Here is a 52,692-nt window from a genome sequence, read left to right as displayed (position 1 = left end):
TTGTTCGCAACACCACCAACCGCATGAGAGGAATAATACAAGGTCGGATTAGGCCCGGAGGGCCGTAATCCGACACCATTGTTGGCGGCTCAAGTCGGATTACGCGCAAGCGCTAATCCGACCTACGGCCATGGGGCGGGCGTCACGTCAACATACTGCGCGCCGCCCTGCTCCGGTTCGGCTTCATTGTTCTGCGCCGGCTGGTTCAACGACCCCGCAGGCGAACGCAAACTCAATATCTCCTTGCGCGCCTCGACGAAGTCGGCCGAACTCAAGGGATTGTGCTGGTCCGGCCAGTGGGTCACGGCCCATTCCTGCAAGGCTACAAAGCGCCGCCACAGTTCGGCGACGAACTCTCGGCGCGCCTCTTCCAGCTGTTCCGGGGTCTTTTCAATAGCTTCGCTCACATTGACTTCCATGGCCGTTCCCTCGCTGACAAGTTGTCTTGCCAGACTACCCAGTGAGCAGCCAGGCGTCTGTTCGCGAACGAACACAGGATTTATTCGGGCATCTTGCGAAAGCCCACGGCCAGGCGGTTCCAGGTATTGATGGAGCCGATGGCCAGGGTCACGTTGACCATTTCCGCCGGCGTCAATTGTTCCGCCAGCGCCGCATAGTCTTCGTCCGAAGCGTGATTCTGCGGCAGCAGGGTCAGCGCTTCCGTCCAGGCCAGCACGGCCCGCTCGCGCGGCGTGAAGAACGGTGTTTCGCGCCAGACGGACACGGCATACAGGCGGCGCTCCGTTTCGCCCGCCTTGCGCGCGTCACTCGTATGCATGTCCACGCAAAAGGCGCAGCCGTTGATTTGCGAGGCGCGCAGGCGGATCAGTTCGAGCAGCGCGTGTTCCACGCCCAGTCTGGCAATGGCCGCTTCCAGCGCGTACATGGCCTTGACGGCGTCTGGCGAAGCTTGTGTAAAATCGAGTCGTTGCTGTGTCATGATGCATTCCTTGATGATGAGAGATGCATCATTGTAGAAGCGTGACAACAGCGCGCGGCAGGCCAATCCTGCCGAAAAACGGCAGACCACCAACCGATACTCCATGGAACTACATATCCTGATCGACGGCACGCGCGACCTGGGCGGCCAGCTGTACCGCCAGCTCAGCGACGCCATCCGCTCGGGCCGGCTGACGGATGGGCAGCAGTTGCCGCCCTCGCGCCTGCTGGCCAGCCAGCTGGGCCTGTCGCGCAAGACGGTGTCCGACGTGTATGAAAAGCTCGGTTACGAAAAACTGCTGGTCGGCAAAGTGGGCGTGGGCAGCTTCGTGCAGACGCCGCATGCCTCGCCACAGCGCCGCCACGCCAGCACGCCGCTGGCCAGCGCGCAGCGCATCGCCCGCTGGGAAGCGACGCCCACGCCCTTGCGCCGTGCCAGCCAGGAAGAGCCCGCTCGCTACGCCTTCATCGGCGGACGCGCCACGCCCGCGCACTTCCCCCAGGATGAGTGGCGCGCCTGCATGCTGCACGCGCTGCGCCAGAGTGGCCAGGCGCGCGGCCGCTATGGCCCAGTCGCCGGCTTGCCGTCCTTGCGCGCGGCAATCGCCGGCCATGCCGCCTTCAGCCGCGGCATCCATTGCACCGAAGAACAAGTGCTCGTCACCAGCGGCGCGCAGCAGGCCTTGCACCTGCTGGCGCTGACCCTGCTGGAGCCGGGCGACACGGTAGCAGTGGAAGAACCCGGCTACCCCGTGGCGCGCGCCGTGTTCGCCAGCCAGGGCGCCCGCGTGGTGGGCATCGAAGTGGATGAGGATGGTCTCATCGTCGGGCAGATTTCCGACGGCACGCGCTTGATCTATGTCACGCCCGCCCATCAATTTCCGCTCGGTATGCCGATGAGCATGGCACGCCGCCATGCCTTGCTCGAGCGCGCGCGGCAACTGGGCGCCATCATCATCGAGGACGATTACGACAGCGCCTTCCGCTACGAGGGCCGTCCCGAGGATTCCCTGCAAAGCATGGACCGCTATGGCGTCGTGGCCCATGTGGGCAGCTTTTCCAAGACCATGCTGCCGGAATTGCGGCTCGGCTATGCGGTGCTGCCGCAAGCCATCGTGGCCGCCGTGGAAACGGTGAAATACCTGACGGATTGCCATACGGCCAGCCTGGGCCAGCATGCGCTGGCCAAGTTCATCCTGGACGGCCATTTGCTGCGCCACATCCGCCGCTGCCACGACATCTATGCGGGACGGCGCGAGCGCCTGCTGCACTGGTTCAACGGCCCGCTGGCGCCGTGGTTCCGCCTGGTGCCGGCCAGCGCCGGCTTCCACGTGGCGGCCCTGGCGCAGGCGCCGCTCGACATCGCGCAATTGCTGCGCCGGGCGCGCCTGGCCGACGTCAGCCTGTATGCGCTGGCCAGCTTTTACCATGGGCCCGCCCGCCATGAAGGCCTGTTCCTCGGCTATGGCGCCATCGACAAGCTCGATATCGACACGGCGCTGGCCCGTGTGCTGGCGATCCTGCAGGAGATCGCGCCCTTGGCCGTCAACGGGGCTGCCAGCGATAGTGCCCCGTAATCGGATAGCTGAATAAAATATTTTCCTCGCGCGCACCCTCGCCGATGTTGTGGATGATGAGCGGCACGCCGCTCCACGACTGCTTGTCGCTGACGATGCCGATATGCGTGAGGTTGCGCGGCAGGCGCCAGGTAACGATGTCGCCCGCGCGGTAAGCGTTCGCATCTTTGCTTGGCGGCAGGCTGGTGCCGTGGCGGGCAAAGTACGTGCCCAGGTTCGGCACGCGGCGGTGGTCGATATTGCGGTCCGGTCCCTTCATCTGCCAGCGTCCCTGCTGCTGGTACACCTGCCACGCCTTGCGCATGTCTTCGTGCACCAGCACCTGCAGATCCTGCCCCAATTGGCGGTAGGCGCGCACCACCACGTCCGTGCACACGCCCCGTTCGGGCGGCACATCGCCGCCCGGATAGGCGAGACGTTCGTAGCGCGGGTCATACTGCAGGGTCACGCCCACCTGCTTGCGGGCGGCGACGACGAGGGCTTGCGGGGTGGCAGGGACTGCCGACGCCAGCATGGGCGCCAGGGCAAGCAACAGGGTGGTGAGCAGTTTGAGTGGCATCAACGTCGATAATCGGATGGAAATGCCAACTTTACCGCAGCAGCAGGAAAAACGTCGGACGTTAAGCGGCCAGTTGCGCCAGGTGGGCAGGAAAATCCACGGCCGGGCCGGCCGCATTGACGGTGTCGAAGTAATCATGCCAGCCCGTGGCGGCGATGCCGGCCAGCAAGGCATCCAGTGCCGCCTCGTCCGGGAAGCGCCAGACGGCATAAAATTGCTGCGTAGCCGCATGCAGCTTGCCGCCGTCGACGGCCCCCATGGCCAGCGCTTCGGCGCCGCTGCCGGACAAGGCCGCCATGCCGGCGCCCACCGTGGCGAAATACGCCTGGCGCGCGGCGCCATCGAGCGCCAGCCAGGCCGGTTTCGGGCTGTACAGTTCTAACAGGTAATGCATGTTTTCTCCTTGGGTAGCAAATCGTCAGGCCAGCGAGCGCTGGGCGCGCTTGCAGATGCGCACGGTCGCGGCAGCGGGGCTTTCCAGCAGCCATTGCGCGCACAGGCTACGCACCCAGTCCGGCCGGCTCTTGGCCGCATCGTTGAGCCAGTTGGCCACGGAATCCTGCACGTAGACGGCCGGGTCGGCGCGTAACGGTTGCAGCACGTGCAAGGCCAGCTGCGGCTGCTCTTTTAATCGGGCGAGATGCGCGCACCACACGCCGCGCGGGCGCAGCGCTTCGCAGGCAAAGCGGCGCACTCTTTCCGACGCGTCCGCCGTCCACGGCGCCAGCAAGGCAATCGCCTCGTCAAGACTCGCCGCCAGATGGGGACGCAGCGCCAGCCAGGCCCATTCGCGCACGCCGAAGTGGCCATCGTCGGCCAGCGGCCGCATGGCGGCCAGCTGTTGCGGCAAGGGCCAGCTGGCCTGGGCGGCGATGGCAAAGCAGGCCCAGCCGCGTACCGTGTCGGACGGGTGCGCTTGCAGCAGCGCCATGTCGGCGTTGGCCTCCAGCAGCAATTGCGCCGCCAGCGCCATGCGCTTGGTGATGCCGGCTGCGGCCTGCGCGCGCATCTGCTCCAGCCTGTCGGCGCCGATAGCGGGCACGGCCGCAGCCAGCAACTGGACGAAATCGATGGCCAGCCCTTCCGTCAGGGTGGTGCTGGCCACGCTGCCCCCGTTCAGCAACGCCAGGCGGGCGGGAGCGATGTCGGCGATGCCACGGCTCATGCAGCACCCCGGTCCGTCTTGCGCCAGGCTTTTTCCAGCAGCGCGCTCAACATCTGCATTTCTGCCGGCGTGAAATCGGCAAACAGGCTGGCGATCCATTGCGCGTGCTCATCGACCAGGGTCGCGGCGGCAGCTTCTCCCTTGGGACTCAGGCGCACCAGCAGCTTGCGCCGGTCGAGCTGGTCCGCGTGGCGCGCCAGGAAACCGTCGCGTTCCAGGCCGTCGAGCAAGCCCGTGATGGTGCCGCGCGTCACGCCGGCCCGCTCGGCCAGTTCGTGCGGCGAGAGTCCCTCGGGCATGTCGCGCAGCAGGGCCAGCAGCACAAATTTTCCTTCCGACAAACCATGCCGGCCCAGGCGCACGGCGCAATCGCCATCGATGGCGGACGCCAGGCCCAGCACTTCAAAACACAGGCGCAACTGTCCGATGGATGCCGGCACTCCCCCGCCGATGGCGCGGCGCTGCACGTCGCCCAGCAGGGCCATATATTTCTGTTCTAGCATTATCATATGGCACAATATAATATGGCGCCATACTAAATGTCAAATGGAAAACCATCATGGTTTTCCTGGCGGCTCAAAAGCGGGCTTTGTCCCTGGCCCAGGCGATGATGGCTTGCGCATCGATGGCGCCCGGCTGGCGTGCCACTTCCACGCCCTTGCGAAACAGGGCCAGAGTGGGAATGCTGCGGATATTGAAGCGGCTGCCCAGATCCGGCGACGCTTCCGTATTCACCTTGACGACGCGAAACGCCGGTTCCAGGGCCTTGGCGGCTTGCACATAGAATGGCGCCATGCTGCGGCAAGGGCCGCACCAGGGCGCCCAGAAGTCCACCAGCACGGGAATGTCGCTGCGTTCGATATGCTTGAGGAAACGGGCGCTGGCCAGATCCACGGGCTGCCCCGTAAACAAATCCTTCTGGCATTTGCCGCAGGTGGGTTGTTCAACCAGGCGGGCGGCCGGCAGGCGATTGACGGCGTCGCAATGGGGGCACACGATGTGCAGGGAATCTGGCGTGGTCGAGGTCATGGCATTCCTGGAAAGGGTAGCGTACAGTTGCTCGATATTGTACGGCGTATCGTGCAGCGCCGTCGGCACGCTAGCGGCGCTTGTCTGCATAGTCCACTATAGTGTGCGGGAACGGCGCGCGCATTGCCCAGCCGGCCAAGGAAAACAATGCCTGATGTCGCAAACAACATGGAACTGAAGAACGCCGAGCTGGCTACTGCCCTGGCCTTGCAGCGTGCAGCCTGCCTGGCCCACCCCGTGCCGACCCTGGCCGAGCGCAAACGCGACCTGCACACCCTGCAGCGCTTCCTGCGCGAGCATACAGACGCGCTATGCGAGGCGATCAGCGCCGATTATGGCAACCGTTCCCGCCATGAAACCTTGCTGGCGGAGATATTTCCCGCCATCGATGGCATAGCCCATGTATTAAAACACTTGAAAAAATGGATGCGGCCGCAGCGCCGTGGCGTGGACTGGCGCACCTTCCCTGGCGCCCGCAACCGCGTGATGCCCCAGCCGCTGGGTGTGGTGGGCGTCATCGTGCCGTGGAATTTCCCTGTGAATCTGAGTCTGGTGCCCCTGACCTATATCTTCGCCGCCGGCAACCGCGCCATGGTCAAGATGAGCGAAAACTCGCGCCACCTGGCGCGGCTGCTGATCGACACCATGCCCGCCTATTTTCCGCCGGACAAATTGCAGTTTTTCGACGAGACGGGCGGCGCGGGCATAGCTTTTTCACAACTGCCGTTCGACCACCTGCTGTTTACGGGTTCCGGCCAGACGGGCCGCGCCGTCATGGCGGCGGCCGCGCGCAATCTGTGCCCCGTCACCCTGGAGCTGGGCGGCAAGGCGCCGGCCATCGTCTGCGCAGACTTTCCCCTGCGCACGGCAGCCGAGCGCATCCTGTTCGTCAAGTACCTGAACGCGGGGCAGATCTGCACCAGCGTCGACCACGCCTGGCTGCCCGAGACCAGCATCGCCGCCTTCGTCGAACACGCGCGCCAGATCGTACCCACGCGCTACCCGCAGCTGAACACGCCCGACTACACCTCCATCATCGACGAGGCCGCCTTTGAGCGCCTGCTGCTGGCGCTCGACGAGGCACGCGCGCGGGGCGCGCAAGTGATTTCACTGTTGCCCGGCCCCGCCTGGGACCGCGCCACGCGCAAGATCGCGCCGCACATCGTGCTCGACGCGCCCGAAGATTGCCTGTTGCTGACGCGGGAAATCTTCGGTCCCATCCTGCCGCTGCGCGGCTATGCGAAGCTTGACACCGTGATCGACAGCATCAACGCGGGGCCACGCCCGCTGGCCATCTATCCGTTTAGTAACGAAACAGACACGGTGCAGCTGCTGATCGACCGCGTGATGTCGGGCGGCGTGTCCGTCAACGACGCCCTGTTCCACGTCGGCCAACACGATCTGCCGTTCGGCGGTGTGGGTGAATCGGGCATGGGCCACTACCACGGCGTGGAAGGTTTTCACACCTTCAGCAAGCTGCGGCCCGTGTTTTATCAGGCCCGCTACAGCGCCTTGAAACTGCTGTGGCCGCCGTATGGCAAGCTGGCCAGCCGGGTGCTGGCCTTTCTGACCCGCTGATTACAGGAACAGCGAGGCGGCGATGGCCCACATGACGAGGGCGATGATGCCGTCGAGCACGCGCCAGGCCATGGGCTTGGCAAACACGGGCGCCAGGTAGCGGGCGCCAAAACCCAGCAGGAAGAACCACAGGGCCGAGGCCATGATGGCGCCGCCGGCAAAGTAGAAGCGCCCCATGCCTTCATGCTGGCCGCCGATCGAGCCGAGCAGGATGACCGTGTCGAGGAAGGCGTGCGGGTTCAGCAGGCTGAACGCCAGCGCCGCGCCGATTACGGCCCAGTAGCCTTCGGGCGACTTGGCCGCCGACACCGTCATGGCCGTGGGACGCCAGGCCGACTTGGCCGCGCGCAAGCCGTACGCGATCAGGAAGGTGGCGCCGCCAGCCTTGGCCCACAGCAGGAAATTGGGATTGTCGGCAATGAAGGTGCCCATGCCGGCCACGCCGGCCGTGATCAGGATGGCGTCGCACACCAGGCAGACCAGGATGCAGGTGAGCACGTAGTGGCGCTTCAAGCCCTGCTTGAGCAAGAATGCGTTTTGCGTGCCGATGGCAACGATCAGGCTCGCTCCGAGCCCCATGCCTTTCAAAAAAATTGCGCTGTCCATATTGCATCCTTTATTGCTTTCCATCACGCGCACGGCCGCCCACGCTCTGCCGGCAACGGCAAAGTCATCAGAGGTAGGTGGAGGGTGGTGCGGAACCAGGAGGACCGCGCGGCAGAGTGGAGTTGTTACCCTATTTCAACAGTGTAAAGAAAAAGTAAATATAAGTATAATGAATGATTCTAACCATATATAAGAGAAACTTATGCGCGTCGTCGATTACCGTGGTTTGGCCGCCCTCGACGCCGTGATCGGCCTGGGCAGTTTTGAAAAGGCGGCGCAGGCGCTGGCGATCAGCCAGCCGGCCGTGTCGCAGCGCATCCGCACCCTGGAAAACCTGGAAGGCACCTTGCTGATCATCCGCAGCCACCCGCCCCTGCCCACGGAAGCGGGCCAGCGCCTGATCGCCCACTACCGGCAAGTCAAGCTGCTCGAAGCGGCGCTCGACGCCCAGCCCGGCCCCGCCACGCAATTGCCGGAGCTGGCCATCGCTGTCAACGCCGACAGCGCCGCCACCTGGATCCCGGAAGCGCTGGGGCCGCTGCTGTCGCCGCCGTCGTGCCTGCTCGATATCCGCCTCGACGACCAGGATCACACCCTGAGCCAGCTGCGCGAAGGGCGCGTGTTTGCCTGCGTCACCAGCGCCAACGACCTGGTGGCCGGCACCACGGCCACGCCGCTGGGCGGCATGCGCTACCTGTGCGTGGCCTCGCCCCCGTTCGCGCAGCAATGGTTTCCCCATGGTTTTACGGTGGAAGCCGTCAGCCAGGCGCCCGCCATCACGTTTGGCAGCAAAGATGCCTTGCACGAGCGCTATCTGCAGCACCGCCTCGGCTATACGGGCCGCTATCCGCACCATGTGCTTGGGTCGGCGCGCGACTTCGTGCGCTTCATCGAAGCGGGCTACGCTTATGGCATGGTGCCCTTGCTGCAGGCGGAAACGGCGCTGGCCGCCGGCAGGCTGGTCGACGTGGCGGCTGGACAGGCGCTCGACGTGCCCCTGACGTGGCATGCCTGGGATATCCAGACGCCGCTCACGCGCACCCTGTCGGACGCCGTCATCGCCACGGCGCGCAAATGGCTGTTACAGGATTGATTGACGCATGCAACATTTATCTATGCCAGACTGCAACTTCCCCGTGCGCGCCCGGCCCTGCCTGGCCTACACTGCAAGCATCATCCACATGAATCAGGAGCTGGCATGACGATCCTGCGCACCACCCTGCTCGGATTGCTGGCGGCCATCCCGTTGGCTGCCGGCCTGGCCGCCTGCTCGCCCTTGATGGCCATCAATGCCATGTCGTCCGGCAACGCCTCGCAAGTGACGCGTGGCCTGACCTACGGCCCCCTGCCGCGGCAAAAGCTCGATGTGTATGCCCCCAAGACCCGCACGGGACCCGTGCCCGTGGTGGTGTTCTTTTATGGCGGCAACTGGACGGCGGGCGAGCGCGCCGACTATGCCTTCGTTGGCCACGCGCTCGCGGCGCGCGGCTACCTGGCCGTGATCGCCGACTACCGGCTGTATCCGGACGTGCACTACCCCGAAATCCTGCAGGATGCGGCCCGCGCCGTGGCCTGGGCCGCGATGGAGTCCAGCCGCCATGGCGGCGACCCGACGCGCCTGTTCGTCATGGGTCATAGCGCCGGCGCCTACAATGCGGCAATGGTGGCGCTCGATGCGAGTCTGCTGGCGCGCCACGGCATGCGCCCGCACGACTTGCGGGGCTGGATAGGCCTGGCCGGCCCCTATGATTTTTTACCCATCGAAAACACCACCACCCGGCCCGTCTTCTTTTACCCGGACACGCCCGCCGCTTCGCAGCCCATCCATCACGTGACGGCCGAGGCCCCGCCCGCCCTGCTGATCGCTCCCCTGCCGGGACAGGATAAGCTGGTCAATCCGCAACGCAACACGGGTGGCATGGCCAAGGCCTTGCGGGCGCTGCACCGGCCAGTGACGGAAACCTATTTCGACAAGGTCAGCCATACCACCCTGGTCGCCTCTCTGGCTGGCCCCTTGCGCATGCTGGCCCCCACGCTGGACGCCATCAGCGCTTTCATCGATGCCAACAGCAAGACAGACAACACGGCACACAATACGGCAACCGACGCGGGCACGCCGCAAGACAAGGCCAAGCCAACGCACACGGCCACGCCGCAGCACCCGGCAATGGCGCAGGACATCGCCACGCAGACTGCCGCGGCGCGCGTCCACGACAAAACGCCCGGCCCCTGATGGGCGGGCGCTCTGCTCGGACCAATACACCCGATACTGCGTGCCAGCAAGCCACATCTCAAGGCTCGGCCCCCGGATGCGGATTCAGCTGACAGCAGTGGTCCGCTTACTCTTTACGGCTGGCGCTGCCGCTCTTGCTTTGTGCGGAACCCGATTGCGATGCGCTGCCGCCGGCCGAACTTTCGCTGCCGGCCGACTGCTGGCTGCCCTGGTGGCTGGCGCTTTGCAGGCTTTGGCCATCACGGCGTTGCTGCTCGCGGCTGGCGCCGTTTTGCTGATAGGCCTGGAACGGTTCTGCCATGCGCTGCATGGCTTCCTGCTGCTTGCGCACGTTTTTCTCCGTTTCTTCCGAAGCCGTGCGGGCCACTTCTTCGGCCAGGGCCTTGGCGGTGCGGCTCGTTTCATTCACATGCCGTTCTGCCACGTTGGCCAGTTCGACCTGCGTATCGGCCGCCAGGCGCGACAGCTGTTGCTGGTACTTGCGCAATTGCTCGGCGGCTGGCTGGCCCGCCGTGGCAGCCACCTGGAACACATCTTCTGCGCGCTCGACCGTCAGCAGGTTCTGGCCGGTGACCGTGGTTTCTTCCAGCAAGCCTTGCGCCAGCTGCATGTTCAGGTCACTGAAGTGCTGCACCGACTGGAACAGCGACTTCGACAGTCCATTGAAGAAAGCCAGTTGCGCTTCCAGGTGGTTCTTGGCGGCGGGGGTAACACTACGGGAATATGGATACATGGAGTTCCTCATTGAATAGCGGTGGGGTGGACATAAGGCGACACCACCGGCTGTCGAACGGTGAGGCAGACGGCCGGGCTACGCCACGAAACGCGAAAAAACATATCCGATTGGTGGGAAGATGCTTTGCAACGCGAGTCCCAAGGCTACGTGAGCACCGCAGGTAAGGGATGATCTGGATCAAAGGTGCGCCAGGCTGCGCAGAAAGTGTTGGCTGGACGGCTTGCCCTTGGCAAACGTCAGTGAGGGGAAGAAAAAACTGTGCCAGGCACGCTCAAGCAGCGGCGCCCGCGCCCGCCACGACGGGCTTGTAGCCATGGCTGCGCAGCGAGGCCTCCAGCCAGCGGTTGCCATACCAGCCACGCGCCAGCAGGTAACTGAGTTCCGAGGCGGCCATCAGCAGCATCATCGGGCCGATGCGCAGTTCGGTGGCCAGGTGGCTGCCAAACCACAGGCACGCATCCATCGCCAGCATGAGCAGCAACAGCCACCAGCGGCGCTTGGCGACGGCCCAGAACGAGCCCAGAAACAGGGCCGGCCAGGAAAAACCCGCTTTGACGTAGGCATAGCGGCCGGCATCGTCGGCAAACAGGGTGGGCTTCATGCTGCTCTCTTCAGGAAATAGCGGTGTCAGGGCTCGGGATGGTGACAGACGGCTTCGACATTGTGACCATCCGGCCCCAGCACGAAAGCGCCATAGTAATTCGGGTGGTACAGGGCGCGGATGCCAGGCGCGCCGTTATCCTTGCCGCCCGCTGCCAGCGCGGCCTGGTAAAAAGCATCCACCTGGGCACGGTTGTCCGCCGCGAAGGCGAGATGCATGCCGGCATGCGGCGCGCCGCCCACGCCGAACCAGAAATCGGGCTTGCCATCCTTGCCCAGGCCGACCCAGCCCTGCTCTTCCATCACCACCGATACGCCCAGGGGCGCCAGGGCGGCCGAAAAGAAGGCCTTGCTGGCCTGGGCATCGCTGACATTCAAACCGATGTGATCAAGAATCATGATGGTGCTCCTCGCAGGTAAGGGGACAGGAAATGCAGTATGCACAAATATTGCCTTTTAAGCAATCAAAACTACAGATCCGGCGCGTAGCGGGCGACCATCTGTTCCTGCGTTTCCTGCGGCCCGCTGCCGCCCGTCTGGTCCTGAATCATCTGCCCCATCGTCGGCAAGACGCAGCGTTCGACCTGCGCCGCGCTGTCCCACAGGCGCGAACGCATGAGGGCCTTGGCGCAATGCAGATACGCCTCGGCCACGCGCAGGCGCATGACCAGGCGCGGCGGGCTGCGCTCGGCGGCGAAGTGCGCCAACAGCGCCGGATCGTCGCTGAGACTGGCTTCGCCATTTACGCGCAAGGTTTCATCGACGCCGGGGATCATGAACAGCAACCCCGCCCTGCCCGTCTCGGCAATATTGCTGAAACTGTCGAGGCGGTTATTGCCCTTGGCATCGGGCAGCAGCAGGGTATGGGGATCAAGCACCCGCACGAAACCGGGCGCGCCGCCGCGCGGCGAGGCGTCGAGCTGGCCGCCAGCCCCGCCCGTGGCCAGCACGGCGAACGGCGACAGCCCGATGAAGGCGATGCAATGCGGGTCGAGACGGTCGAGCTGCTTGCTTAGCGACCGCCCCTGCGCGGGCGGATAATGCGCGCGCAGTTGCTCAAGAGAATCGATTTCCATGCGCTTCCCCAGCCTAGCGCAGGTTGCCCGTATGGCCCAGCGAATAGCGGCCCGGCTGCGGCCACACGGTCAGGCCGTGCGGTTCCTGGCCGACTTTCACCTTGGACACGTCACCATTGCTCGTATCTATGCGGTAGACCACGTCGTCGAAGCGGCCGGACAGCCACAGATACTTGCCATCGGCGCTCACATTGCCCATGTCGGGGCTGCCGCCGCCGGGGATCGGCCACTGCGACACCACTTTTTCACTGGCGAAATCGATCACGCTGACGCTGCCCTTGCCGTTGCGCTTGCCATGGATGCGGTGCGTGCCGCGGTTGGCCACGTACAGTTTCTTGCCATCACGGCTGGGGTATAAGCCGTGTGCGCCCACGCCCGTCTGGATGAAGCCGATTTCCTTCAGGGTGGCGCCATCGACGATGTGCACGCCATCGGCGTCCATGTCCGCGATATAGAATTTCTTGCCATCCGGCGAAATGCGTATGTCTTGCGGCATGCCCTTCTTGACGCTGCAGATTTCATTCGCCGGGCCGCCCACGGGACCGGACTCGGCAAAGCGCTTGGCCGGCATCTGCAATTTCAGGTAGCCGTCGACCTTGCGGCCCACCAGGTCGATCTTGGCGATAGTGCCGTCGAACTCGCAGGTGAACATGGCGTAGCGGCCGTCATTCGAGAAGTCCGCATGGTTGATGCCGCCGCACTGGGGCGTGTCGATCGAATACTGCACGGCCATGGTCTTCGGATCGCGGAAATCGAGGCGGTGACGCGCTTCGGCCACGACGATGGCCGACTTGCCATCCGGCGTGAAATACATATTGTACGGGTCATCGACGGGCACTTCCTTGCCAGGCTTGCCCGTCAACGGGTCGACCGGCGTCAGGCTGCCCTTGTCCGTGCGCTCGGCATTGTTCGCCACCCACAGGGTGCGCAAGTCCCACGACGGCACCACGTGCTGCGGGCCGCTGCCGACCTTGAACTTGTCGACCACTTTAAGGCTCTCCTGGTCGATCACATAGACGTCGTTCGAGCGCAGGTTGGGCACGTAAACACGGCGCAAGTGATCCTTGACGACCGGGCTCATATTGCTGCTGGCGATGCTGCCGTACACGTTTTTCGAATCCACCAGCGGCGGCATGCCCGGCAATGGCGAATAGGCGGCAACCGGTGCAGGACTAACTGCGGCCGGGGTGCTGGCGCCGGTGACCTGGCTGGCCACGCCCATGCCGGCCAGTGTGGCAGCCAGGGCAGACAAGGTGACGATGGTGCGTCGTTGAGATTTTTTCATGTGATTTCGCGTCTTTTCGTTGCAAAAGCCGGAAGTTAAGCACTTCCAGCGGAAGATTTATTTATTCCGTTGCAGCAGCTGTTTGATGGCGGCCACGGCGGTATCCACCTGCAGCCTGATACCGATCTGGCCCAGTTCAGCCGTGGCACGCGTGGCGTCGCCGCGCACGCCGTCCGCCACGCCGGGCTTGGGTCCGTGGGCCATGGCGTCGCTGCGCACCAGCGACGGATCCGTCGCCAGCATCAGCGCCGCGTCCGCCAAACCCGCGTGCAGGCCGATCTCGGCGCTGCTGTGGCCGCGTTTCTGCAGTTCGGCAATATAGGCCGATTGCGTGATGTCATAGTAGTCGAGCAAAGCATACGCGCGCGCATCCTTGCCGGCGGCTTTGCCCCAGGCACGGTTCAGCTTGTTGGCCACGTTCTGCTCGTTTTTTTGATAGCCGCCATGGTCGCCGAGAAAGATAATGTCGCGGAAACCATGCTGGCGCAGGCTGGCGGCCGCCCCTTCCAGCACGGCTTCGAAGGCGGCCGGCGGTATCGAAATCGTGCCGGCAAAGCGCATGTGGCCAGTTGGGGGCGAAATCGTGCCTTCCGGCACGTAGGACACGACAGGCGCGACGATGGTGTTGCCCAGCTTTTGCGCGATTGGGCGTGCCAGCAGCCCGGCGCGCACATTGTGCTTGCCCAGCGCGATGTACGGCCCGCTCTGCTCGACGCCGCCAATCGGCACCAGCACGGTCGTGGCGCCGTGGTCGATACGGCTGCGCAATTCCGTGCTGGTCAACTCTTCCAGCATGACGCTGCTGCCGGCAGGCGCAGCCGCCATGACGGGCGCTGTGGCCAGCAGACACGAAAATGTCAGGACGAACAGGGAAACGAGAGGGGTGCGTGAAAGGCGGAGCGTGGATGGCGCGCAAGGCGCCGTTCGCTGGGGGAACTGCAGAGTCATAAGCCAACATCTTTCCGAGGTCAAAGGCGCCGTGCCCGGCCTTGCCAGGCAAGCTGGCTGCCACGCAGGAATTGTATTCCATCATGACGGGAAGGGCACGTTAATTTGATGCGGCGCCGTGCAGGGAATTGACGTGGGGAAACTATCTATCAGACGGTTGTCGCCTTAGCCCTGTCCGCCTCCCCATCATGGAGAGTCTCGTTGCGTTTCTCTGCATAGGCCTTGAGTGAGCGCATCGTTTTGGGTAGCCCTTGCCGCACTTGTTTGGCAACGCCTGGCCCGAACAGAAAGGCAAGCGCGCCAGTGAACCACACGCGGTGAGCGACTTCCGATCCGCCATCTGCGGCCACCACCGTGTGCTCGAAATGGATGCGAAACAAAGGGATGTAGCCCTCGACGGTGAACGAGCGGCCTGCGGAGCGCTCGGTGACCAGCATCGGAATACCCATCCCTTTATTGGGAACGATCCTGCCATGCGTCCCCACCGCGAACGGCCCGTTGAGCCGGGCTTGCTTTGTATCCGGATCCCACAGGTGCCATCGGTCGACCTCGCTCCAGATCTGGTCGATGACCGTGGGCGGGACTGCAATGTGGATGCTTTCTTCGATATGCACCAATTTGGGATCTCCCTATCATTTTGATAAAAATAACTGCGCCTGCTATCCGGCATCGCGCAGTGCCAGGGTATTAGTCAGCGGCATGGCATGCATCATGTGGCATATCCATGTCAATGGCGACAGTCAAAGGAGCGTTTTCCGACAGGAACAAAGACAGCTGCTTTTCCTTTGCATCGATAAAAAATATAGCTACTACGATCGCAGGATACACTGTTTTTTTATCATATAAATAGAGTTAGATTCTGGTTACACTTGCCGCAGACAAAGCCGGATCATGATGACAGCCTTATTTGGCGCCAAGGTCAAGGGATGCACCGGATTCGACCACAAGCTGCTGCTCGTCATGGCCGTGAGGATATTGGATTTTGAGAGCTTATGAACGCAGCACATTGGAGGATTCAGGAGCTAAGGCACCACTCAGCGGATATCGTCTGGCTTGATGCAGAGGATGCCCGCCGTGCCTATGATGTAGTGCGCCTGCATGATTCGAAGAGGCGTCTCGGCCTGGACGTTAACACCGTTGCCTCCATCGAGCGGTTCGCATTCGGCGATGATGTGGCCACCGCAACAAAGTGGTTACGCGCCCGTATGCCTGGAACTCAGCAGGTCGTAGTGGTGTTTGGAGCAGACGACTGTTTTTTATGCACCAGTGTGTTCCTGGTCGAGAATTGGTCGGATATTTTTGTCCCTTCGCGCGACGACGCGATGGTCTATTCGAACGACACGCCGTGCATCCTGTTTCATTGCCATGAAAATGCATTCGAGGTGGGGCAGCGAATTGTCTTTGATTGAAGGGCGAGTTCGGCCAGAAGCAGTCATTGGAGAGATAATGGATTGGGAACCGATTTCAGAGACAGAATTATGGGACAAGATCATAAGTGCGAAAGACCGAATGAGTCCTCAGGTACTCCGCCTGTGGGAAGCCATCAAAATTCCTCCTGAGAAGTGGGCCGAGCAAACCTATGGCACAGTTGGCGGCGGCTTTTGGGTTGTGGCCGTCATCGGCAGCAGGGTACTATGGTTCAACGATATCGAAGATGGTTTTAACTGTTCTTCCTATGTAGTCGCCGGTAAGCTTTCCGAGTATTTTTGCAACCAAGATGAACTTGAGATAGCCGTTCAAAATGTGCTAACAATCATCGAGACCGGCAGGGATTCAATCGCGCGATGCTCCGCTCCGATCCCAGGGGAATGGCAGTCGAGATAAGTCATATCTCAAAGGTCCGGTTTGAAGCGGAGCCTACCAACAGCGGCAATCGGCCTATTGCGTTGAAAATGTCGAACGGCAACCATTTCGGGATGTCTTAGACCTCCAAGCAGTCGGTGATCGTTCAATAGCGGCGGTTCTGGCCAGTCGAGGCTGACAGGATTTCTATCCAAACATCATCGTACCCGCGTTTTTCAACACAATAGGCCAGAAGCGGACGGTCAAACGTAATTTACGCAAGCAGGCGATTGAAGGACATTCGTGTCGAATCTTTCGATTCTTGAGCGGCTGGCGAACTCGCTAGAGGCTTACGCCGCAGGTAGTTTGACTCGTGCTGTGTTCGTAGATTTCCTCAGAAATAGAATTCGTGCGCTTGAAGGCGTACCGCTCACTGATAGCTTTCGGCGTGCCATCCTGCCCTCCGGCCGGGCCGGAGAGCGTACATGCCCTTGAACCGGCCCTACGATCAGGTTGAACTCTGCCGTGCCAGCCAATTCAATATCGCCTGGTTGGTTTCTTCCGGCATTTCCTGCTGGATCCAGTGACCGCAATCCAAACTGATCACGTCCACATTGGGCACGAACTCTGCCAGTCTTTCTGATTTGAGAACCACATCACGGTCCCCATAAATCATGAGCGTAGGTTGATGGATGACAGGGTCCAGGTCCGCCAATAGGTGCCAGTTGCGGTCGAGATTCCTGTACCAGTTAATACTGCCCGTGAACCCAGTTTTTTCGAAGGCCGAGACGAAAACGGCTAATTCGCTGTCGCTCATCAAAGGCTCGCCGAGTGGAGTTTCTGCTCTGGCCAGATTGATCATTGCCATGCCCGGCTCGGGTTCTTTGAGTGGCACATTTTTCCGGTACAGGTTACGCAGGAACCGGAAGGTATTGTCGTCCAATATGGCGTCCGCGACACCCGGCTTTCGATTGAAATGGACAAAGTAATAGTCGCTGCCCAAGATTTGCTCAAGGACCTCGATCCAGGGTCTTGCGCCACGCTCCTGGTAAGGCAGGCTCAGATTTATCACTTTGTTTACGCGGTCCGGATAGAGCAGGGTCAGCCCCCAAACCACCATTGCACCCCAGTCATGACCGACGAAGGTCGCATCCTGGTATCCGTAGTGATCGAGAAGAGCGACAAGATCCCCCGACAGATTTCGAATGTCATAGTCCGTCACTTCGGCCGGATGGGACGAGTTGCCGTAGCCCCGCTGGTTGGGGATGATGACATGGTAGCCCGCCGCGACAAGGGCTGGAATCTGATTGCGCCAGGTAAAGGCGTGCTCAGGCCAGCCGTGACAGAGTACGATTGGATTTCCGCCATTTTCTCGGCCTGCTTCAAAGACTTCCAGTACCACGCCGTTGATTGGAACAAACGTAGGCTTGGGAAAATGGGTTGTGGTTGACATTAGTATTTCCTTTATTTGGTCGTCCGGGTGATCAAGCGACAAATTCCGTTCTGGAGTGCCAGCTCTTTCCCGTCCTCGGGTTTAATGGGTGTGCGCGGCAATTTCGACGGCAACACTGATATATTAAAATCCAATGGTGCCAAATACTGGCACCATTTAAGGGTAGGATGAGACATGAATCTTCGCCTTCGACATGACGCCATCGTACGCAGCCTTCGCCGCAACAGCACTTTGACAGTCGGGGCACTGGCGGAGGAGATTGGCGTATCCAGGCGGACGGTGTTGCGTGACATCAGCGCGCTGCGCGATGAGGGCTTTGTCATTTATTCCGAACCGGGTCGCGGCGGTGGCCTGCAACTTAATCTACATTCGGTTCAGACCACGCCGCGTCTCTCGGTCGCCGAGGTCTTTGCGCTGCTCGTCAGCGTTGCATCAATGCGGGCAGCCATGAATATACCGTTTTCAGGTCTTGCAGATGCCGGGCTGGCCAAGATTGAGCAGGCCCTGCCGCCCGACAAGGTGCACGACCTGCGCCGGTTTCTGGACTGCCTGTATGTCGGGCAGCTTTCACCACTGGTGGATATATCAGATATGGAAGCGATGGAGCCTACCTTGCTGCCCGCATTCGAGCAAGCTTTTCTCCAGCGGCTGCACCTAGGTTTCCAATATAGTGACGCAAAAGGGGGCGTAAGCAATCGAGTTGTTGAACCGCAAGCCATGCTCATCTTGCCACCGCTCTGGTATTTAGTGGCCTGGGATCCTGCGCGCGAGGACTTCCGTCATTTTCGAATGGACCGGATCAGCAGACCGGAATGCATCCAGGGCGCACCGTTTCGCCGGCGGCGTGTGCTATTCGGGGATAGCGTCTCCCCGATCCGTGATTTACCTCGTTGACGTAGTTCTGACAGCCGCTAGAGCCACGGTAGTCTCCCATCGTCACCTGCCAGCTTCCGATTGACCATTTGCACGCGGCCATTGGCGACTCCGACAAGCAGCTTTCGGCCAGTAGCGGTCACTCGACGTATCCCTTGGAAACAAATGCAGATGGAAGTTAAATTTCTTAGTCTTGGTGAGCAAAGTGAACATGGTCGCGTCCTTGTTGCTCGCGGCCCAACCTCAGAATCCAACATCGTTGCCACTGTCTTGATCGCTCACCATAGTGTGCCGGTGACTCGCGTAAACATTCTTGCCAGCGCAGGGTACTCGTGCTTTCAGAGCACACGTTTCGCTGAGGGCATCGTTTACATCGGCTTTGGGCAGTTCGTGTTCGTCGTTGATCTTTACCTTGGCGAAGTTCGTCGCCATCAGCTGGACGGTTACTTTTGCCATCTGTACGATTCGCGCGACCTTGAGAACCTAAATAGCCGCATCGCAGTGCTTGTAACTTCGGCATCTGAAGTTCTTGCTTTTGACCATACAGGAGGTCTGATCTGGGAGCAGTCGCCGCTTGGGATCGACGGTGTAGTCCTTCACGATGCGAGCGCGGGTCGGATTCGTGGTGATGGTGAATGGGACCCACCAGGCGGCTGGCGCCCATTTAGCCTAGTTCCAGAGTCAGGAGCAATACTTCAATGACCGGTATGGGGCGAAAGCAGACTCACACGTCCGAAAGCCTGGCAGGCACCCTGCCTAGCGAGGAAACGGGTGCCCCCCCCCCCCTTCTTCCGCCCTGCCTGCCAAGGCAACTTTATTTCCCGCTTCGTAGGTCCAGAACATCAACGCTTCCAAAGGGGACAGCGCCACAAAAAAACCCCGGCGTACCGGGGCAGTAACAAGGCTTAAGCGCGGGCGCTGCGGCCGGGCAGCGCCAGGCGCGGGCTGGCGGCGGTTGAAGCGGGGGCCGGCAAGCCGCCCGCCACTTTCAACACTTTTGCCTGGGCGTCGCCGCGCAGGCGGAATACGGCCACCACGTCGACCAGTTCGACGGCGCGCTCTTGCAGTGACGATGCGGCGGCGGCCGCCTCTTCCACCAGGGCCGCATTTTGCTGGGTCACCTGGTCCATTTGCGAAATGGCCTGGTTCACCTGCTCGATGCCGGCGCTTTGCTCGTGGCTGGCGTTGGCGATGTCGCCCATGATGTCCGTCACGCGACGGATGCTGGCGACGATTTCTTCCATCGTCGCGCCGGCCTGGTCGACCAGCACGCTGCCCGTGTTGACTTTATCCACGGAATCCTCGATCAAGCCCTTGATTTCCTTGGCCGCAGCGGCCGAGCGCTGCGCCAGGTTGCGCACCTCGGTGGCGACCACGGCGAAGCCACGGCCCTGTTCGCCCGCGCGCGCCGCTTCGACGGCCGCATTCAGCGCCAAAATATTGGTTTGGAAGGCAATGCCGTCGATCACGCCGATAATGTCGGCGATCTTCTTCGCCGATTCATTGATCGAACCCATCGTGCCCACCACTTGCGCCACCACGGCGCCGCCCTTGCGGGCCACGTCCGAGGCGGACACGGCCAGCAAGTTCGCCTGGCGCGCATTGTCCGTATTCTGGCGCACAGCCGAGGTCAGCTCTTCCAGGCTGGATGCCGTTTCTTCCAGGGAAGATGCCTGCTGCTCCGTGCGCACGGACAAGTCCGCGTTGCCGGCGGAAATCTGCGCGGCGGCCACGCTGACCGTATCGGCCGAGGCGCGCACGGTGGCGATCACGCCGACGATGCGTTCCAGGAATTTATTGAAGGCGGTGGCCGTGCGGCCCACTTCATCCATGCGCTCGACGGGCATGGCGGTAGACAGGTCCAGCGAGGCGCTGACCCTCTCCAGCGTGTGCTCGATATTGCCCAGGCCGCCGCTGATGGTGCGGTAGATGTGCCAGGCCAGCGCACCCGTCAGCAGCACGGCCACGCCCAGCACGGCCAGCATGGTGTTGAACGCCGTGTCGTAGGCGGCCAGGCTTTCCGCTTTGACATCGTCGACCAGCTTGTTGTTGTAGGCGATATGGTCATCCATGCTCTTTTTCGCGGCGACGGCCGTGATGGCCAGTGGCGTGCCGGCCAGCAAGGTGGCGCGCACGCCATCCATGTCGCCCGCGTAGGCGGCGGCAAAGAATGGCGCCAGCGCGCGGCGGTAAGCTTCCATGGCGGCCTGGTCGGCGTCGAGCATCTTGCTGTCCGTCGCGTCGTACAGGCGCTCGGCACGGTAGGTGGCGATGACCTTGTCGAAATTCGTGTTGGCATCGGCGACGGCCTTGTCCAGCGCCGTCTTGTCGGCCAGGTTCGAGAACACGGACAGGCGGTAGCCGGCCAGGCGCGAGTCAGCCAGGAAACCCTTGGCCGCATTCAAGCCCTGGATGCTGGGAATGATGCGGTTTTGCACGGTGTCAAAACGTTCCTGGGCGCGCTGCAGCTGAATGGCGCCGCCTGCACCCAGCAATAGCAGGGCCAGCAAGGCGATGGTGAGGGTCAGAATGAGTTGCTTGGTGATATTCATGGTGTGTCACAGTCAAAAAAGCAGCCTGGCAGGGCCAGGCGGGGTGAGTAGCTGCCGATCAGGTGGCCGGGACCGGTTGCAAACGGCGCGAGCTCAGGCCGCCAGCGGGGAAGCGTCAGGCGTGCGGCGCAGCAAGTCGCCATGCTGGCGGCAAAACGCCAGGCCCGCCTTGTGGCCCACGTCGAACAACAGCTGCATGTTCGAGCTGGACCAGTCCAGGGTGTCGGGCCAGTGCTGCTCCGGGATGCCGCCCATCAGGTCGAGCTTGAGCAAGCGCCGCTTGGGCTGGCCCGTGCGCGCGTCCGTGTTGTGCTCAAGTTCAAACAGGCGCAGCTCGCTCTTGGAAATCTTCACCAGCGGCGTGATGATGGAGCGCACCCAGGCGTCGTACAGGTTGCGCGGCTTGCGCAGCAATCGCTCATCGCCGAGGATGTCGAGGATGACCAGGGTATCGGCGTCATGATGTTCGCCCTTGCCTTCGATAAATGGATCGAAATTGAGGGTGTCGAGCGCCGCGCCTTCGATATAGTCGTCGCCGGCGATCGTCGTGGGCGCATACAGGAAGGGGAACGACAGGGCCGCGCGCACGTGGATCGGCTCGATCTCGTGCTTGCCCCAGATTTGCATGCGGTGCTCGCTGAGGTTGTAGGCATTGATGTAGAAATCGGGGCGCATGCGCGCCACGCCGGAGAAATCCACGGCTTTTTCCAGGAAGGGCAAATGCGCGCACAGGCCCAGGCTTTTCGCCGACAGGTCCGATGGCGACAGCGACGACACCATCAGCTTGCCCCAGTCCGACCAGGCCGTGGGCACGCCCGCAAACGTTTGCTGGAACGCCTGAAAAAAAGGATTGTTGGCCGGCGGCTGAAAGGCGTCGCGGAAAGTGCTCGCGTGCATGCCCGGCTTCTGGAATACCTTGTAATTGATCGGGATCATCTTGTAGATGCTGTCGGCCACGCCCGTGTCGGCCCAGCTTTGCAGGGCCTGGCGCGGCGTGGCTTCGTGCGGCGTCGTATAAAGCAAGCCCATCAACACACCGGCGCCCGAGGCGGAAATGACGTCGAATTCGATGCCTTCATCGAGAAACGCGGCCAACGCGCCCGCGATCAAGGTGGAATTTGGTGCACCGCCACCAAGCAGCAAGCCCGTCTTGCGGGCCGGTGTCGCTGTCGCGGCTGGCGCCGGATCCGGCGGTGTCGTAGTGACTGTCTTCATGCACACTCCCTGAACGGAACGGGGTTACCATCCCTTAATTGTTGGTTACTACACGCTTATGGCGCCTAATCCTGCACATGTTCCCGCAAGCGACCAGCCGATGCAATGTTGCAGAAACAGATATGAAATTAACATAAATAAATTCCTTATGGCAATTTCATTAACGCATGACCGGTATTCAGGAAGGGCATAAGCTGATGCTGTGCGGCATGGCGTGATGCGGCGCAGCAAATATAAATCCTGTGGCGTTAGGAATAATCTCGTTGGGGTAGGAATTTTCCCCAACCAGCCGCCAGTGCGGCGGTCAGGGAGATCAGCGCAGTGAGGCTGGGTCGGGAAGAGGCGAGGAAAAATGCAGGTGGGCACACAAATGGTCAACAAAGACGCGAATTTTGGGCGACAGGTGGCGGCTCGATGGCCACAGCACCCAGAACTTGCTTGAGTACAGCAGGTCGCCGACCAACACTGCCTGCAGTTCGCCGCGCGCGATAGCGTCGCGCACGATAAAGTCAGGCAGGTAAGCCAGGCCCACGCCCTGCGTGGCGGCGCCGATCAAGGCTTCGATATTGTTGCAGGTCAAGGCGGTCGGCAAGCGCAACTCGCCGCCACTGTCGCCCTCGGCGCGCCGCAGCGCCCATTCCTGCAGCTTGCCCGTGGTAGGGAATTTATAGCGCACGCAGGCGTGCCCTTCCAGCGCGCGCGGCGTGGCTGGCACGCCATGGCGGGCGAAATACGCGGGAGAGCCGACGATGACAAAGGCAAACGGCCCCAGCTCGCGCGCCATCAGCCGCGAATCGGTCAGGGTGCCGCTGCGCACGGCCACGTCGACGCCTTCGGCCACCACGTCGACCAGGCGGTCGTTGAAATCGAGGTCGAGCTCGACCTCCGGATACAGGCGCGTAAAGGCCGCCAGCAGAGGCAGGATGATGCGGTAGCCGATCACGGGCAGGCTGACCTTGAGCTTGCCGCGCGGCGCCTCGGCCAAGTGCGACAATTCCGCCTCGGCATCGCCCAGGTCGGCCAGGATGCGTTGGCAGCGCTCGTAAAACAGCGCGCCCTCGTTGCTCAGGCTGATGCGCCGCGTGCTGCGGTTGAGCAAGCGCACGCCCAGCTTTTCTTCCAGCCGCGCCACGCTCTTGCCCACGGCCGAGGCCGAGACGCCGAGCAGCCGCCCGGCAGCCACATAACTGGAGGTTTCCGCCGCGCGCACGAAAGCGACGATGCCGTTCAGATTATCCATATCACCTATATTAAGGAATATTTGTCCGCTATTTGCGGATTTTTAGCCACTTTTTCATTGATTACGTCCATATTATCATCAGACTCCCTCTTTCTGGAATCATTCCCATGGATACGAATCTTCCCGCGCAAGCCCCGGAACCAGCGACTGCACGGCGCACGGTGGTGCTGGCCGCCGTCTGCCTGGCCGCGCTGTGCATGCCCCTCAGTTTCACGGGACCGGCCATCGCCATTCCCGCCATCGCCGCCGACCTGCACGGCACGCCGCTGGCGCTGGCATGGATCACGAATGCCTTCATGCTCAGCTTTGGCGGCTGCCTGATGGTGGCCGGCGCGCTGGCCGACCGCTATGGCCGCAAGCGCGTGTTCTTGCTGGGCATGGGCGTGTTTTCCGCCGCCGCGCTGGCGCTGTCGGCCGCACCCGGCATCCTGTGGCTCGACGTGCTGCGCGCCGTCCAGGGCCTCGGCTGCGCCATGACCCTGTCGAGCGGACTGGCGGCCCTGGCGCAGGAATTCGACGGCCCCGCCCGCGCGCGCGCCTTCAGCCTGATCGGCACGGCGTTCGGCGTGGGCCTGGCCTTCGGCCCCTTCCTGGCAGGCACCTTGATCACGCACACGGGCTGGCGCGCCATTTTCGTCGCCACGGCCGCAGCCGGCCTGGCCGCCCTGCTGGCCGCCGCGCGCGCCATGCGCGAATCGCGCGACCCGCAGGCGCAAGGCGTCGATTGGCCCGGCGCGCTGACATTTACGAGCGCCTTGTCGCTGTTTACGTATGGCTTGCTGCAGGCGCCCGATAGCGGCTGGGGCAGCGCCGCCAGCCTGGGGCTGCTCGGTGGCGCGGCCTTGCTGCTGGCCGTGTTCATCCGCGTGGAGCGGCGCGCCGCGCGGCCCATGCTGGACTTGACCCTGTTCCGCCTGCCTGCCTTTGCCGGCGTGCAACTGCTGGCGGCCGCGCCCGCGTTTTCCTTTGTCGTGCTGCTGGTGTTGCTGCCGGCGCGCTTCATCGGCATCGAAGGCTACAGCGCGCTGGAAGCGGGACGCATGATGATCGCCCTGTCGGCACCCATGCTGGTGCTGCCGGTCCTGGCCGGCATGGCGGCGCAGCGCATTGCCGCTGCGCACATCTGCGCCAGCGGCCTGCTGCTGGCGGCGGGCGGCTTGCTGTGGTTATCGAGCTGCGCGCCGGGCCAACCGCCCGCCACTCTGCTGGGGCCGCTGCTGCTGATCGGCTGCGGCATCAGTCTGCCCTGGGGCTTGATGGATGGCCTGGCCATCAGCGTCGTGCCTGTCGAGCGGGCCGGCATGGCGGCCGGCATCTTCAATACGACGCGCGTGGCGGGTGAAGGCCTGGCGCTGGCCATCGTCAGCGCGCTGCTGGGCACGCTCACCGTCGCAGCGCTGGGCGGCGCCGGCATCGGCGTGGCACAGGCGGCGCACGCCGGCCCCTTCCTGGCGCTGGGCGAGCTGCGCCATGCGGGCGAATTGTTGCCGCAGGCCGGCGCCGCCGAGCTCGCGCAAGCCTACGGCACGGCCTTCCGCCACTTGCTGTATGTGCTGGCGGGCATCACGACGGCGTCGGCCCTGCTGATCCTGGCCTTCCTGCGTCATCCGGCCGGTGCCATGGCGGACACCGCCGCCCTGCCCGCCTGCAAGACACAGGAATAATTCACAACCGTCATTCCTGCCTGCCGTACACGGCGGCGCCCACGCGCCGCCGCCCGCCCTGATGTTTCTCCGCAACACCGACAAATCGCCATCGAACAAAACGAGTTTACTTATCAAAGCGCTTTGAACTATACTCAAAGCGCTTTGAAACATAGTTAAAGCGCTTTGGTTGTGCAAAGTGATGCGCGCCGACCCTACACCTATAAAAACACTGGAGACACAATGAACAAATTTTTCCTGAAAGCATTGCCAGCTGCAGTGCTCATGGCCTTGAGCGCGTCGGCCCAGGCCGCCCTGCCAATCGACTTCGGCGGCTACATCCGTTCGGGCCTCGGCACCAGCAGCGAAGGCGGCAAGGAAGCCTGCTTCGGCCTGGCCGGCGCCTCGTCCAAGTATCGTCTGGGCAATGAGTGCGAAACCTACGGCGAGCTGAAATTCGGCGGCGAAGCCTTCAAGGCAGCCAACGGCACCACCTTCCGCATCAATACCCTGGTGGCGTTCTCCGTCAACCAGAACCAGGACTGGGAGCAATCGGACCCGTCATGGCGCGAAATGAACGTCGTCGCCGACAAGATCGGCACGGGCGCCTTCGCCGAAGCGCGCGCCTGGGTCGGCAAGCGCTACTATGACCGCCAGGACGTGCACATCACCGATTACTACTTCTGGAATAACAGCGGCCCTGGCGCCGGCCTGGAAAACATCGACCTGGGCGCCGCCAAGCTGGCCTACGCCGTCGTGCGCACGGCCGACGACGGCGACAGCAAGCGCATGGGGCTGTCCCACGACCTGCGCTTCTCGGGCATCAAGGTCAATCCGGATGGCGAACTGACACTGGGCCTGCAATTCAACCAGAAACGCAACGCACAAGGCGCGGCCCCCATCGCCAGCGGCCACTTGCTGACCATCATGCATACGCAAGGCAACCTGCTGGGCGGCTTCAACAAGGTGGCATTGCAGTATGGCAAAGGCAGCGCCGCCAACACGGGCGGCTTCAGCCTGGGCGCCGGCAAGGATGACAAGGTCGTGCGCCTGACGGAACAGATCATGATCCAGCCGAAAGGCGCCTGGTCGGGCATGGGCACCTTCGTCTACGAAGACAAGGAAACGGCCGGCGTGAGCAGCAAGTGGACGTCGATCGGCGCGCGTCCCGTCTACCACTTCACGGACAACTACAGCCTGGCCGTGGAACTGGGCCACGACATCGTCAAGCCGGAAGGCGGCGAAAGCCGCAACCTGACCAAGCTGACCTTCGCTCCGCAACTGTCGGCCGGCAACAGCTTCTGGTCGCGCCCCGTGCTGCGCGCCTTCTACACCTACGCCAAATGGAACAAGGCAGCCCAGTCGGCCGCCGCCGCGGAATCGGCGCTGTCCTCGACGGGCGTGTTCGGTGGCAAGACCAACGGCAGCTCCGTTGGTTTCCAGGTCGAGTCCTGGTGGTAACATCAGAAGCGCTTTGTTCCAAGCTACCCGACAATGGCTGATGCCGCAAGGCACCAGCCACTGGCAGCAACACCTCCCGCTCTCAAAGGGGCATGTTTGATCCGGACCCACCATTTCGCCGCTGCACGCGATGGCCGGCAGCTTCACTGTAGTGATTCAGCAGTATCCTCTTTTAGCGCGGGCGCCCCTGGGTTTGCCCGCGTATTTTTTTGGGCGCCGCCGCTTGTCATCCCCCTGATCATTCCGGCATTTATCAGATAAACTACCCGTCATCGCACCGCATCGCTCCCGACCCACCCTGGATAGACCCCAACTGCAGCATCCATGAACCTCAAAAATCTCGCCAAAACGCTAGGAATATCCGAAACCACCGTCAGCCGCGCCTTGAATGGCTATCCGGAAGTGAGTGAACGCACGCGCGAGCGGGTGCTGGCCGCCGCGCAGGCGGCCGGCTACCGTCCCAATCCCATGGCGCGCAGTCTGGCCGTGGGGCGCACGAATATCGTCGGCATCATCTACCCGCTGATGCCGAACGACCTGGCCGACCCCATGTTCATCGAGATCGTGGGCGGCATGTCGGAAGCGCTGGAAGCGCAGCAGATGGACATGATGATCGCGCCCGCCTCGGCCACCAACGAATTCCACACCTATGAACGCATGGTCAAGGGCCGCCGCATCGATGGCCTGATCGTCGGACGCACGAAACCGTTCGATGAGCGCATCGCCTACCTGGCGCAGCAAGGCATGCCGTTTGTCGCGCACGGCCGCACGCAGCTGAACCAGCCGCACGCGTGGTTCGACTACGACAATGAGGCCGGCATGCGCCTGGCCGTCGAGCGCCTGGCGCAGCTGGGCCACCAGCGCATCGGCCTCATCAGCGCCACGCCGGACCTGAATTTCGTGCGCCAGCGCGTCGAGAGCTTCCAGCACGCCATGCAGGCGGGCGGCCTCGCCGTCGACCCCGACAACCTGGTCGACAACGCGCACGACCGACGCGCCGGCTACCAGGCCATGCAGCGCCTGCTGGCCCGCTCGCCCCGCCCTACCGCCGTCATCGTCGATAACCACATGTCGGGCGTGGGCGCCGTGCGCGCCCTGCTCGACGCGGGCATCGCCATCGGCCGCGAGATGTCGCTGATCGTCTGGGGCGTGATGGAAGATTCCCTGGCCGGCCATAACGTCACCACCGTCGTCCAGCCCGATCCGCGCGGCGCCGGCGCGAAGATGATCCACATGCTGCTGGCCCTGATGGAAGGCACGCCCGTCACCGACTTGCAGGAATTGTGGCCGTGCGAACTGCTGCCGGGGGAGTCGGCCGGCCCCGTGCCGAACTAGGCGCTTTCCTCTGCTCCTGCGCCGCTGGCCACCTGACCAGCGGTTCCGCATCGTTGTCCTGAATCACCCTCATAAAAAATCGTATGTCTGACGCGTGTATCGCTTTACTTTTCAAAGCGCTTTGAACTATACTCATTTCATACCCAAAGCGCTTTGAATTTTAAAATAAGACGTTCGCCTACCAACCAGCAGCGCCGCCCTGATAGCCACGGCTACAGGCAACTTTTAAGAAATCATTCATGCCGACCATCCAGAACAATCTCGCCCACCTGCCCGCCGACTGGTGGCGCAGCGCCGTCATCTACCAGGTTTATCCACGCAGCTTCCTCGACAGCAATGGCGACGGCATCGGCGACTTGCCCGGCATTACCTCCAAGCTCGATTACATCGCCGCCCTGGGCGCCGACATCGTCTGGATCTCGCCCTTCTTCACGTCGCCGATGAAAGACTTCGGCTACGACGTGGCCGACTTCTGCGACGTCGATCCCATGTTCGGCACCTTGGCCGATTTCGACCGCCTGGTGGCGCGCGCCCATGAACTGGGTTTGAAAGTGATGATCGACCAGGTGCTGTCGCACTCGTCCGACAACCACCCGTGGTTCGTGGAAAGCCGCTCCAGCCGCGACAACGCCAAGGCCGACTGGTATGTGTGGGCCGACCAGAAACCGGATGGCACGGCGCCGAACAACTGGCTGTCCGTGTTCGGTGGTTCCGCGTGGCAATGGGAGCCGCGCCGCGGCCAGTACTACCTGCACGATTTCCTCGCCAGCCAGCCCGACCTGAATTTCCACAACCCTGCCGTGCAGCAGGCGCAGCTGGACAACCTGCGTTTCTGGCTCGAGCGCGGCGTCGACGGCTTCCGCTTCGATTCCTGCAACTTCCCGTATCACGACCAGTTGCTGCGCGACAATCCGCCAGCCGCGCAGCGCGATGCGAGCAGCGTGTCGGCCATCAATCCCTACGGCATGCAGGCGCACGTGTACGACAAGACGCAGCCGGAAAACATCGCCTACCTGCAGCGCGTGCGCGCCGTGCTCGATGAATACCAGGCCATTTCCATCGGCGAAGTGGGTGACGACAATGCGCTGGCCACCATGGCCGCCTACACGGGCGCCGACAAGCTGCACATGGCTTACAGTTTCAATTTGCTGACGGCGGAGTTTTCGGCCGCGCACATCCGCACGCAAGTGGAAGAATTCGAGGCGCAAGTGGCCGACGGCTGGGCTTCCTGGTCGGTGGGCAACCACGACAGCGTGCGCGTCATGACGCGCTGGGGCGGCGATAATCCATCGCCCTCGCTGGCCAAGGTGGTGCTGGCCGTGCAGGCGGCACTGAAAGGCACGCCATGCCTGTACCAGGGCGACGAGCTGGCCCTGACGGAAGCGGACATTCCTTTCGAGGCGCTGCAAGACCCGTACGGCATCCCGTTCTGGCCCCAGTTCAAGGGCCGCGACGGCTGCCGCACGCCGATGCCGTGGGTGGCCGATGCGCCGCACGGCGGCTTCAGCAGTACCACGCCCTGGCTGCCCGTGCCGCCCGAACACCTGGCGCGCGCCGTCGACGTGGAACAGGACGATGCCGCGTCGCCGCTGCGCTTTGCGCAGAACATCCTCGCCTGGCGCCGCACCCTGCCGCAATTGCTGCGCGGCGATATCATGTTCTTCGATGCGCCGGAACCCGTGCTGGCCCTGCGCCGCGACTTGCCCGGCCAACCGTCCGTGCTGGCCGCCTTCAACCTGGGCACGCAAGCGGTCACCTTCGCCTGGCCCGATGCGGCAGCGGCGGCTGGCCTGGCCGGTCACGGCTTGCCGGGCAGCAAAGATGGCCAACAGATCAGCTTGCCTGCGCATGGCGGCTGGTTCGGCACCTTGGCGTAAATCGCAGGCTTTGGCGGCCATGCCGCCAATTACAATAACGAGCCCCGCGCATCAGCGGGGCCGAATTGACAGAATGAGGATGGAGACATGGCTGGACTGAAGTTAACAGGCCTGAAGAAGGCATATGGCGACGTGCAAACCCTGCACGGTATCGACCTGGAGATCGCCGACGGCGAATTCATGGTCTTCGTGGGCCCATCGGGTTGCGGCAAATCCACCTTGCTGCGCAGCATCTGCGGCCTGGAAGAAATCAGCGGCGGCGATTTGTTCATCGGCAAGACCCGCATGAACGACGTGCCACCCGCCAAGCGCGGCATCGCCATGGTGTTCCAGAGCTACGCCCTGTACCCGCATATGAGCGTGGCGCAGAACATGGCGTTTGGCCTGAAACTGGCCGGCATGAGCAAGGTGCAGATCGCCGACGCCGTGCAGCGCGCCGCGCAGATCCTGCGCATCGAACCTTTGCTGGAACGCAAACCAAAAGACTTGTCGGGCGGCCAGCGCCAGCGCGTGGCCATCGGCCGCGCCATCGTGCGCAAGCCTGACGTCTTCCTGTTCGACGAACCGCTGTCCAACCTGGATGCCTCGCTGCGCGTGCAGATGCGCATCGAACTGGCGAATTTGCACCGCGAATTGCGCTCGACCATGATTTACGTCACGCATGACCAGGTCGAAGCGATGACCCTGGCAGACCGCATCGTCGTGCTCAACGCGGGCCGCATCGAGCAAGTGGGCGCGCCGCTCGAACTGTACCACCATCCCGCCAACCTGTTCGTGGCCGGCTTCCTCGGTTCGCCCCGCATGAACTTCCTCAAAGGCAAGATCCACAGCTACGTCGACGGCGTGGCCACCATCGCCACGAATGCGGGCGGCATGCTGCAGGCTGTGCTGACGCAGCCGCTGGCCAGCGGCACCCCCGTCACCATCGGCGCGCGGCCCGAGCACGTGCAGGCGTGCGCGCCCGGCGCCACCGCCGCCATCACGGCCACCGTGCAGGCGGTGGAAAAACTGGGCGACATCAGCTATCTGTATGTGCAAGTACCGGGCGGCGACGAGCCGCTGGTGGTGCGCGCCGATGCGGATACCGACTGGGCCATTGGCCAGTCCGTGGCGCTGCAGGTGGCGCCCGCCCGCGTCCACGTGTTCGACGAGCACGGCCAGACGCGTACCTGATTTCGAATTTAAGGGGCCAGGCGCTACAGGCGCCGCCTGGCCTGGTTGCATCGTTTCAGCCTTGATACTTCACATAAAAAAAGACACTGGAGATTGACATGTCCTTCACGCACCCGAAACGCAGCTTCATCAAAACCACCCTGATCGCCGCCGCCCTGGCCGGCATCGGCAACCTGGCCGCCGTCAGCATGGCGCACGCGGCCGAGGCAGGCACCCTCCTGATCTGGATCAATGGCGACAAGGGCTACAAGGGCCTGGCCAAGGTCGGCGAGGAATTCACCAAGAAGACGGGCGTCAAGGTCGTCGTCGAGCATCCGGAAGATGCGCCAAACAAATTCCAGCAGGCGGCCGCCGCCGGCAAGGGTCCGGACATCTGGATCTGGCCGCATGACCGCATCGGCACCTGGATCGACGCCGGCTTGCTGCAACCATTGACGCCAAGCAAGGAAGCGCGCGCCGCCATCCTGCCGCTGGCCTGGAACGCCTTCACGGTGGGCGGCAAGACCTGGGGCTACCCAATCTCCATCGAAGCCGTCGCCCTCGTCTACAACAAGGACCTGGTGCCGAAGCCGCCAAAAACCTTCGAGGAAATCGCCGCACTGGACAAAAAACTCTCGGCGCAAGGCAAGAAAGCCATCCTGTGGGATTACACGAATACCTATTTCACCTGGCCTTTGCTGGGCGCGGGCGGCGGTTTCCCGTTTGAAGTCAAGGCCGACGGCCGCTACGATGCGGCGAAAACGGGCGTGAACAATGCCGGCTCGCAGGCAGGCGTGAATGCGCTGATGACCCTGATCAACAGCGGCGCCATGCCGAAGGGCGCCGGCTATGCCGAGATGGAAGCGGGCTTCAACCAGGGCAAGATCGCCATGATGATCAACGGCCCATGGTCGTGGGACAATGCGCGCAAATCGAAGATCAACTTCGGCGTGACAACCATCCCTACCGTCGCAGGCAAGACGGCCACCCCATTCGTGGGCGTGCTGGGCGCGATGATTTCGAAAGCCAGCCCGAACAAGGACCTGGCGACGGAATTCCTGGAAAACCAGATGCTGCAGATCAATGGCCTGAAAACCATCAACGCCGACGTCCCGCTGGGTACGCCAGCGAACAAGGTACTGTTCGCGGAATTGAAAGCCAACCCGAACATCCAGGCGACGATGGAAAGCGCCCAGGCTGGCCGCCCGATGCCGAACAACCCGGAAATGGGCCGCTTCTGGTCGTCGATGCAATCGGCGCTGGAAAACATCACGCAAGGCCGCCAGACCACCAAGGATGGCCTGGATGCGGCGGCGAAGCGGATTACGACCGCCAATTAAGCAGGTCAAGGCGTAGGTCGGATTAGGCCCGAAGGGCCGTAATCCGACACCGGCAGCCAACAATGTTGTCGGATTACGCGGCATAGCCGCTAATCCGGCCTACGCCATCTCGTATCATTCCATCTTCACAGGTATCCATCGTGCGCAAGTTTATCGGCCCTACGGTATTGACCATCAGCATGGCGCTGGGTCTGTATCTGCTCTTCATGTTGTACATTTCCGGCCAGACCATGCTGGCCGCCGTTTTCCTCGGCTTGCTGACCCTGACGACGTTTGTCTTCACGTCGCCGCGCGCCTATGCCTACCGTTATCTGTTTCCCGGCATCACTGCGGTGATCGTCTTCGTGCTGCTGCCGATGGTGTACACGGTGTCGATCGGCTTTACTAATTTCAGCTCGCGCAACCTGCTCACCTACGAGCGGGCCACGCAATATTTGCTGGACGAGACGCAGCGCGTGGAAAGCACCGGCTATGCCATGACCGTGCATGCCGACAACAAGGAATACCGCTTGCGCCTGGAAAGCCCGGACACGGGCGAAGTGCTGCTGACGCAGCCGCTGGCCCTCAAGCGCGCCGTGCCCCTGAAGGTGGAAGTGGCGCCGCCCGACCCCGTGCAGGCGCCCGTGCTGGCCGCGCCGCTGCCCATCAAGGACATCATCGCCCTGCAAAAGGATTTGAAGCTGCTGACCCTCGTGCTGCCAAACAAGATCGAACTGCGCATGGTGGGCTTGCGCGAATTCGGCCCCGTCGCGCATGTCTACAAGCAATTGCCAGACAAGACGTTGAAGAAGGTCGCCACGGGCGAACTCGTGACACCGAACTTCAAGACGGGTTTCTATGAAATGCCGGACGGCACGAAACTGGAACCGGGCTTCAAGGTCAACGTGGGCTTCGCCAACTTCGTGAAGATTTTCTCCGACGAAGCATTCCGCGGCCCCTTCCTGCGCATTTTCGTATGGACCATCGTTTTCGCCCTGATCAGCGTGGCCACCACGACGGGCCTGGGCATGGTGCTGGCCGTGCTGCTGAACTGGGATGCGCTGCGCTTCCGCGGCCTGTACCGCACCCTGCTGTTCCTGCCGTACGCCGTGCCCGGTTTTATCTCCATCCTGGTCTTCAAGGGCTTGTTCAACAATAACTTTGGTGAAATCAACCTGGTGCTCGACGCCCTGTTCGGCATCAAGCCCGCCTGGTTCTCGGACACCACGCTGGCCAAGGCCATGATTTTGATCGTCAACACCTGGCTCGGCTACCCCTACATGATGGTGGTATGCATGGGCCTGATCAAGGCGATTCCCTCGGACCTGTACGAAGCGTCGGCCCTGGCCGGTGCGGGACCGCTGACGAATTTCTTCAAGATCACCCTGCCCCTGATCATCAAGCCGCTGACGCCGCTGATGGTGGCCAGCCTGGGTTTCAACTTCAATAATTTCGTGCTGATCAGCTTGCTGACGGGCGGACGCCCGGACTTCCTCGACACGACCTTGCCAGCGGGCACGACGGACTTGCTCGTGTCCTACACCTACCGCATCGCGTTCGAGGATTCGGGCCAGAACTTCGGCCTGGCCGCCGCCATCTCGACCCTGATCTTCTTCCTCGTGGCCGCGATTTCGCTGGTCAACATGCGCCTGACGCGCATGAACAAAGCATAAAGGACAGACCATGGCTATCGTTGTCGACCGTTCCAACCGCTGGCGCATCCTGGCGGCCCACATCGCCGTGATCGCGCTGATCGCGCTGGTGATGTTCCCCTTCCTGATGATTTTGTCGATCTCGCTGCGGCCCGGCAATTTCGCCTCGGGCAGCCTGATCCCGCCCGAGATCAGCTTCGAGCACTGGCGTTTGGCGCTGGGCATGTCCTACCAGGCGCCCAACGGCGCGCTGGTCGAGCCGGACTTCCCCGTGCTGCTGTGGCTGTGGAATTCCATCAAGGTGGCCAGCATGAGCGCCACCGTCACCGTGCTGCTGTCGACCACCTGCGCGTACGCGTTCGCGCGCATGCAGTTCCGCTTCAAGTCGCAGACCCTGTCCGCGCTGATGCTGCTGCAGATGTTCCCCGCCGTGCTGGCCCTGGTGGCCATCTACGCCATCTTCGATGTGCTGGGCAGCTACGTGCCATGGCTGGGCATCGACCACCACGGCAGCCTGGTGCTGGCCTACACGGGCGGCATCGCCCTGCATATCTGGACCATCAAGGGCTACTATCAAACCATCCCCATCGAAATCGAGGAAGCGGCCAAGGTCGACGGCGCCACGCAATGGCAAGCGTTCGTCTACGTGCTGCTGCCGATGACGGTGCCCATCCTGATGGTGGTGTTCCTGCTGTCGTTCATCGGCGCCATCATCGAATACCCGATCGCGTCCGTGCTGCTGCATGAACAGAACAACCTGACCCTGGCCGTCGGCTCGAAGCTGTTCCTGTACGAGCAAAAATACCTGTGGGGCGACTTCGCCGCGGCGGCCATCCTGTCCGGCCTGCCCATCACGGCCGTGTTCCTGCTGGCGCAAAAATGGATGATCTCCGGCCTGACGGCTGGCGGCGTGAAGGGCTGACCATGCGCCGCTCCCTGACTACGCTGGCCGCCCTGTTACTCAGCGCTTCGGCGCAGGCAGGGAGCGTCAGCTTCGCTGACAACCCCATCGTCTACTTCGCCGTGACGGACCGCTTCGCCAATGGCAATCCCGGCAACGACCACAGTTATGGCCGCGCCGCCGACCCGCAAGGCGGCGACGTCGGCACGTTTCACGGCGGCGACATCGCCGGCATCACGCAGCAACTCAAAGCCGGCTATTTTCAAGACCTGGGCGTCAACGCCCTGTGGATCACGGGGCCGTACGAGCAGATCCACGGCTGGGTAGTGGGCGGCAAGCAGCAATTCCAGCACTACGCCTACCACGGCTACTGGGCGCTCGACTACACCACCATGGACGCCAACATGGGCACGCGCGAGGAATTGCGCGAAATGATAGACACGGCCCACGCGCAGGGCATCCGCGTGCTGTTCGACGTGGTGCTGAACCATCCCGGCTATGCGGACTTGCGCACCCTGGCGCAATACAAGGTGCCCGTGCTGTGGCCGGGCCATGAAAAGGCCGTGCTGCGCGATTATCACGGCTTCATCGACTACAACAACTTCGAATTCAAGCAGTGGTGGGGCCCGGACTGGGTGCGCGCCGGCTTGCCCGGCTACCCCGACGGCGGCAAGGACGACTACACGATGCAGCTGGCCTACCTGCCCGACTTCCGCACGGAGAGCGCCAAGGCCGTGGGCTTGCCGCCGCTCTTGCAACATAAAAGCGACACGCGCGCCGTGGCCCTGCCCGATACCAGCGTGCGCGGTTACCTGGTAAGTTGGCTGGCCGACTGGGTGCGCGAATTCGGCGTCGACGGTTTCAGGGCCGACACCGTCAAGCACGTGGAGCCGGCCAGCTGGCTGGCCCTGCGCGCGGCCGCCACCGATGCCCTCAAAGATTGGAAGGCGCGCCACCCGCAGCAGAAAATCGACGATGCGCCATTCTGGATGACGGGCGAAGCGTGGGGCCATGGCCCCGAGCGCAGCAGCTGGCATGACGCCGGCTTCGATTCGATGATCAATTTCGATTTCCAGAATCGCGCCAACGGCGACTGGAAAAGCCTCGACGGCGTGTACCGCCAGTACGCGGGTTTGTTGAACAAGGGCCAGCCCCCCCGCTACGACATCCTGTCGTATATCTCCTCGCACGACACCAGCCTGTTCCCGCGCGACCGGCTGAAACATGGCTTGTCGGCCTTGCTGCTGGCGCCGGGCGGCGTGCAGCTGTTTTACGGCGATGAAAGCGCGCGCCAGCCTGGCGCCGCGCCCATCGGCGACGAACAGCAGGCGACGCGGTCAAGCATGAACTGGGCGTCGCTCGATGCGGCCACCCTGGCGCATGCGCGCAAGCTGGGCCAGTTCCGCCTGCGCCACCCGGCCCTGGCGCGCGGCGAACATCGTCTGATCGACGAAAAACCGTACGCGTTCGCCCGCGTGATCGATGGCGACGCCGTCATAGCCGTGCCCGAGGCGCAAGGCGCCATTACCTTGAAAGTCCACGGCGTGTTCGCCGACGGCACCCTGCTGCGCGACGCGTATACGAATCAAACCTGTTTGGTAAAAAATGGCGCCGTCACCGTGAACGCGGCCGGCACCGTCCTGTTAGAAAAGGCAGCACCATGAGTACCTATGACATCCTGGTGGTCGGCGGCGCCGGCATCGACACCATCGTGCGCGTCCCTTCCCTGCAATTGCCCGTGGCCGATTCCATGCACGTGCCGCCCATCCGCGATTACGTGGCGCACACGGGCAATGGCGTGGCGCTCGGTTGCCACGCGCTGGGCCTGCGCTGCAAGTTCATCGACTTCATCGGCGACGATGCCCAAGGCGCGGCCATCCTGCAGCGCTATAAAGATGCCAAGCTCGATTTCTCGCACATCGTGGAACCGTCGGGCACGCGGCGCAGCGTCAACCTGGTCGATCCGCAAGGGCGCCGGCTGTCGCTGTACGACGGCCGCCACCCGGAAGACGTGCGCATGCCGGCCGCCTTCTATCTGCCCTACCTGGGGCCGGCCCGCCATGCGCATTTTTCCATCATGGGCTGGGTGGCCGAGCTGTTCGACGATGCGCAAGCGTGCGGCACCACCGTGTCGACCGACCTGCACGACTGGGATGGCGTCAACCCGCACCACTGGACATTCGCGCTGCGCGCCGACCTGGTCTTCCTCAGCACGGCCGCGCTGGGCGAGCGGCGCGACGATGTCATGCGCGCCATCGTGGCTGAAGGGCGCGCGCAGGCGGTCATTGCCATGGCGGGGGCGGATGGCGCCTACCTGCTGGAACGGGGCGGCGAGACCGTGCGCCACACGCCGACGGCAGGCTTGAAGCTGCCCGTGGTGGACACGAACGGCGCCGGCGACTCGTTCGTCGCCGCCTTCCTGCACGCCTGGCTCGATGGCGCGGACATGGACACCGCCATGCGCCGCGGCGCCATCGCCGGCGCATTCGCCTGCGCCAGCCCCGGCACGCATGAACGCTTCATCAATCGGGAAGAACTGCACGGCTTATATCAGGCATGCACTAGCTTATGACTTAATATTCTATCAAGCGTCATGGCTTGGCAAGTCGCTCATGGCACAATGGCTGCGGATTTCATCACCGCAGACCATAGCAACCGGAGACACCATGAGAATAGAAACCCTGGCCGTGCATGCCGGCTACACCCCCGACCCGACCACCAAGGCCGCCGCCGTCCCCATCTACCAGACGGTGGCCTACGCCTTCGACAATGCCCAGCATGGCGCCGACCTGTTCGACCTCAAGGTGGCCGGCAATATCTACACGCGCATCATGAACCCGACGCAGGACGTGCTGGAAAAGCGCGTGGCGGCGCTGGAAGGCGGCGTAGCCGCGCTGGCCGTGGCCTCGGGCATGGCGGCGATCACCTACGCGATCCAGACCATCGCCGAAGCGGGCGACAATTTCATCTCCGCCAGCCAGCTGTATGGCGGCACCTACAACCTGTTTGCCCACACCCTGCCGCAGATCGGCATCGAAGTGCGCTTCGCCGACGCGCGCCAGCCCGAGACCTTCGCCGCACTGATTGACGCGCGCACCAAGGCCATCTTCTGCGAATCGATCGGCAACCCGCTCGGCAACGTCACCGACGTGGCCAAGCTGGCCGAAATCGCGCACGCGCACGGCATCCCGCTGATCGTCGATAACACGGTACCGAGCCCCTACCTGTTCCGCCCCATCGAGCATGGCGCCGACATCGTCGTCCATTCGCTGACCAAGTACCTGGGCGGCCACGGCACCACCGTGGGCGGCGCCATCGTCGACAGCGGCAAATTCCCGTGGGCCGAACACAAGGAGCGCTTCAAGCGCCTGAACGAGCCGGACGTGTCGTATCACGGCGTCGTCTACACGGAAGCGTTCGGCCCCGCCGCCTTCATCGGCCGCGCGCGCGTCGTCCCGCTGCGCAATATGGGCGCGGCCATCTCGCCACTCTCCGCCTTCCAGCTGATCCAGGGCATCGAGACCCTGGCCCTGCGCATGGACCGCATCTGCGACAACACGCTGGCCCTGGCCAAACACCTGAAGCAGCATCCGAAAGTCGCGTGGGTCAATTACGCGGGCCTGGAAGACCACCCGGACCACGCGCTGGTGAAAAAATACATGCATGGCCGCGCCTCGGGCATCCTGTCCTTCGGCCTGAAACTGGCCAGCGGAGAAGACCCGCGCGCGGCCGGCGCCCGCGTGCTCGACGCCCTGCAGCTGTTCACGCGCCTGGTCAACATCGGCGACGCCAAGTCGCTGGCCACACACCCGGCGTCCACCACGCACCGCCAGCTCAATCCAGAGGAACTGGCCAAGGCCGGGGTGTCCGAAGACATGCTGCGCCTGTCCGTCGGCATCGAGCATATCGACGACTTGCGCGAAGACCTGGAGCAGGCCTTGAACGCGGCATAAGCCCTGTTCCATCCGGCGGGGGCTTCATGGCATAATCGGCAACATGAACTCCCCGCTCCCATCGCCGGAACAGCCGGTATCTGGCCAGTTCCGCGGCCTGTTCCGCGCCGAATATGCGCGGCGCATGAATGCCGTGCTCGATCATATCGACCGCCACCTCGACACGCCGCTGGACCTGGCCCAACTGGCCGACGTCGCGCATTTTTCGCGTTTCCACTTTCACCGCGTATTCGCCGCCTGGATGGGCGAGACGCTGGGCGACTATGCGCGCCGCCGGCGCCTGGAAACGGCCGCCCTGCGGCTCGCCTGCCGCCCCGGCGAAGCGATACTGGATATCGCGCTGGCGACGGGCTTCGGCTCCGGCGAAGCGTTCGCGCGCGCCTTCAAGCTGAAATTCGGCTGCACGCCGACGGCCTGGCGCGCCGGCGTCGCCGACAAAAACGCCGCCATGCTGGCCGCCATGCGCCTGCGCCGGCAAGATAGCAATCCTGATCAGGCCATGCGCAATCCCGGTCAGGAAAAAGGACCGCACTTCCAGCACCATGGACACTCCAATCCACTTGATAGAGAGAGTCCCATGCAAGTCACCATTCTCGACCTCCCACCCGCCAGCGTGGCATGCCAACGCCATATCGGCCCCTACGGTCCCGCCATCGGCGCCTTCTGGCGCGACACCGTCGCGCCATGGATGCAGTCGCACGGCCTGGGCGACGCCATTTGCTACGGCATCGGCCATGACGATCCCAGCATCACGCCGCCGGACAAATGCCGCTACGACGCCTGCGTCACCGTGCCCGACGGCTTCCAGTCGGGCGGCCGGGCCAGCATCACCTCCCTGCCCGGCGGACGCTATGCGGTGGCGCAGTTCAAGGGGCCGTCCAGCGCCATCGCCGAAGCGTGGACGCGCATGATGCGCGAATGGCTGCCGTCCAGCGGCCTGCAGTGGGATGAGCGCCCGTGCTTCGAACGGTTTTACGCGGCCACGGCGCTGGACCCGGCCAGCGGCGAATTCTCTTGCGATATCTGCATCCCCGTGCGGCCGCTGTAGTGGTCACGTCGGATGACGCGCCGCCAATAGCTGCGCCACCTGCCTGACCCTGTCGCCCACCGCCCCTGACACATTGACAAAGGCGATCCCGCGCAGCGCCAGCTCCGCCTGATACCAGGCATGCTGGCGCGCGCGGAAATCCTCGTCGCGGCGCGTGCCGTCCTGGATGAAGGGGAAATCGGGGGCGCACAGCAGCACCAGGTCGTAGCGGTGTTCGGCCAGCTGCGCCAGTTCCTGCTCGGCCCTGCCGAACATCTCGACGCAGTAAAAATACGTCGTCATGGGCGAGGTATCGCAAAACAGCCAGCGCCGCGCCTGTGAGGCAGCGGCAGCTTCACGCTTTAGCTGCTCCCTGCCGATCTTCAGCAGATCATCATAGGCCAGCACGCCATCCTGGCTTTCCCACAACTCGCGGCCATATTCGGCCACCCATTCCGTCTCGAAATGGCGCGCCAGCGCCTGCGTCAAGGTCGTCTTGCCGCTCGATTCGCCACCGAGCACGCACACGCGCGTGACGAAATCGGCGCGCACAATGGGCGACAGGAAGGCGCTGTGCGCATGCGGATCTTGCCGCACCCTGGTGCCCGACACGGGCACCGCAGTTCTCGCCTGGTCCACGCTCACGTGCGCCACCGGCCCGTGCGCGTAATGGCGTTCCAGCACCCGCGCAAAACCGGGGCCATAGTCTTCGCTGGTGAAGACGGCATCGACGGGCAGCGCCAGCACAGTCCAGCACAGCCAGCCCATGAAGTGGCGATGCGCGTCGCCATCGGCGTCGTTGTGCGGCAAAATCCGCGCCGGCATGCCGCGCGCCGCGCACAGGGCGGCCAGGCGTACATCGTCGAGCACGACGATGTACGCGTGCGGGAACTGCGCGCGCAGCCAGCGTTCCCGGCGCGCCGGTTCCAGGCCGGGAAATTCCGGTTTCGTATAGCTGACCACCAGCAGTTCTTCGCAGGCGTCTTGCGCACGCTTGATCAACAGTTCGTGGCCCTGGTGCAGCGGGCAGAATTTGCCGACCACGAGGCCGCGTTTATAGAGATTCATGCTGCCGCTTCCTGCAAATCCGAGGTGTATTGAATGATCTTGTCTTCCGCCAGCAAGGTCTCGACCGTGATGGCGCCGAAAAAAGGCGCGAGCAAGGCGCGCGCCCGGTCCGCCTGCGGCATGGCGCCCGGCGCCAGGCGCAGCGCGATGGCGCCATCGCCATGCTGGTGCACGCCGAACAGGGCGATTGCCAGCGGTTTCAGGGCATGCGTGATGTCGATATTATTGATCCACTCGCCGTTGACCGTCCTGTAGCGCAAAGGGCTGCGGCCGGCCAGGCCCACCAGCACGGGGCCGTGCGGGCCATGCGCCAGCGACGCGTAATCGCCCGTGCGGTAGCGCACCAGGGGCAGGCAAAAGTTAAAACCGCCCGTCACCGTGATTTCGCCGCGCTCCCCATCGGCCACGGGCTGGCCCGCGCTATCGAGGATTTCCACGTACAGCCGGTGCTGCAGCAGCACGTGGCCGCCCGCCTGCTCGTCGTAGACGGCGACCGGCCCCACTTCATTGAGCGAATAGATGTCGAGCACGGGACAGCCGAAACGCGCTTCCAGGCGCGCGCGCATGCCGGGCAACAGCATCATCGAGACGGACAGCAGCGCGGCCGGCTTGTGGGTCATGGGCAAGGTCAGGAGTTCGGCAAACGAGATCGGGTCGCCCGCGATCAGTTCGGGCGCCATGGCGTCCAGGTAGCGCGCGCGGTCGTCAGGATGGCGCCAGTCGTCCGGGTGCAGATTGATCTTCGCCAGGCCCGACTCGTGCATCGTCGGGGTGACGGAGACATAGGTGAAGCAGCGGCGCTGGTGCCCCAGCAGCATCACCCCCACCTGTCCCGCGCCATGGCGCAGGGTGACGCCGAAGCGGCGCAGCGCGCGCTTGTGGAAGGCCAGGTAGCGCCCCGCCACCAACGGGTGCGAAGCGATCAGCAGCGGGTGGCCCGTGGTGCCCGTGGTCTGGAAGTTGATCATGCGCGCCAGGTCCGCATCGTCGGGCACGAAGGCGGCGATGTCGTGCGCCAGTTCGGCGCGGCTGATGGGCGCCACGTCCAGAAGGCGCGCGGGCGGCGAGCCGCAGGCGCGGTAATGCGGCACCGTGGCGTAGGCCGTCCTGAGAAAATCCGCCAGCCAGGGCGGCGGGGCGTCTTTGCTCCAGCCTATCTCCGCCGCCATGACTTCCTGCTCATAGGCGCGCAAGGCCGCCACTTCTTCTGCCAGCAGCTTGTTGCCGCTGCGATTGCGGTATACGGGGGCGCAAGGGTGGCTGCGCAGTTTTTCCAGCATGCGCGCGCCCGCCGGCGTCAGGGTGGGACAGTAGTCGCGGTCCGATTCCCAGGCGCCGCCGGGCAGATTGACATCAGCTTTGCCAGCGGGCGTCATTCGCGCGACCACTTGTCGGCCGATTCCTCGGCCGCCTTCTTCGCCAGCGCCTCGCGGATTTCCCGCGCGCGCTGCTCGGCCAGCCGGCTCGCTTCGAGCAGGCGCCGGCGCTCCGTGCCGCTGATGGCGGACAACCTGTCCGTGGCCTGCGCCACGCTTTCGTCATGCGGCCGGAATCCCAGCCTTGCCAGCACGATGCGCGCCAGTTCCTCGCGCCGCTCGGGGTCTTGCGTGAACTGGTGGGCGGGCGTGGCGGCTGCCAGTTCGCGCGCCGCCTCGCCCAGCACCTGCAGCAACGCTGGCTGCGGCAACTGCTGACCGAGGAACCAGTCGTCCGCCAGCAGCCAGCACACGATCATGGCCAGCGCCAGCCGGTTGCGGTCAGCCTTCACCTGCGCGCCGATAAAACCCTGCAGGGTCGCGGCCGGCGCGCGCGCGCCATGCAGCAGCAAAATGTCGTTAACCAGCGCGGCAACCGCCACTGCCTGCGCATTGGCGACGCCGGCGATGCGCGGCTCGGCGAGGAATTCGACGGGCGTGTCGGCCAGGCGGTGGGTTAATACTTCGAGGTGGGGGCCAGAGAGATTCATGGGCCTTTTCTTAATACAGTGATGTGCAAATTTAGCCCCAAAAGCAAAGGCTGGGGTCAGACCCGGCGGGTCTGACCCCGGATTTAAACATAGTGGCGCCGGCTGAACGCCCGCGCAAAGTCCAGCAAGTCCTCGTAGCGCTCGACGGCGTGGATATCCCAGCCCTGTTCGCGGCGCGCGCGTTTCAGGTCGTCATAGGTCTGCTGCAGCCACTTGTGGGCCGCCGCGCCTTCCCAGTCGCGCTCCAGGTTCAGGGCCATGGTGCCGCCCGCGCCGCCCTGCTCCAGCGCCTTGGCGGAAATATCCCAGCCGCTGTTGCCCAGTTCATCCTTGTCGAACATGGTGGTGATGCCATCGTCGGAAATCATCAGGATGTGCGCGGGCCGCTCGCGCCTGGCCGCATAGGTCTGGCGCAGGCGGTGGATGGGAAAACAGGTGCCGCCGCCAAAAAATTCCGTCAGCACGCCCAGGATCATGTCTTCATCGCGCACGAAACCCGGCGTCTGCATCACCTCATTCTTGCCGCTCCACAGGGTCACCTGCACCTTCGCGCCGGCGCGCAGGGCGGACAAGGCGATGACGGCGCCAGCCAGCGTCAGGAACGACGTATGCGCCTGCGGGTTCGGCATGGAGCCGGAACTGTCCACGTACATGTCAAGGTCAACGGGCACGGCATCGATGGCGCGCGCCGGTTCGCGGCCATACACGCGGCACACGGTGGTCACGCCCGGCACGGGACGCGGCGACTGCATCACCGATTGCAGCCAGTCGATGTCTTCCAGTGGGTCGCCGATCTCCCACGCTTCCAGCCCTTCCATCTGCGGTTCCTGCGATTCGGGCGCGGGGCGGCTGGGAAACGCCACCAGGTGCGGCAAGGCCCGCTCGCGGTAGTAGCGGATGGCGATTTCATGGTCGCTCAAGTCCACGCCCGAGGCCTTCAGAATGTCGCCCAGCTCGAACGGTTCGCGCAGCTGCCCGCGGCCCGGCCTGGCCGGCGCCTCGGCTTGCGGCTCCTCGCCATCGAGGCCCGAGATGCGCTTGTCGTGCACCGGGTGGATGGCGCCGTCCTCTTCGTCATCCTCGATCTGCTGCGCGCCATACGTCTGGCAGCCACGGGCCGCGTCGCGCGTATCCTGCAGGTAGCGGCTGGGGCTCAGAGCGTCCGTATCGTCGACCAGATAGGGCAGCAGCAAGGTGGCGAAGCGGCCCGCCGCCAGCATCCAGTCGTTCGCGTAGACGCGGATCAGGCGCGCGCCCAGCCAGGCATCCGTGTCCAGGCGCTCGTCGGCCTTGTTATCAGTACCTGCGCCACCCAGCTCGCCCTTTTCCAGCTGCCACAGGTTTTCATAGATGCGCATGTACAGGGTCCACACGCCGCCGCTGGCCTTGGCCTGGCCATCCGGCGCCGGCTCGCTGCCCTGCTGCAGCTTGCGGTAGATATCGGCCATGCGCAGGTTCGCCTGGCGCTGCAGGCGGTCGTTGATGAACAGGTCCGTGTACAGGTTGGCCACCATCGGTGCGTGCTGCTCCAGGGTGGGCAAGGCGCGGCGCATGCGCGCCAGCAGGCGGAACTGGTCGCCGGCGCTGCCGGGCGCGAGGATATGGTGGCCGATTTCATGGGCGAGGATTTCCAGCGCATAGTCGTCCAGACCCAGCTCCGTCACCAGCGGCAAATCGACCACCACGCTCTGGTCGAGCAAACGGATCATGGCGAAGCTGCCGGACAGGCCCTGCTTGCTGGCCTGAACATGGCTGGCGCACAGGCTCGGGTCGCGCAGGCGCGTAAATTTGCTCCACACGGCCAGCGCCTCGGGCCAGGCGGTGCGCCAGGCATCGATCAGGGCGGTGTCAGCGTCCTTCTTCATGCGAGCGGCAGCAGGCGGATGGCGTGCGTCCAGGGTGACGTGATGGCGACCGTGTGCGCATTGGCGGCGATGGCGATGTCGCCGGCCGGCAGGTCGAGCGCGATGTTGCGCGCGCCGATATGCAGGGTGGTCCCATCCGCGCGCACGTCCGCCGGCATGCCGGTTTGCGCCTGTTCGAACTCCTGCGCCGTGGCGCCGTGCAGCACGGCGCCATAGGCGTCGGCCACCAGCAGGTAATGGCGATCGGCGCTACGCACGATAAAACCGTCCTTTGTCGCACGCACTTGCGGCGGCGTGCCGAAGTCGCCTCCCAGGCCCGTAAAGGCGCCGAACTCCCTGCCCTCGGCATTGCCGCGCCACGGATAGTCCATGAGCTGCGCATGCACCTGCGGCCAGTGCGCGCCCGGCTCGCCGAAGGCGGCCAGCGCCAGCACTGGCGGCAAGGTGTCGGCGGCGGCCAGCGCGCCCTGGCGGAAATGCGCCACGCCGCAGCGCCACGCCAGCACCTGGCCCACGGCGCGCAGCTGCGCGACGCTGCCGACTTGCGGCGCCACGGCAGCCATCCCGGCCTGCCATTGCGCGGGCCGCGCACCGGCCACGGCGCAAATGTGAATGGCGGCGTTGCTGAGCATGCCCAGCACGTCGACGGGGGCAGTGGCCAGCAGCCGAGAAAACTGCGGCGCCAGTTCGCGCCAGACGCTATTGAGGAAGGGATTTTTCGCGGCAGGACCGGCCAGGCCATGGCCCACCAGTTCCAAAGCCATGTCATAGGCGGCCAGGGTCACGCCGCCCACGCGCTCGGGCGCAGCGGCGGCCACGGCCACCACCAGCGGATCGACGCTGTCATGCAAAAAGGCGCCAAAGGCGGCCATATCGAGCGCGGGAAAGCGCCGGCGCGCTTCCGCTGCACGGCCGTTGAACTGGGCGCGGCCGCCGGCGAGTATCGAGGCAAAGGCAGGAGAGATCATCGCAGCCTGTCAGTCGCTGTGCGAAAAGTGCAGCAGATAGCGTTCATCCCCCAGTTCGAACGCGATCTCGTCCCAGTGGATCGCGTACCAGAAACCGCCGGGCGGCGTCATCGTCACGGCGTACGAGGAAAATCCGCCCAGCGCATCGTCCAGCGACTCGAGGAAGGCGGCCACCAATTGCGCGCGGAAGCGCCCGGGTGGCGCCGCCTGCATGTGCCGCGACGAGAAAAACCAGCGCTGGCACAGCTGTTCCAGGTGCACGCGCCCGCACGGCGCCGGCGCGATGTGCCACAGCGCGGCAGGCAGGTCGCGTGCGGGTGCGATGACGTGCAAGGCGTAATCCTTGACGCGCAAGCCCAGCGCCGTGGCGAGATCGGGCGCATCGGGCAGGCGCTGCAACTCGTAGCTCGCACACAGGTCGCTCGCTTCACTATTCAGTAGCGCCAGCGCTTCCAGGAAGCCTTGACAATGCGGGACACTCATTGCGAACGCAGCCAGCTGCGGTAGTTCGTATAGCGCTGATGCAGATATTTGAGCTTGAGCAAATCGTCGTACAGGGGACCGTACAGTTTTCTGCCCTTCGTGCGTTCGCCGATCAGCTTTTCGATGCGGTTCAGGCGCGCCAGGGTATCGCGTTCGCTGACGCCATCGAGGCCCAGGTCGAACTCGGCCGACAGCACGCCAACGGGATCGTCGCGGTCCAGGTCCAGGCGGTTGAATTCATCGTTCGACAGATCGAACAGGCGGCGCAGCCAGCCCAGCCTGTCGCTGCGGTAGGCGGTGTTTTCCGGCAGCGCGAAAAATGGCGCATCCGGGTCCGGCTGCAGCTTGTTATGCAGGACGAAGGGCAGCACCTGGCGCAAGTCTTCCAGCTCCACCTCGCCGTTGCCGCGGAAGTAGGCCATGGCCTTGGCGTAGATCAAGAGCGCCATCAAGGTGCGCACGGAAATGCCGTTCAAGGTCTGGCAGCCCAGGTCCTTCAGACGGTCGCGCCCATTGTCGGCCGCCTGCGCGGCGCCCCGGTCAGCGCCGGCCAGGCGCGCCGTATCCTTGGTCATGTATTCGAACTGGCCGCCGGCCGTCTCGAACAGCTCGAACTGGCTGGCGAAGAATTCCAGGCGGCGCCGCACCGCGTCGGGCACGGCCACCTGGCGGATCGCTTCGCCGATCTGATCGACCTCGCCTTCCGTGAAGATGATCTCGGGCGGCACCAGCTCTTCGGGCCGCACGTTTTCTTCCACGCGCAGCAGCAACTCGTTCAGGAAGCGCGGGTTGAAGGCCAGCGCCTGCACCGTCACGTCGACCCGGTCGCGCAGCGCTTCGATCACTTGGTAGGTGCCGCCGCCCTGGTCGTCGTTGGCCGTCAGATACCATGCCGCTTCCGGGCATTCGTAAATATGGTTCAGCACTTCCGCGTAATTGTCGCCCATGACGGTGAGCAGCGCGCTTTGCGTGCGCGTGGGGATGCGGTTGTACTCATCGACGATTTTCACGCGCATGCCCAGCCAGGCACGCCAGGCGATGCGGATCTCGTCCATGCTTTGCGCGTTGACCAGGTCGGCGGGCAGTGGATTGCCCAGCAAGTCGGCCACCGTCATCTGCGGATGGCCGTGCTGCATGGCCCGTTTGACTTCCTTGACGGTGGAACCGGCCAGCACCCCCATCAGCAAGGCGCTGGCCGTCTTGCCCCGTCCCGGCCCGCCGACGAACAGGCATTTGCGGCGCGTGGCGAACGTCAGCAGCGGCAGCAAAATGAAGCTGGAATAGCTTTGCGCCGACGGCAAATTCAGGATGCGGCGGCTGTCGCCCACGGAATACGTCTGCGACGGGCCGTCGTTGTACTCGATGTCGTAATGGGGGCTGATGATGGCGTGGTTGACGATCCAGAAATACGCCTGGCGCAGCTTTTCATCGAACGGCCGCGCTTGCGCCTCGCCCTCGCCGCCCAACGCGATGGGGCCCTGGTACAGGTCCGCCACGTCGAACTGCCGCGCGGCGGGCGCGGACTTGGGTTTGGTGGGGGCCTGGGAGATGCGCTGGAACAGGTTGAAGGGAGACATGGTTCGTTTACTTTAAATGGGGTCAGACCCGGCGGGTCTGACCCCGGGTACGAAATTATTGCATATCGTTCCCATTACGCCTTGTTCAAATCGACAACGGTTTCCTCCATCCTGCGCCAGCGCCACCAGCCCAGCGCCACGCAGGCCAGCAGCAGGGCCAGCAAGCCGGCCACTTCATGGCGGATTTCATGCAGCGAGGCGCCCATTTGATTAAGCGCGACAAAGCCCTGGATGCCGGCCGTGGAGGGCAGCAGCCAGCGCAGCCATTGCAGCACGACAGGCATGGACGAGACGGGCCAGGTCAGGCCCGCCAGGAACAGCACGGGCATCGAGGTGGCGATCATCAGCTGCGTGCCCCGTTCGCGCGTGCGGAACAGCATGCCCAGCAGCATGCCGAAGGCCGCTTCCGCCAGCGAGAACAGCACCAGCAGCAGCAGCATGCCGCCGAAGTTGCCGCCACGGGGGTAATCCTGGAACCAGAAGACGAAGCCGAAGAAATAGCAGCAATTGAGGAAGGCCACGCAGGCAAACGCCAGCAGCATGCCCGCATAGCCGCCCGCCGTGCGCCGGCCCGCCAGGGGGAAGCTCTTGCGCTGGTACCAGGTGCCGAACAGCATGGTCATGCCGATCAGCAAGGTCTGCTGCACGATCAAGGTCGCCACGCCCGGCACGACATACGCGCCATAGCCTTCCTTGACGTTAAACAGGGGCACGGCGTCAAAGACGATGGGCGCGCGCTGCTGGTTCGCCTGGATGGTGGAGGGCGTGCCCGCGCCCAGCCGCTTGAGCTCAATGCCGGCCGACACGGTGCCCACCACTTCGGCCAGGCCGTTCAAGGCCACCTTGTTGAGCATCAGATACAAGCCATTGCCCGCCACCTGCGCGTGGGCGGCGCGCCCGGCCAGCACGTCCGTCTGCAAGCCATCGGGAAGGATCAGCACGCCCATTACCGTATCGCGCCACAATAAATCCTGTGCGACGGGCAAGTCGGGCGTGACGGCCACGACCTGCAATGAAGGATGGGCCATGGCAAAGCGCGTCAGCTGGCGCGACATGGCGCTGCGGTCCTGGTCGACGATGGCCACGGGCACGCGCTGGACGATTTCCGTCGAGTACGGCAAGGGATAAAAGAAGGAATAGATGATGCCGCCGATGAACAGCAAGGTCAGCGCGCCCTTGTCCGTCAGCATGGCGCGCCAGGTGGCGAGAAAGGCGGGCCAGATCATATGCGCCCCCAGGCGGCGGGCGCATTCGCGCGGCGCGCCAGCAGGAATACGCCCACGGCGCCGCAGCCGATGGCAAAGCCGGCCAGTATCAGCATTTCCTGTACGCCATAGCGCCACGGCGCGCCAGCCAGCCAGTATGTCGTTTGCAGCTGCAGATAATGCGTGAGCGGCAAGGCTTCCGCCCAGGCGCGTGCCGGCGCCGGCATGGACATCAGGGGAAAGGCCTGGCCCGCAAACGCGAAGGCCGGCGCCGTGATGAAGGCCGCGCCCGACAGGGCCAGCCGCAGCGACAGGGTGGCGGCGATCAGCAAGGTGGCCAGGCCGCAGTAGGCCAGCACCAGCAGCAGCATGCTCAGCAGCAAGGCCGGCAAGCTGCCCGCCACGGCCCAGCCCCGCGCCAGGCTGAAGAACAGCAGATACAGCAGCGCCAGCGCGCAATAGGCGACGAGGGGAAACAGCAGCTTGGCGCCGACGGCGCGTAGCCAGCTGCCATGGGCCGAGGCCAGCCATTGCGGCACCGTACCGTCGCGCAACTCGCGCCCGATGCTCGTGACGACGGCGACGACGATGAAAATCTGCAGCATGGCCGGCATCAGGGCCAGCGTCAGAAACGCTTCATAGCTGGTGTTTTCATTGTATAAGCTGTTCAGGGTCGTGCGGATCGGTTCGAACTGGGCCGCCGCCTGCACGCCCGACATGCCCTTTTTCATCCTCGCCGTCATCTCGATGCCGGCGGACAAGGTCGTGCTCACCGTGCGCACGTCGCGCAGCAAGGCGCCCGCGTGCGAGGAAAACTGTGCGTTGTACAGCCATTGCACGGTGGCCTGGCGGCCGCCCAGCAGCTTCTGTTCGAAATCGTTGGGAATGAGCAGATAGCCAAACGCCGTGCGTTCGCGCAGCCTGTGCAGGGCTTCGTCGCTGGACGCCACTTTCGCCGCCACGGCAATGCCGGGCGAAGCGTCGAGCCAGCGCATGAGCTGGCGCGACAGGGTGGAGTTGTCGTTATCGATGACGACGATGGGCAAGTCGCGCGCGATACCGGCGGAAAACACCAGCCACAACATGCCGCACAGCACGAGGGGAATCCAGCTGAGCATGCCGATATCCCAGAAGTCGCCGCGCAATCGTTTCCACTCGCGTGCCAGCGCCGAAACCGGCTCTTTATCCGCTTCGTTCATCGAGTATCAGAGCGGTGGAAACACGACCGACATGCCCGGACGCAAGCCATCGACCTTGATGGCGGGACGCAAGCGGATTTCAAACGTGCGCAAGTCCGTGCCGCCCGGACGGGCCGCGCGCCACGTGGCGAAGTCCGGCAGCACGGCCACGGAGCTGACCTTGAAGCTCACTTGCTGTTTCAATGCCGGCACGTTGGCCGTATGCGTGCTGCCCATGGCAAACGCTGCCATTTCATCTTCGCGCACTTGCAGCACGGCCCAGGCGTCATCGAGGTTCACCAGGGTGATTACGGGAAAGCCTTGCGGCGCCAGTTCACCGGGCTGTATCTGGATCTTGCTGACCTGCCCGGCTACCGGCGCGGCGATCTTCGTTTCGGCCAGGGCGATCTGCGCTTCCGTCAGCACGGCGCCCACCTGGCGCGCCTGGGCGGCGGCGGCCGTCTTGTCTTCCGGTCGGGCGCCCTTTTGCGCCATGTCATATTGCGCGCGGGCCGCTTGCGCCAGCTGGTCGGCGGCGCGCCATTGCGCTTGCGCCTCGTCGCGCTTCTGCTGGGCGATCACGCCTTGCTCGAACATATTGTTGACGCGGGTATACGTGGTCTTGGCGATGGTGGCACCCGTTTGCGCCCGTTCCCAGTTCGCTTTGGCTGCACGGACTTCTTCCGGCCGCGCACCGGCTTGCGCCTTGTGCGCCACGGCATCGGCCGCTTGCGTGGCGGCCGTCGCTTGCGCGATCTTCGCGTCCACTTCCGGGCTCGTCAACTGGAACAGCAGCTGGCCTTTCGGCACCGTCTGGCCCAGCTTGACGTACAGCTCGCCCACCCTGCCCGGCACTTTCGACGAGACATTGACTTCCTGCGCATCCATCTGCCCCTGCAAAGGCAGGCGCTGCGGCTGGAAGGCCTGGTACAAGCCCCAGCCGACGAAGGCCAGAACAATGACGGCGGCGACTATGGCCAAGGGTTTTTTGGAGATACTCATTATTATTTGTCCACAGGTAATTGGATATCGGCCGCGGCGGCCAGGCTGCCCAGGCGTTGCGTCTCGCCCGTCGCTTCCAGCAATTGCGCCAGCCCCATCACATAGTGATAGGCCGTCTGCGCGCGCTGGGTTTCCACCTTGGCCAGGTTCAGGCGCGCATCGACCACTTCCAGCGACGTCACTTGCCCTTGCTGGAAGGCCACTGTTTGCAAGCGGATATTTTCGCGCGCCAGCTCCACCGACGAAGCCGTGGACAAATACTGGATGCGGGCGTTTTCCAGCGCGCGCCAGTTTTTCTCGATCAGGGTGGGAATGTCGCGCTCGGCCTGGCGCGCCACCACTTCCACCCGTTCCTGGTCCAGCTTGGCAGCGGCGATCATCTTGCCCGTATTGATGCGATGCACGAGGGGCACGGACACGACCAGGCCGATGGCCCAGTTCGAGCGCACGAGCTTTTCGTTGCCGCGATTCAAGTTGTAATTACCGATGGCAAACACGGTGGGCGCGTATTCCTTGCCGTGCAGCTTCAAGGCTTGCTCGGCCTGCACGCGCTTGCTGTCGATTTTTTTCCAGTTAGCATTCTCGCGCATGCCCGTGCTGATGAACGATTGCAAGGTGCCCACCGGCAAGCTGTTGACGAACAGCGGCGTACTGGGCAGCACTTGCGTATTGACGGCAAGCAAACGATCGAGCGCCACCTGGGCGATTTCCTCGTCGCTGCGCGCCTGCGCCTCGTCGCTGCGGGCGCTGTCGAGGGCCACGTCGGCGCGCAGGCGTTCCGCGCGCGAAATCAGGCCGCCCTTTTCCAGCCTGGCCGCGTCGCGCTGGTGCTGCGTCACGCCGGCCGTCACTTCGGCCCGCACGGCCACTACGCGCTTGGCCAGCAGCAACTGGAAATAGCGCTGCGCCACCAGGGTGGCCAGTTGCTCTTCCGCTTCCGTGTGCTCTGCCTGCGCGGCCAGGGTCAGGCTGGAAGCGAGCCCCTTGACGGCGTCCAGGCGCCCGCCCGTGTAGATGGGCCACATGCCCAGCAAGCCGAACGAGGTCAGGTCCGTCACCACTTCGCGGTTCAGGGAATTGGGAATGTGTGGCGTGGGCAAGCCCGGAATCGGCGGCAGCACGGATTCGATGCCGCCCACCACGCCCGACAAGCCGCTCGTATCGATGTTCAAATCCGTCGACAGGCGGCCGCGAAACGCCGTCAAGTCCACGGAAGGACCATCGATATTCGACAAGGCTTCCGCTTTGAGGGTTTTGGCGCGCACGTCGAGCGCGGCGCCCTGCACGCCGCCCGAAGCCTTGGCCGCCTGCTGCAGCGCTTCGCTGAATGTCAGCGGTTGCGCCACGGCGGGCATGGCCGCGCCCAGCGCGCTCGCCAGCAATAATGATAAGTGTCCTTGCAATCTGCCCATGTAGCGTCCAGTCAATGAATGAGGGGAAAGCACGGGGTTGCCATGTTTATACTTTCACAATAGCAATTATATCCACGGATGTCCATTCCAGCCTGCACTATTGGTTACCGGGACGGAGATCGGCATAGGGGGCGGCCCTGAAGGGCAGCTCCCCTGCCACACCACCCGGCATGCGGGTCCGCACCGGGCGGTTCGAGCAGTT

The 52,692-nt window shown here is 63.7% G+C and carries 50 protein-coding genes; 20 read left to right on the top strand and 30 right to left on the bottom strand.

Annotated features, from left to right (window positions below):
* Positions 1-122: 122 nt before the first annotated feature.
* Both AC54AF_RS22235 and AC54AF_RS22230 read right to left on the bottom strand, forming a co-directional pair.
* The gene (locus tag AC54AF_RS22235) at positions 123-419 is read right to left on the bottom strand and encodes a hypothetical protein (RefSeq protein ID WP_496638274.1); all 297 of its coding nucleotides are present in this window, start codon (positions 417-419) and stop codon (positions 123-125) included.
* Positions 420-499: 80 nt separating this feature from the next.
* On the bottom strand, positions 500-940 hold the full coding sequence (locus AC54AF_RS22230; protein WP_131686712.1) for a carboxymuconolactone decarboxylase family protein: 441 nt from the start codon (positions 938-940) through the stop codon (positions 500-502).
* A 103-nt stretch (positions 941-1,043) separates the two neighbouring features.
* Here AC54AF_RS22230 and pdxR point away from each other — a divergent pair, with 103 nt between their 5' ends.
* Complete coding sequence (gene pdxR, locus AC54AF_RS22225) at positions 1,044-2,516, top strand: MocR-like pyridoxine biosynthesis transcription factor PdxR (protein WP_496638273.1); 1,473 nt, start codon at positions 1,044-1,046, stop codon at positions 2,514-2,516.
* Here the strand turns inward: pdxR and AC54AF_RS22220 are convergent.
* The 5 genes from AC54AF_RS22220 to trxC form a co-directional block, all read right to left on the bottom strand.
* The gene (locus AC54AF_RS22220; RefSeq protein WP_496638272.1) at positions 2,485-3,075 is read right to left on the bottom strand and encodes a DUF1287 domain-containing protein; all 591 of its coding nucleotides are present in this window, start codon (positions 3,073-3,075) and stop codon (positions 2,485-2,487) included. The genes pdxR and AC54AF_RS22220 overlap by 32 nt on opposite strands.
* 61 nt (positions 3,076-3,136) lie before the next feature.
* The gene (locus tag AC54AF_RS22215) at positions 3,137-3,469 is read right to left on the bottom strand and encodes a DUF6616 family protein (RefSeq protein ID WP_496638271.1); all 333 of its coding nucleotides are present in this window, start codon (positions 3,467-3,469) and stop codon (positions 3,137-3,139) included.
* Between the two features lie 24 nt (positions 3,470-3,493).
* Positions 3,494-4,240, bottom strand: coding sequence for a HEAT repeat domain-containing protein (locus AC54AF_RS22210; RefSeq protein WP_496638270.1), 747 nt, complete (start codon positions 4,238-4,240; stop codon positions 3,494-3,496).
* Complete coding sequence (locus AC54AF_RS22205) at positions 4,237-4,746, bottom strand: MarR family winged helix-turn-helix transcriptional regulator (RefSeq protein WP_496638276.1); 510 nt, start codon at positions 4,744-4,746, stop codon at positions 4,237-4,239. The genes AC54AF_RS22210 and AC54AF_RS22205 overlap by 4 nt, the downstream gene beginning before the upstream one ends.
* A gap of 70 nt (positions 4,747-4,816) precedes the next feature.
* Positions 4,817-5,269 carry a thioredoxin TrxC gene (trxC, locus tag AC54AF_RS22200; protein WP_496638275.1) on the bottom strand — a complete coding sequence of 151 codons (453 nt, stop codon included), beginning with the start codon at positions 5,267-5,269 and terminating at the stop codon, positions 4,817-4,819.
* 147 nt (positions 5,270-5,416) lie between these two features.
* Here trxC and AC54AF_RS22195 point away from each other — a divergent pair, with 147 nt between their 5' ends.
* On the top strand, positions 5,417-6,847 hold the full coding sequence (locus AC54AF_RS22195; RefSeq protein ID WP_496638269.1) for a coniferyl aldehyde dehydrogenase: 1,431 nt from the start codon (positions 5,417-5,419) through the stop codon (positions 6,845-6,847).
* Here AC54AF_RS22195 and AC54AF_RS22190 read toward each other — a convergent pair whose 3' ends face one another.
* Positions 6,848-7,453 carry a LysE/ArgO family amino acid transporter gene (locus AC54AF_RS22190; protein WP_071324298.1) on the bottom strand — a complete coding sequence of 202 codons (606 nt, stop codon included), beginning with the start codon at positions 7,451-7,453 and terminating at the stop codon, positions 6,848-6,850. It lies immediately after the preceding gene.
* A gap of 202 nt (positions 7,454-7,655) precedes the next feature.
* Between AC54AF_RS22190 and AC54AF_RS22185 the strand changes: the two genes are divergently transcribed.
* Entirely contained in the window at positions 7,656-8,546 is an 891-nt protein-coding gene (locus tag AC54AF_RS22185) for an ArgP/LysG family DNA-binding transcriptional regulator (RefSeq protein ID WP_131686720.1), read from the top strand.
* A 105-nt stretch (positions 8,547-8,651) separates the two neighbouring features.
* A complete protein-coding gene (locus AC54AF_RS22180; RefSeq protein WP_496638268.1) occupies positions 8,652-9,686 on the top strand; it encodes an alpha/beta hydrolase in 1,035 nt (344 codons plus the stop codon).
* A gap of 106 nt (positions 9,687-9,792) precedes the next feature.
* Here the strand turns inward: AC54AF_RS22180 and phaP are convergent, their stop codons facing one another.
* From phaP to AC54AF_RS22145, 7 genes are all read right to left on the bottom strand, one after another.
* The gene (gene phaP, locus AC54AF_RS22175; protein WP_496638267.1) at positions 9,793-10,419 is read right to left on the bottom strand and encodes a TIGR01841 family phasin; all 627 of its coding nucleotides are present in this window, start codon (positions 10,417-10,419) and stop codon (positions 9,793-9,795) included.
* 274 nt (positions 10,420-10,693) lie between these two features.
* Entirely contained in the window at positions 10,694-11,023 is a 330-nt protein-coding gene (locus AC54AF_RS22170; protein WP_496638266.1) for a hypothetical protein, read from the bottom strand.
* A gap of 26 nt (positions 11,024-11,049) precedes the next feature.
* The gene (locus AC54AF_RS22165; RefSeq protein ID WP_131686724.1) at positions 11,050-11,421 is read right to left on the bottom strand and encodes a VOC family protein; all 372 of its coding nucleotides are present in this window, start codon (positions 11,419-11,421) and stop codon (positions 11,050-11,052) included.
* 71 nt (positions 11,422-11,492) lie between these two features.
* Positions 11,493-12,098: a pyridoxamine 5'-phosphate oxidase family protein gene (locus tag AC54AF_RS22160; RefSeq protein ID WP_496638265.1), complete on the bottom strand. Its 606-nt coding sequence runs from the start codon at positions 12,096-12,098 to the stop codon at positions 11,493-11,495.
* Between the two features lie 13 nt (positions 12,099-12,111).
* Positions 12,112-13,383, bottom strand: a complete 1,272-nt coding sequence (locus AC54AF_RS22155; protein WP_496638264.1) for a YncE family protein — start codon at positions 13,381-13,383, stop codon at positions 12,112-12,114.
* A gap of 57 nt (positions 13,384-13,440) precedes the next feature.
* Positions 13,441-14,208: a creatininase family protein gene (locus AC54AF_RS22150; RefSeq protein WP_496638263.1), complete on the bottom strand. Its 768-nt coding sequence runs from the start codon at positions 14,206-14,208 to the stop codon at positions 13,441-13,443.
* A gap of 272 nt (positions 14,209-14,480) precedes the next feature.
* Positions 14,481-14,945, bottom strand: a complete 465-nt coding sequence (locus AC54AF_RS22145; protein WP_496638262.1) for an SRPBCC family protein — start codon at positions 14,943-14,945, stop codon at positions 14,481-14,483.
* A 378-nt stretch (positions 14,946-15,323) separates the two neighbouring features.
* On the opposite strand from AC54AF_RS22145, the gene AC54AF_RS22140 reads away from it, so the two are divergent.
* The gene (locus AC54AF_RS22140; RefSeq protein ID WP_496638261.1) at positions 15,324-15,740 is read left to right on the top strand and encodes a hypothetical protein; all 417 of its coding nucleotides are present in this window, start codon (positions 15,324-15,326) and stop codon (positions 15,738-15,740) included.
* A gap of 37 nt (positions 15,741-15,777) precedes the next feature.
* Positions 15,778-16,155, top strand: coding sequence for a hypothetical protein (locus tag AC54AF_RS22135; protein ID WP_496638260.1), 378 nt, complete (start codon positions 15,778-15,780; stop codon positions 16,153-16,155).
* 466 nt (positions 16,156-16,621) lie between these two features.
* Here the strand turns inward: AC54AF_RS22135 and AC54AF_RS22130 are convergent, their stop codons facing one another.
* The gene (locus tag AC54AF_RS22130) at positions 16,622-17,566 is read right to left on the bottom strand and encodes an alpha/beta fold hydrolase (RefSeq protein ID WP_496638259.1); all 945 of its coding nucleotides are present in this window, start codon (positions 17,564-17,566) and stop codon (positions 16,622-16,624) included.
* Between the two features lie 174 nt (positions 17,567-17,740).
* On the opposite strand from AC54AF_RS22130, the gene AC54AF_RS22125 reads away from it, so the two are divergent.
* On the top strand, positions 17,741-18,460 hold the full coding sequence (locus tag AC54AF_RS22125; RefSeq protein ID WP_496638258.1) for a helix-turn-helix transcriptional regulator: 720 nt from the start codon (positions 17,741-17,743) through the stop codon (positions 18,458-18,460).
* Between the two features lie 144 nt (positions 18,461-18,604).
* Positions 18,605-19,141: a hypothetical protein gene (locus AC54AF_RS22120; RefSeq protein WP_496638257.1), complete on the top strand. Its 537-nt coding sequence runs from the start codon at positions 18,605-18,607 to the stop codon at positions 19,139-19,141.
* 203 nt (positions 19,142-19,344) lie between these two features.
* Here the strand turns inward: AC54AF_RS22120 and AC54AF_RS22115 are convergent, their stop codons facing one another.
* From AC54AF_RS22115 to AC54AF_RS22105, 3 genes are all read right to left on the bottom strand, one after another.
* Positions 19,345-20,991, bottom strand: coding sequence for a methyl-accepting chemotaxis protein (locus AC54AF_RS22115; RefSeq protein WP_496638256.1), 1,647 nt, complete (start codon positions 20,989-20,991; stop codon positions 19,345-19,347).
* Positions 20,992-21,084: 93 nt separating this feature from the next.
* On the bottom strand, positions 21,085-22,206 hold the full coding sequence (locus AC54AF_RS22110) for a patatin-like phospholipase family protein (protein ID WP_496638255.1): 1,122 nt from the start codon (positions 22,204-22,206) through the stop codon (positions 21,085-21,087).
* A gap of 313 nt (positions 22,207-22,519) precedes the next feature.
* On the bottom strand, positions 22,520-23,446 hold the full coding sequence (locus tag AC54AF_RS22105) for a LysR family transcriptional regulator (RefSeq protein ID WP_496638254.1): 927 nt from the start codon (positions 23,444-23,446) through the stop codon (positions 22,520-22,522).
* A 107-nt stretch (positions 23,447-23,553) separates the two neighbouring features.
* Here AC54AF_RS22105 and AC54AF_RS22100 point away from each other — a divergent pair, with 107 nt between their 5' ends.
* The 12 genes from AC54AF_RS22100 (at position 23,554) to AC54AF_RS22045 (ending at position 39,787) form a co-directional block, all read left to right on the top strand.
* Positions 23,554-25,110 (top strand): MFS transporter, encoded by a 1,557-nt coding sequence (locus tag AC54AF_RS22100; RefSeq protein ID WP_496638253.1) that lies wholly within the window; start codon positions 23,554-23,556, stop codon positions 25,108-25,110.
* Between the two features lie 222 nt (positions 25,111-25,332).
* Complete coding sequence (locus AC54AF_RS22095; protein WP_131686731.1) at positions 25,333-26,550, top strand: carbohydrate porin; 1,218 nt, start codon at positions 25,333-25,335, stop codon at positions 26,548-26,550.
* Between the two features lie 324 nt (positions 26,551-26,874).
* Positions 26,875-27,885, top strand: coding sequence for a substrate-binding domain-containing protein (locus tag AC54AF_RS22090; RefSeq protein ID WP_496638252.1), 1,011 nt, complete (start codon positions 26,875-26,877; stop codon positions 27,883-27,885).
* A gap of 239 nt (positions 27,886-28,124) precedes the next feature.
* Positions 28,125-29,762: an alpha-amylase family glycosyl hydrolase gene (locus AC54AF_RS22085; protein WP_496638251.1), complete on the top strand. Its 1,638-nt coding sequence runs from the start codon at positions 28,125-28,127 to the stop codon at positions 29,760-29,762.
* Between the two features lie 87 nt (positions 29,763-29,849).
* Positions 29,850-30,935 carry an ABC transporter ATP-binding protein gene (locus tag AC54AF_RS22080; RefSeq protein ID WP_496638250.1) on the top strand — a complete coding sequence of 362 codons (1,086 nt, stop codon included), beginning with the start codon at positions 29,850-29,852 and terminating at the stop codon, positions 30,933-30,935.
* 98 nt (positions 30,936-31,033) lie between these two features.
* Positions 31,034-32,254 (top strand): maltose/maltodextrin ABC transporter substrate-binding protein MalE, encoded by a 1,221-nt coding sequence (gene malE / locus AC54AF_RS22075; RefSeq protein ID WP_496638249.1) that lies wholly within the window; start codon positions 31,034-31,036, stop codon positions 32,252-32,254.
* Between the two features lie 140 nt (positions 32,255-32,394).
* Positions 32,395-33,906, top strand: coding sequence for a maltose ABC transporter permease MalF (gene malF, locus AC54AF_RS22070; protein ID WP_496638248.1), 1,512 nt, complete (start codon positions 32,395-32,397; stop codon positions 33,904-33,906).
* Between the two features lie 10 nt (positions 33,907-33,916).
* Entirely contained in the window at positions 33,917-34,807 is an 891-nt protein-coding gene (gene malG / locus AC54AF_RS22065) for a maltose ABC transporter permease MalG (RefSeq protein ID WP_496638247.1), read from the top strand.
* Between the two features lie 2 nt (positions 34,808-34,809).
* Positions 34,810-36,450: an alpha-amylase family glycosyl hydrolase gene (locus AC54AF_RS22060; protein WP_496638246.1), complete on the top strand. Its 1,641-nt coding sequence runs from the start codon at positions 34,810-34,812 to the stop codon at positions 36,448-36,450.
* The gene (locus AC54AF_RS22055) at positions 36,447-37,358 is read left to right on the top strand and encodes a carbohydrate kinase family protein (RefSeq protein WP_496638245.1); all 912 of its coding nucleotides are present in this window, start codon (positions 36,447-36,449) and stop codon (positions 37,356-37,358) included. The genes AC54AF_RS22060 and AC54AF_RS22055 overlap by 4 nt, the downstream gene beginning before the upstream one ends.
* A 94-nt stretch (positions 37,359-37,452) precedes the next feature.
* Complete coding sequence (locus AC54AF_RS22050) at positions 37,453-38,739, top strand: O-acetylhomoserine aminocarboxypropyltransferase/cysteine synthase family protein (RefSeq protein WP_496638244.1); 1,287 nt, start codon at positions 37,453-37,455, stop codon at positions 38,737-38,739.
* Positions 38,740-38,782: 43 nt separating this feature from the next.
* Positions 38,783-39,787, top strand: a complete 1,005-nt coding sequence (locus tag AC54AF_RS22045; protein ID WP_496638243.1) for an AraC family transcriptional regulator — start codon at positions 38,783-38,785, stop codon at positions 39,785-39,787.
* Between the two features lie 3 nt (positions 39,788-39,790).
* On the opposite strand, the gene AC54AF_RS22040 is transcribed toward AC54AF_RS22045, so the two are convergent.
* The 11 genes from AC54AF_RS22040 to AC54AF_RS21990 form a co-directional block, all read right to left on the bottom strand.
* Positions 39,791-40,834, bottom strand: coding sequence for an AAA family ATPase (locus tag AC54AF_RS22040; protein ID WP_496638242.1), 1,044 nt, complete (start codon positions 40,832-40,834; stop codon positions 39,791-39,793).
* Positions 40,831-42,210, bottom strand: a complete 1,380-nt coding sequence (locus tag AC54AF_RS22035) for a phenylacetate--CoA ligase family protein (RefSeq protein ID WP_496638241.1) — start codon at positions 42,208-42,210, stop codon at positions 40,831-40,833. Before AC54AF_RS22035 ends, AC54AF_RS22040 begins: the two co-directional genes overlap by 4 nt.
* Complete coding sequence (locus tag AC54AF_RS22030) at positions 42,207-42,800, bottom strand: hypothetical protein (RefSeq protein ID WP_496638240.1); 594 nt, start codon at positions 42,798-42,800, stop codon at positions 42,207-42,209. The genes AC54AF_RS22035 and AC54AF_RS22030 overlap by 4 nt, the downstream gene beginning before the upstream one ends.
* Positions 42,801-42,883: 83 nt before the next feature.
* Positions 42,884-44,665: a VWA domain-containing protein gene (locus AC54AF_RS22025; RefSeq protein ID WP_496638239.1), complete on the bottom strand. Its 1,782-nt coding sequence runs from the start codon at positions 44,663-44,665 to the stop codon at positions 42,884-42,886.
* Positions 44,662-45,633, bottom strand: coding sequence for a hypothetical protein (locus AC54AF_RS22020; RefSeq protein ID WP_496638238.1), 972 nt, complete (start codon positions 45,631-45,633; stop codon positions 44,662-44,664). The genes AC54AF_RS22025 and AC54AF_RS22020 overlap by 4 nt, the downstream gene beginning before the upstream one ends.
* Positions 45,634-45,642: 9 nt before the next feature.
* Positions 45,643-46,116, bottom strand: a complete 474-nt coding sequence (locus tag AC54AF_RS22015; protein WP_496638237.1) for a hypothetical protein — start codon at positions 46,114-46,116, stop codon at positions 45,643-45,645.
* Complete coding sequence (locus AC54AF_RS22010; RefSeq protein WP_496638236.1) at positions 46,113-47,693, bottom strand: AAA family ATPase; 1,581 nt, start codon at positions 47,691-47,693, stop codon at positions 46,113-46,115. Before AC54AF_RS22010 ends, AC54AF_RS22015 begins: the two co-directional genes overlap by 4 nt.
* 74 nt (positions 47,694-47,767) lie before the next feature.
* A complete protein-coding gene (locus tag AC54AF_RS22005; protein ID WP_496638235.1) occupies positions 47,768-48,919 on the bottom strand; it encodes an ABC transporter permease in 1,152 nt (383 codons plus the stop codon).
* On the bottom strand, positions 48,916-50,097 hold the full coding sequence (locus AC54AF_RS22000; RefSeq protein WP_496638234.1) for an ABC transporter permease: 1,182 nt from the start codon (positions 50,095-50,097) through the stop codon (positions 48,916-48,918). Before AC54AF_RS22000 ends, AC54AF_RS22005 begins: the two co-directional genes overlap by 4 nt.
* Positions 50,098-50,103: 6 nt before the next feature.
* On the bottom strand, positions 50,104-51,078 hold the full coding sequence (locus tag AC54AF_RS21995) for an HlyD family secretion protein (RefSeq protein WP_496638233.1): 975 nt from the start codon (positions 51,076-51,078) through the stop codon (positions 50,104-50,106).
* Positions 51,079-51,080: 2 nt separating this feature from the next.
* Entirely contained in the window at positions 51,081-52,490 is a 1,410-nt protein-coding gene (locus AC54AF_RS21990) for a TolC family protein (protein WP_496638232.1), read from the bottom strand.
* Positions 52,491-52,692: the final 202 nt, after the last annotated feature.

It is taken from the genome of Janthinobacterium sp. JF4, from assembly GCF_059617925.1.
Note: the sequence above shows the minus strand (reverse complement) of the source record. Positions and strands in the feature narration are given on the sequence as shown.

Coding starts and splice junctions, on each gene's coding strand:
- AC54AF_RS22235 (WP_496638274.1), bottom strand. CDS start 419: ATGGAAGTCAATGTGAGCGAAGCTATTGAAAAGACCCCGGAACAGCTG.
- AC54AF_RS22230 (WP_131686712.1), bottom strand. CDS start 940: ATGACACAGCAACGACTCGATTTTACACAAGCTTCGCCAGACGCCGTC.
- pdxR (WP_496638273.1), top strand. CDS start 1,044: ATGGAACTACATATCCTGATCGACGGCACGCGCGACCTGGGCGGCCAG.
- AC54AF_RS22220 (WP_496638272.1), bottom strand. CDS start 3,075: ATGCCACTCAAACTGCTCACCACCCTGTTGCTTGCCCTGGCGCCCATG.
- AC54AF_RS22215 (WP_496638271.1), bottom strand. CDS start 3,469: ATGCATTACCTGTTAGAACTGTACAGCCCGAAACCGGCCTGGCTGGCG.
- AC54AF_RS22210 (WP_496638270.1), bottom strand. CDS start 4,240: ATGAGCCGTGGCATCGCCGACATCGCTCCCGCCCGCCTGGCGTTGCTG.
- trxC (WP_496638275.1), bottom strand. CDS start 5,269: ATGACCTCGACCACGCCAGATTCCCTGCACATCGTGTGCCCCCATTGC.
- AC54AF_RS22195 (WP_496638269.1), top strand. CDS start 5,417: ATGCCTGATGTCGCAAACAACATGGAACTGAAGAACGCCGAGCTGGCT.
- AC54AF_RS22190 (WP_071324298.1), bottom strand. CDS start 7,453: ATGGACAGCGCAATTTTTTTGAAAGGCATGGGGCTCGGAGCGAGCCTG.
- AC54AF_RS22185 (WP_131686720.1), top strand. CDS start 7,656: ATGCGCGTCGTCGATTACCGTGGTTTGGCCGCCCTCGACGCCGTGATC.
- AC54AF_RS22180 (WP_496638268.1), top strand. CDS start 8,652: ATGACGATCCTGCGCACCACCCTGCTCGGATTGCTGGCGGCCATCCCG.
- phaP (WP_496638267.1), bottom strand. CDS start 10,419: ATGTATCCATATTCCCGTAGTGTTACCCCCGCCGCCAAGAACCACCTG.
- AC54AF_RS22170 (WP_496638266.1), bottom strand. CDS start 11,023: ATGAAGCCCACCCTGTTTGCCGACGATGCCGGCCGCTATGCCTACGTC.
- AC54AF_RS22165 (WP_131686724.1), bottom strand. CDS start 11,421: ATGATTCTTGATCACATCGGTTTGAATGTCAGCGATGCCCAGGCCAGC.
- AC54AF_RS22160 (WP_496638265.1), bottom strand. CDS start 12,098: ATGGAAATCGATTCTCTTGAGCAACTGCGCGCGCATTATCCGCCCGCG.
- AC54AF_RS22155 (WP_496638264.1), bottom strand. CDS start 13,383: ATGAAAAAATCTCAACGACGCACCATCGTCACCTTGTCTGCCCTGGCT.
- AC54AF_RS22150 (WP_496638263.1), bottom strand. CDS start 14,208: ATGGCGGCTGCGCCTGCCGGCAGCAGCGTCATGCTGGAAGAGTTGACC.
- AC54AF_RS22140 (WP_496638261.1), top strand. CDS start 15,324: ATGAACGCAGCACATTGGAGGATTCAGGAGCTAAGGCACCACTCAGCG.
- AC54AF_RS22135 (WP_496638260.1), top strand. CDS start 15,778: ATGGATTGGGAACCGATTTCAGAGACAGAATTATGGGACAAGATCATA.
- AC54AF_RS22130 (WP_496638259.1), bottom strand. CDS start 17,566: ATGTCAACCACAACCCATTTTCCCAAGCCTACGTTTGTTCCAATCAAC.
- AC54AF_RS22125 (WP_496638258.1), top strand. CDS start 17,741: ATGAATCTTCGCCTTCGACATGACGCCATCGTACGCAGCCTTCGCCGC.
- AC54AF_RS22120 (WP_496638257.1), top strand. CDS start 18,605: ATGCAGATGGAAGTTAAATTTCTTAGTCTTGGTGAGCAAAGTGAACAT.
- AC54AF_RS22115 (WP_496638256.1), bottom strand. CDS start 20,991: ATGAATATCACCAAGCAACTCATTCTGACCCTCACCATCGCCTTGCTG.
- AC54AF_RS22110 (WP_496638255.1), bottom strand. CDS start 22,206: ATGAAGACAGTCACTACGACACCGCCGGATCCGGCGCCAGCCGCGACA.
- AC54AF_RS22105 (WP_496638254.1), bottom strand. CDS start 23,446: ATGGATAATCTGAACGGCATCGTCGCTTTCGTGCGCGCGGCGGAAACC.
- AC54AF_RS22100 (WP_496638253.1), top strand. CDS start 23,554: ATGGATACGAATCTTCCCGCGCAAGCCCCGGAACCAGCGACTGCACGG.
- AC54AF_RS22095 (WP_131686731.1), top strand. CDS start 25,333: ATGAACAAATTTTTCCTGAAAGCATTGCCAGCTGCAGTGCTCATGGCC.
- AC54AF_RS22090 (WP_496638252.1), top strand. CDS start 26,875: ATGAACCTCAAAAATCTCGCCAAAACGCTAGGAATATCCGAAACCACC.
- AC54AF_RS22085 (WP_496638251.1), top strand. CDS start 28,125: ATGCCGACCATCCAGAACAATCTCGCCCACCTGCCCGCCGACTGGTGG.
- AC54AF_RS22080 (WP_496638250.1), top strand. CDS start 29,850: ATGGCTGGACTGAAGTTAACAGGCCTGAAGAAGGCATATGGCGACGTG.
- malE (WP_496638249.1), top strand. CDS start 31,034: ATGTCCTTCACGCACCCGAAACGCAGCTTCATCAAAACCACCCTGATC.
- malG (WP_496638247.1), top strand. CDS start 33,917: ATGGCTATCGTTGTCGACCGTTCCAACCGCTGGCGCATCCTGGCGGCC.
- AC54AF_RS22060 (WP_496638246.1), top strand. CDS start 34,810: ATGCGCCGCTCCCTGACTACGCTGGCCGCCCTGTTACTCAGCGCTTCG.
- AC54AF_RS22055 (WP_496638245.1), top strand. CDS start 36,447: ATGAGTACCTATGACATCCTGGTGGTCGGCGGCGCCGGCATCGACACC.
- AC54AF_RS22050 (WP_496638244.1), top strand. CDS start 37,453: ATGAGAATAGAAACCCTGGCCGTGCATGCCGGCTACACCCCCGACCCG.
- AC54AF_RS22045 (WP_496638243.1), top strand. CDS start 38,783: ATGAACTCCCCGCTCCCATCGCCGGAACAGCCGGTATCTGGCCAGTTC.
- AC54AF_RS22040 (WP_496638242.1), bottom strand. CDS start 40,834: ATGAATCTCTATAAACGCGGCCTCGTGGTCGGCAAATTCTGCCCGCTG.
- AC54AF_RS22035 (WP_496638241.1), bottom strand. CDS start 42,210: ATGACGCCCGCTGGCAAAGCTGATGTCAATCTGCCCGGCGGCGCCTGG.
- AC54AF_RS22030 (WP_496638240.1), bottom strand. CDS start 42,800: ATGAATCTCTCTGGCCCCCACCTCGAAGTATTAACCCACCGCCTGGCC.
- AC54AF_RS22025 (WP_496638239.1), bottom strand. CDS start 44,665: ATGAAGAAGGACGCTGACACCGCCCTGATCGATGCCTGGCGCACCGCC.
- AC54AF_RS22020 (WP_496638238.1), bottom strand. CDS start 45,633: ATGATCTCTCCTGCCTTTGCCTCGATACTCGCCGGCGGCCGCGCCCAG.
- AC54AF_RS22015 (WP_496638237.1), bottom strand. CDS start 46,116: ATGAGTGTCCCGCATTGTCAAGGCTTCCTGGAAGCGCTGGCGCTACTG.
- AC54AF_RS22010 (WP_496638236.1), bottom strand. CDS start 47,693: ATGTCTCCCTTCAACCTGTTCCAGCGCATCTCCCAGGCCCCCACCAAA.
- AC54AF_RS22005 (WP_496638235.1), bottom strand. CDS start 48,919: ATGATCTGGCCCGCCTTTCTCGCCACCTGGCGCGCCATGCTGACGGAC.
- AC54AF_RS22000 (WP_496638234.1), bottom strand. CDS start 50,097: ATGAACGAAGCGGATAAAGAGCCGGTTTCGGCGCTGGCACGCGAGTGG.
- AC54AF_RS21995 (WP_496638233.1), bottom strand. CDS start 51,078: ATGAGTATCTCCAAAAAACCCTTGGCCATAGTCGCCGCCGTCATTGTT.
- AC54AF_RS21990 (WP_496638232.1), bottom strand. CDS start 52,490: ATGGGCAGATTGCAAGGACACTTATCATTATTGCTGGCGAGCGCGCTG.